This is a genomic window from Actinoplanes sp. NPDC049598 (assembly GCF_040675435.1).
In the GTDB taxonomy this organism is placed as follows: Bacteria; Actinomycetota; Actinomycetes; order Mycobacteriales; family Micromonosporaceae; genus Actinoplanes.
The window spans coordinates 1-55,073 of sequence record NZ_JBFAOX010000022.1 but is presented as its reverse complement, the minus strand read 5'-3'; the positions used below and the strand labels follow the sequence as shown (position 1 = coordinate 55,073).

General features: G+C 71.7%; 58 protein-coding genes and 1 pseudogene (1 of these 59 running past the window's edge). 17 read left to right on the top strand and 42 right to left on the bottom strand.

Translation table 11 applies throughout. From position 1 onward, the window contains the following. From AB0J66_RS36915 to AB0J66_RS36900, 4 genes are all read right to left on the bottom strand, one after another. A protein-coding gene (locus tag AB0J66_RS36915) for an amidohydrolase family protein (protein ID WP_364671108.1) crosses the window boundary here: on the bottom strand, positions 1-836 show its 5' portion. It extends 685 nt beyond the left edge of the window; 836 of the gene's 1,521 nt are visible here — the first part of the coding sequence; its start codon is at positions 834-836; its stop codon lies off the left edge, out of view. A 73-nt stretch (positions 837-909) separates the two neighbouring features. Then, positions 910-1,458, bottom strand: coding sequence for a DinB family protein (locus AB0J66_RS36910; protein WP_364671106.1), 549 nt, complete (start codon positions 1,456-1,458; stop codon positions 910-912). 21 nt (positions 1,459-1,479) lie between these two features. Continuing rightward, positions 1,480-2,472 (bottom strand): molybdopterin-dependent oxidoreductase, encoded by a 993-nt coding sequence (locus AB0J66_RS36905; RefSeq protein ID WP_364671103.1) that lies wholly within the window; start codon positions 2,470-2,472, stop codon positions 1,480-1,482. 47 nt (positions 2,473-2,519) lie between these two features. Beyond that, positions 2,520-3,101, bottom strand: a complete 582-nt coding sequence (locus AB0J66_RS36900) for a biotin transporter BioY (protein WP_364671101.1) — start codon at positions 3,099-3,101, stop codon at positions 2,520-2,522. A gap of 21 nt (positions 3,102-3,122) precedes the next feature. On the opposite strand from AB0J66_RS36900, the gene AB0J66_RS36895 reads away from it, so the two are divergent. Next, positions 3,123-3,572 (top strand): DUF6314 family protein, encoded by a 450-nt coding sequence (locus AB0J66_RS36895; RefSeq protein WP_364671099.1) that lies wholly within the window; start codon positions 3,123-3,125, stop codon positions 3,570-3,572. On the opposite strand, the gene AB0J66_RS36890 is transcribed toward AB0J66_RS36895, so the two are convergent. After that, the gene (locus AB0J66_RS36890; RefSeq protein ID WP_364671097.1) at positions 3,547-4,035 is read right to left on the bottom strand and encodes a nuclear transport factor 2 family protein; all 489 of its coding nucleotides are present in this window, start codon (positions 4,033-4,035) and stop codon (positions 3,547-3,549) included. The two genes, AB0J66_RS36895 and AB0J66_RS36890, sit on opposite strands and share 26 nt — an antisense overlap. A 57-nt stretch (positions 4,036-4,092) precedes the next feature. Beyond that, positions 4,093-5,136, bottom strand: coding sequence for an NAD(P)-dependent alcohol dehydrogenase (locus tag AB0J66_RS36885; protein WP_364671313.1), 1,044 nt, complete (start codon positions 5,134-5,136; stop codon positions 4,093-4,095). 220 nt (positions 5,137-5,356) lie between these two features. Here AB0J66_RS36885 and AB0J66_RS36880 point away from each other — a divergent pair, with 220 nt between their 5' ends. Then, a complete protein-coding gene (locus AB0J66_RS36880) occupies positions 5,357-6,220 on the top strand; it encodes a helix-turn-helix transcriptional regulator (protein ID WP_364671095.1) in 864 nt (287 codons plus the stop codon). Between the two features lie 256 nt (positions 6,221-6,476). On the opposite strand, the gene AB0J66_RS36875 is transcribed toward AB0J66_RS36880, so the two are convergent. Next, entirely contained in the window at positions 6,477-7,250 is a 774-nt protein-coding gene (locus AB0J66_RS36875; RefSeq protein ID WP_364671092.1) for a DUF4184 family protein, read from the bottom strand. Positions 7,251-7,438: 188 nt separating this feature from the next. Between AB0J66_RS36875 and AB0J66_RS36870 the strand changes: the two genes are divergently transcribed. Next, positions 7,439-7,921, top strand: a complete 483-nt coding sequence (locus tag AB0J66_RS36870; protein ID WP_364671090.1) for a hypothetical protein — start codon at positions 7,439-7,441, stop codon at positions 7,919-7,921. A gap of 376 nt (positions 7,922-8,297) precedes the next feature. Here the strand turns inward: AB0J66_RS36870 and AB0J66_RS36865 are convergent, their stop codons facing one another. The 3 genes from AB0J66_RS36865 to AB0J66_RS36855 form a co-directional block, all read right to left on the bottom strand. Beyond that, positions 8,298-10,097 (bottom strand): DUF6461 domain-containing protein, encoded by a 1,800-nt coding sequence (locus AB0J66_RS36865; RefSeq protein WP_364671087.1) that lies wholly within the window; start codon positions 10,095-10,097, stop codon positions 8,298-8,300. 236 nt (positions 10,098-10,333) lie between these two features. After that, positions 10,334-10,486, bottom strand: coding sequence for a hypothetical protein (locus AB0J66_RS36860; RefSeq protein WP_364671084.1), 153 nt, complete (start codon positions 10,484-10,486; stop codon positions 10,334-10,336). 66 nt (positions 10,487-10,552) lie between these two features. Beyond that, positions 10,553-11,272, bottom strand: a complete 720-nt coding sequence (locus AB0J66_RS36855; RefSeq protein WP_364671310.1) for an RNA polymerase sigma factor SigF — start codon at positions 11,270-11,272, stop codon at positions 10,553-10,555. A 289-nt stretch (positions 11,273-11,561) separates the two neighbouring features. On the opposite strand from AB0J66_RS36855, the gene AB0J66_RS36850 reads away from it, so the two are divergent. Beyond that, positions 11,562-15,590, top strand: a complete 4,029-nt coding sequence (locus AB0J66_RS36850; RefSeq protein WP_364671081.1) for a SpoIIE family protein phosphatase — start codon at positions 11,562-11,564, stop codon at positions 15,588-15,590. Then, positions 15,587-15,886, top strand: a complete 300-nt coding sequence (locus tag AB0J66_RS36845) for an STAS domain-containing protein (RefSeq protein WP_364671079.1) — start codon at positions 15,587-15,589, stop codon at positions 15,884-15,886. Before AB0J66_RS36850 ends, AB0J66_RS36845 begins: the two co-directional genes overlap by 4 nt. Here AB0J66_RS36845 and AB0J66_RS36840 read toward each other — a convergent pair. Together AB0J66_RS36840 and AB0J66_RS36835 are read right to left on the bottom strand one after the other, a co-directional pair. Next, positions 15,881-16,258 (bottom strand): ATP-binding protein, encoded by a 378-nt coding sequence (locus AB0J66_RS36840; RefSeq protein WP_364671077.1) that lies wholly within the window; start codon positions 16,256-16,258, stop codon positions 15,881-15,883. The genes AB0J66_RS36845 and AB0J66_RS36840 overlap by 6 nt on opposite strands. Positions 16,259-16,328: 70 nt before the next feature. Further along, positions 16,329-16,634, bottom strand: coding sequence for an STAS domain-containing protein (locus AB0J66_RS36835; protein WP_364671074.1), 306 nt, complete (start codon positions 16,632-16,634; stop codon positions 16,329-16,331). Positions 16,635-16,925: 291 nt separating this feature from the next. Between AB0J66_RS36835 and AB0J66_RS36830 the strand changes: the two genes are divergently transcribed. Continuing rightward, positions 16,926-17,867, top strand: a complete 942-nt coding sequence (locus tag AB0J66_RS36830) for a DUF808 domain-containing protein (RefSeq protein WP_364671072.1) — start codon at positions 16,926-16,928, stop codon at positions 17,865-17,867. A 1-nt stretch (position 17,868) separates the two neighbouring features. On the opposite strand, the gene AB0J66_RS36825 is transcribed toward AB0J66_RS36830, so the two are convergent. The 3 genes from AB0J66_RS36825 to AB0J66_RS36815 form a co-directional block, all read right to left on the bottom strand. Beyond that, the gene (locus AB0J66_RS36825; RefSeq protein ID WP_364671069.1) at positions 17,869-19,050 is read right to left on the bottom strand and encodes a spore photoproduct lyase family protein; all 1,182 of its coding nucleotides are present in this window, start codon (positions 19,048-19,050) and stop codon (positions 17,869-17,871) included. Positions 19,051-19,078: 28 nt separating this feature from the next. Further along, positions 19,079-19,738: an HAD hydrolase-like protein gene (locus AB0J66_RS36820; protein WP_364671066.1), complete on the bottom strand. Its 660-nt coding sequence runs from the start codon at positions 19,736-19,738 to the stop codon at positions 19,079-19,081. 139 nt (positions 19,739-19,877) lie between these two features. Continuing rightward, complete coding sequence (locus AB0J66_RS36815; protein ID WP_364671063.1) at positions 19,878-20,720, bottom strand: SDR family NAD(P)-dependent oxidoreductase; 843 nt, start codon at positions 20,718-20,720, stop codon at positions 19,878-19,880. Between the two features lie 101 nt (positions 20,721-20,821). Between AB0J66_RS36815 and AB0J66_RS36810 the strand changes: the two genes are divergently transcribed. Next, positions 20,822-21,673 (top strand): helix-turn-helix transcriptional regulator, encoded by an 852-nt coding sequence (locus AB0J66_RS36810; RefSeq protein WP_364671060.1) that lies wholly within the window; start codon positions 20,822-20,824, stop codon positions 21,671-21,673. Here the strand turns inward: AB0J66_RS36810 and AB0J66_RS36805 are convergent. Together AB0J66_RS36805 and AB0J66_RS36800 are read right to left on the bottom strand one after the other, a co-directional pair. Further along, a complete protein-coding gene (locus AB0J66_RS36805; protein ID WP_364671058.1) occupies positions 21,666-22,049 on the bottom strand; it encodes a PPOX class F420-dependent oxidoreductase in 384 nt (127 codons plus the stop codon). The genes AB0J66_RS36810 and AB0J66_RS36805 overlap by 8 nt on opposite strands. Further along, a complete protein-coding gene (locus AB0J66_RS36800; RefSeq protein ID WP_364671056.1) occupies positions 22,049-22,624 on the bottom strand; it encodes a dihydrofolate reductase family protein in 576 nt (191 codons plus the stop codon). Before AB0J66_RS36800 ends, AB0J66_RS36805 begins: the two co-directional genes overlap by 1 nt. A 79-nt stretch (positions 22,625-22,703) precedes the next feature. On the opposite strand from AB0J66_RS36800, the gene AB0J66_RS36795 reads away from it, so the two are divergent. Further along, the gene (locus AB0J66_RS36795) at positions 22,704-23,156 is read left to right on the top strand and encodes a helix-turn-helix domain-containing protein (RefSeq protein WP_364671053.1); all 453 of its coding nucleotides are present in this window, start codon (positions 22,704-22,706) and stop codon (positions 23,154-23,156) included. Positions 23,157-23,159: 3 nt separating this feature from the next. On the opposite strand, the gene AB0J66_RS36790 is transcribed toward AB0J66_RS36795, so the two are convergent. Beyond that, positions 23,160-25,067: a potassium transporter Kup gene (locus AB0J66_RS36790; protein WP_364671050.1), complete on the bottom strand. Its 1,908-nt coding sequence runs from the start codon at positions 25,065-25,067 to the stop codon at positions 23,160-23,162. Between the two features lie 173 nt (positions 25,068-25,240). Here AB0J66_RS36790 and AB0J66_RS36785 point away from each other — a divergent pair, with 173 nt between their 5' ends. Next, positions 25,241-26,296, top strand: coding sequence for a DNA topoisomerase IB (locus AB0J66_RS36785; RefSeq protein WP_364671048.1), 1,056 nt, complete (start codon positions 25,241-25,243; stop codon positions 26,294-26,296). A 34-nt stretch (positions 26,297-26,330) separates the two neighbouring features. On the opposite strand, the gene AB0J66_RS36780 is transcribed toward AB0J66_RS36785, so the two are convergent. Together AB0J66_RS36780 and AB0J66_RS36775 are read right to left on the bottom strand one after the other, a co-directional pair. Further along, complete coding sequence (locus AB0J66_RS36780; protein WP_364671045.1) at positions 26,331-26,753, bottom strand: DUF6114 domain-containing protein; 423 nt, start codon at positions 26,751-26,753, stop codon at positions 26,331-26,333. Position 26,754: 1 nt separating this feature from the next. Beyond that, positions 26,755-27,375, bottom strand: coding sequence for a DUF6230 family protein (locus AB0J66_RS36775; protein WP_364671042.1), 621 nt, complete (start codon positions 27,373-27,375; stop codon positions 26,755-26,757). Between the two features lie 230 nt (positions 27,376-27,605). Between AB0J66_RS36775 and AB0J66_RS36770 the strand changes: the two genes are divergently transcribed. Further along, positions 27,606-28,274, top strand: a complete 669-nt coding sequence (locus tag AB0J66_RS36770; protein ID WP_364671040.1) for a Tat pathway signal sequence domain protein — start codon at positions 27,606-27,608, stop codon at positions 28,272-28,274. Between the two features lie 47 nt (positions 28,275-28,321). Here AB0J66_RS36770 and AB0J66_RS36765 read toward each other — a convergent pair whose 3' ends face one another. Genes AB0J66_RS36765 through AB0J66_RS36755 form a run of 3 tightly spaced genes read right to left on the bottom strand, consistent with a single transcriptional unit; the run spans position 28,322 to position 31,811 of the window. Next, positions 28,322-30,460, bottom strand: coding sequence for a helix-turn-helix domain-containing protein (locus AB0J66_RS36765; RefSeq protein ID WP_364671037.1), 2,139 nt, complete (start codon positions 30,458-30,460; stop codon positions 28,322-28,324). 59 nt (positions 30,461-30,519) lie between these two features. Next, the gene (locus AB0J66_RS36760) at positions 30,520-31,353 is read right to left on the bottom strand and encodes a hypothetical protein (RefSeq protein ID WP_364671034.1); all 834 of its coding nucleotides are present in this window, start codon (positions 31,351-31,353) and stop codon (positions 30,520-30,522) included. Next, a complete protein-coding gene (locus AB0J66_RS36755) occupies positions 31,350-31,811 on the bottom strand; it encodes a sigma factor-like helix-turn-helix DNA-binding protein (RefSeq protein ID WP_364671032.1) in 462 nt (153 codons plus the stop codon). The genes AB0J66_RS36760 and AB0J66_RS36755 overlap by 4 nt, the downstream gene beginning before the upstream one ends. Before the next feature lie 128 nt (positions 31,812-31,939). On the opposite strand from AB0J66_RS36755, the gene AB0J66_RS36750 reads away from it, so the two are divergent. Then, positions 31,940-33,250: an ArsB/NhaD family transporter gene (locus tag AB0J66_RS36750; protein ID WP_364671307.1), complete on the top strand. Its 1,311-nt coding sequence runs from the start codon at positions 31,940-31,942 to the stop codon at positions 33,248-33,250. On the opposite strand, the gene AB0J66_RS36745 is transcribed toward AB0J66_RS36750, so the two are convergent. From AB0J66_RS36745 to AB0J66_RS36705, 9 genes are all read right to left on the bottom strand, one after another. Beyond that, complete coding sequence (locus tag AB0J66_RS36745) at positions 33,247-33,693, bottom strand: CBS domain-containing protein (RefSeq protein WP_364671030.1); 447 nt, start codon at positions 33,691-33,693, stop codon at positions 33,247-33,249. The two genes, AB0J66_RS36750 and AB0J66_RS36745, sit on opposite strands and share 4 nt — an antisense overlap. 30 nt (positions 33,694-33,723) lie before the next feature. Then, a complete protein-coding gene (nhaA, locus tag AB0J66_RS36740) occupies positions 33,724-34,992 on the bottom strand; it encodes a Na+/H+ antiporter NhaA (protein WP_364671027.1) in 1,269 nt (422 codons plus the stop codon). A 66-nt stretch (positions 34,993-35,058) separates the two neighbouring features. After that, entirely contained in the window at positions 35,059-36,069 is a 1,011-nt protein-coding gene (locus AB0J66_RS36735) for a HAMP domain-containing sensor histidine kinase (protein ID WP_364671025.1), read from the bottom strand. Next, positions 36,051-36,749, bottom strand: coding sequence for a response regulator transcription factor (locus AB0J66_RS36730; RefSeq protein WP_364671023.1), 699 nt, complete (start codon positions 36,747-36,749; stop codon positions 36,051-36,053). Before AB0J66_RS36730 ends, AB0J66_RS36735 begins: the two co-directional genes overlap by 19 nt. A gap of 10 nt (positions 36,750-36,759) precedes the next feature. After that, complete coding sequence (locus AB0J66_RS36725; protein ID WP_364671020.1) at positions 36,760-37,143, bottom strand: hypothetical protein; 384 nt, start codon at positions 37,141-37,143, stop codon at positions 36,760-36,762. Then, positions 37,140-38,321 carry a molybdopterin-dependent oxidoreductase gene (locus AB0J66_RS36720; RefSeq protein ID WP_364671018.1) on the bottom strand — a complete coding sequence of 394 codons (1,182 nt, stop codon included), beginning with the start codon at positions 38,319-38,321 and terminating at the stop codon, positions 37,140-37,142. Before AB0J66_RS36720 ends, AB0J66_RS36725 begins: the two co-directional genes overlap by 4 nt. Then, the gene (locus tag AB0J66_RS36715) at positions 38,294-38,974 is read right to left on the bottom strand and encodes a class I SAM-dependent methyltransferase (RefSeq protein WP_364671016.1); all 681 of its coding nucleotides are present in this window, start codon (positions 38,972-38,974) and stop codon (positions 38,294-38,296) included. Before AB0J66_RS36715 ends, AB0J66_RS36720 begins: the two co-directional genes overlap by 28 nt. Continuing rightward, positions 38,971-39,654 (bottom strand): TIGR04282 family arsenosugar biosynthesis glycosyltransferase, encoded by a 684-nt coding sequence (locus AB0J66_RS36710; RefSeq protein WP_364671013.1) that lies wholly within the window; start codon positions 39,652-39,654, stop codon positions 38,971-38,973. Before AB0J66_RS36710 ends, AB0J66_RS36715 begins: the two co-directional genes overlap by 4 nt. Continuing rightward, complete coding sequence (locus tag AB0J66_RS36705; RefSeq protein ID WP_364671010.1) at positions 39,651-40,310, bottom strand: glycosyltransferase family 2 protein; 660 nt, start codon at positions 40,308-40,310, stop codon at positions 39,651-39,653. The genes AB0J66_RS36710 and AB0J66_RS36705 overlap by 4 nt, the downstream gene beginning before the upstream one ends. A 132-nt stretch (positions 40,311-40,442) precedes the next feature. On the opposite strand from AB0J66_RS36705, the gene AB0J66_RS36700 reads away from it, so the two are divergent. Both AB0J66_RS36700 and AB0J66_RS36695 read left to right on the top strand, forming a co-directional pair. Next, positions 40,443-41,471 carry an NAD-dependent epimerase/dehydratase family protein gene (locus AB0J66_RS36700; RefSeq protein WP_364671007.1) on the top strand — a complete coding sequence of 343 codons (1,029 nt, stop codon included), beginning with the start codon at positions 40,443-40,445 and terminating at the stop codon, positions 41,469-41,471. Positions 41,472-41,632: 161 nt separating this feature from the next. After that, a complete protein-coding gene (locus AB0J66_RS36695; RefSeq protein WP_364671004.1) occupies positions 41,633-42,877 on the top strand; it encodes a hypothetical protein in 1,245 nt (414 codons plus the stop codon). Between the two features lie 21 nt (positions 42,878-42,898). Here the strand turns inward: AB0J66_RS36695 and AB0J66_RS36690 are convergent, their stop codons facing one another. Further along, positions 42,899-44,167 (bottom strand): YbiU family protein, encoded by a 1,269-nt coding sequence (locus tag AB0J66_RS36690; RefSeq protein WP_364671001.1) that lies wholly within the window; start codon positions 44,165-44,167, stop codon positions 42,899-42,901. A gap of 89 nt (positions 44,168-44,256) precedes the next feature. Between AB0J66_RS36690 and AB0J66_RS36685 the strand changes: the two genes are divergently transcribed. Next, on the top strand, positions 44,257-45,501 hold the full coding sequence (locus AB0J66_RS36685; RefSeq protein WP_364670999.1) for an ROK family protein: 1,245 nt from the start codon (positions 44,257-44,259) through the stop codon (positions 45,499-45,501). Positions 45,502-45,516: 15 nt separating this feature from the next. Here the strand turns inward: AB0J66_RS36685 and AB0J66_RS36680 are convergent, their stop codons facing one another. Genes AB0J66_RS36680 through AB0J66_RS36670 form a run of 3 tightly spaced genes read right to left on the bottom strand, consistent with a single transcriptional unit; the run spans position 45,517 to position 48,778 of the window. Next, the gene (locus tag AB0J66_RS36680; protein WP_364670996.1) at positions 45,517-46,860 is read right to left on the bottom strand and encodes an NAD(P)/FAD-dependent oxidoreductase; all 1,344 of its coding nucleotides are present in this window, start codon (positions 46,858-46,860) and stop codon (positions 45,517-45,519) included. Then, positions 46,857-47,867 carry an agmatine deiminase family protein gene (locus tag AB0J66_RS36675; RefSeq protein WP_364670994.1) on the bottom strand — a complete coding sequence of 337 codons (1,011 nt, stop codon included), beginning with the start codon at positions 47,865-47,867 and terminating at the stop codon, positions 46,857-46,859. Before AB0J66_RS36675 ends, AB0J66_RS36680 begins: the two co-directional genes overlap by 4 nt. Then, positions 47,864-48,778: a nitrilase-related carbon-nitrogen hydrolase gene (locus AB0J66_RS36670; RefSeq protein WP_364670991.1), complete on the bottom strand. Its 915-nt coding sequence runs from the start codon at positions 48,776-48,778 to the stop codon at positions 47,864-47,866. Before AB0J66_RS36670 ends, AB0J66_RS36675 begins: the two co-directional genes overlap by 4 nt. A 71-nt stretch (positions 48,779-48,849) precedes the next feature. Between AB0J66_RS36670 and AB0J66_RS36665 the strand changes: the two genes are divergently transcribed. Then, positions 48,850-49,443: a TetR/AcrR family transcriptional regulator gene (locus AB0J66_RS36665; RefSeq protein ID WP_364670989.1), complete on the top strand. Its 594-nt coding sequence runs from the start codon at positions 48,850-48,852 to the stop codon at positions 49,441-49,443. On the opposite strand, the gene nagA is transcribed toward AB0J66_RS36665, so the two are convergent. The 6 genes from nagA to AB0J66_RS36635 are packed head-to-tail and all read right to left on the bottom strand — an operon-like array spanning position 49,433 to position 53,574. Further along, positions 49,433-50,569: an N-acetylglucosamine-6-phosphate deacetylase gene (gene nagA, locus AB0J66_RS36660; RefSeq protein ID WP_364670987.1), complete on the bottom strand. Its 1,137-nt coding sequence runs from the start codon at positions 50,567-50,569 to the stop codon at positions 49,433-49,435. The two genes, AB0J66_RS36665 and nagA, sit on opposite strands and share 11 nt — an antisense overlap. Before the next feature lies 1 nt (position 50,570). Then, positions 50,571-50,942 (bottom strand): DUF4406 domain-containing protein, encoded by a 372-nt coding sequence (locus AB0J66_RS36655; protein WP_364670984.1) that lies wholly within the window; start codon positions 50,940-50,942, stop codon positions 50,571-50,573. Beyond that, complete coding sequence (locus AB0J66_RS36650; protein ID WP_364670981.1) at positions 50,939-51,538, bottom strand: DUF4865 family protein; 600 nt, start codon at positions 51,536-51,538, stop codon at positions 50,939-50,941. Before AB0J66_RS36650 ends, AB0J66_RS36655 begins: the two co-directional genes overlap by 4 nt. A gap of 8 nt (positions 51,539-51,546) precedes the next feature. Further along, on the bottom strand, positions 51,547-51,936 hold the full coding sequence (locus tag AB0J66_RS36645; protein ID WP_364671304.1) for a cupin domain-containing protein: 390 nt from the start codon (positions 51,934-51,936) through the stop codon (positions 51,547-51,549). Further along, positions 51,936-52,511, bottom strand: coding sequence for a TetR/AcrR family transcriptional regulator (locus tag AB0J66_RS36640; protein WP_364670979.1), 576 nt, complete (start codon positions 52,509-52,511; stop codon positions 51,936-51,938). The genes AB0J66_RS36645 and AB0J66_RS36640 overlap by 1 nt, the downstream gene beginning before the upstream one ends. A gap of 43 nt (positions 52,512-52,554) precedes the next feature. Next, a complete protein-coding gene (locus AB0J66_RS36635) occupies positions 52,555-53,574 on the bottom strand; it encodes an aldo/keto reductase (protein ID WP_364670976.1) in 1,020 nt (339 codons plus the stop codon). A gap of 98 nt (positions 53,575-53,672) precedes the next feature. Here AB0J66_RS36635 and AB0J66_RS36630 point away from each other — a divergent pair, with 98 nt between their 5' ends. Both AB0J66_RS36630 and AB0J66_RS36625 read left to right on the top strand, forming a co-directional pair. Then, on the top strand, positions 53,673-54,164 hold the full coding sequence (locus AB0J66_RS36630) for a hypothetical protein (protein ID WP_364670973.1): 492 nt from the start codon (positions 53,673-53,675) through the stop codon (positions 54,162-54,164). A 136-nt stretch (positions 54,165-54,300) separates the two neighbouring features. Further along, positions 54,301-54,967: pseudogene (locus AB0J66_RS36625) on the top strand (DDE-type integrase/transposase/recombinase); the annotation flags it as partial. Positions 54,968-55,073: the final 106 nt, after the last annotated feature.

Below are 55,073 nucleotides of genomic sequence, written 5' to 3'. Positions count from 1 at the left end.
CGGTTGAACCAGGCGTTGTACTCCCCCGGCCCGATCGGCACCGCCGCCACCGCCCGCCGCAGCTCCTCCTCCCGCGACGACGTGTCGTAGAAGACGGTGAACAGGTGCTCGACGGTGCGCAGCCCGCGGTCGCTGGCCTCGGTGAGCTGAACGACGTCCGGCACGTGCCCGAGGAACGGCAGCCCGAGCTTGCGGCACTCGTCGGCCACGGCCAGGAACGACTCCCGGCTCAACCGCGAATACGTCTTGATGAACGCGGCCCCCGCCGCATGCTCCTGCCGGACCGCCGCCCGGGCCCGATCCGGGCTCGCGACGGCGACGTGCACGCCACCGTCCTCGTCCAGGACGTCCCAGAGCGACGGCGCCCCGTCCACGATCCGGCTCCCGATGATCCATCGCGGCCCGGTCCGCTCCCCCGCCTCGACCTGTCGCCGCAGTTCCCGCGCCTGGGCCCCGCCCGACATCTGCCGGGTAGTGGTGACGCCGTTGACCACGTACAGCTCGGGGTCGGTGTCGTCGATCCCCACCACATGCGTGTGCATGTCGGCCAGCCCCGGGATCAGGAACTTCCCGCCCCCGTCGACCACCGTGGCGCCGTGCGGCACCGGAACCCGCTCCGCGGCCGCCACGTCGAGGATCCGCTCCCCCTGGATGATCGCGGTCTGCCCCCGCCGAACACCCCCGCGCGCGTCGATCACCGTCACGTTCGTGATGGCCAGCAGCCCGCGCCGCCGCCCCGCTTCCGCCACCCGCGGAATGCCCAGAGCGGCCACCCCGAGCGCCGTCCCCGCCAGAACCGTCCGCCGCTGCATGATCATCCCCTCCGTTGATGTCACGGACCAGCTTGTCGGCTGGCAGGGCGGGGGTCACGGGTGTTAGGGCTACTCCCGGGGTAGGCCTAGCTATCCCTTACTGGCCGGTACGGCCGTCGATGCACTCGCGGAGCAGGTCGGCGTGGCCGCAGTGACGGGCGTACTCCTCAACCATGTGGATCAGGATGTCCCGGACGGTGGCCTGCTCGCCGTTGGCCAGGTCGACCAGGTGCGCGAGGTCGGTCGCCGAGTCGAGCCACCGATCGGCCGCGTCGATCTGTTCCCGCCAGACGGTGAAGGCGTCCTCGACCACGGCGGGGTCGGCCGTCGCGCCGTCGAAATCGAGGTCTCCCTCGTAGAGCCGCGGCTCGGCCAGGTGCCCCTGCAGGGTGCGGAAGAACCAGTTGTGCTCGACGCCCGCCATGTGCCGAATCAGGCCGAGCAGGCTCAGCGTGGACGGCGGCACCGACCGGGTGGCCAGCTGCTCCGGGGATAGTCCCTCACACTTCATGCCCAGGGTCAGGCGGTAGTTGGAAAGGTACTCCCGGATCGTTTCCAGCTCACCGATCGGGTTCTTGGTGGAGCGGGAGTCCTTCTCGGGTGGCGCCCACATGCCGCGGTAGCCGACTGCGCGTTGATCACTCATGCATGCATCTTGGCCGATGGCTCAGGTCACCGGGAACACGGGCTGGGCCCACGGCGGGCGCGCCGACGGCTGGATCGCGTCGACCCATTTGACCCACCAGAAGCCGCGACGGCCGGGCGCCGCGATGCGGGCGGGAAAGCCATGGCCGTACGTCAGGGGCCGTCCCCCGACCGCGGTGACCAGCCAGATGTCGTCGAGGGTCTCGGCGCCGAACCAGCGGGTGAACCCGGTCGTGGAGTGCACCTCGACGCTGCGCCACCCGCCCCGGGTCACGCCGGCCCGTTCCAGCAGGGCGCTGAGCCGGACGCCGTCCCATTCCTGGCTGCTGTACCAGCCGCTGGTGCAGTCGAGGATCGCGGTGAAGCGCTCGTGGGGCAGGGCCAGCACGTCCGCGTAGTCGAGCGTGGCCGAGCCGACCCGCAGCCGCCAGGTGGAGGGGTCGAGGCGCTGGATGCCGTCGTTGATCCAGGAGGTGACCTCGAGCGACTCCTTCGTCACGGAGCCGGTGAAGCGGCGGGCGGTGGCCGCCCACGTGTCCCAGGCGGCGGTGGCCACGGCCGCTCCGGCTCCCAGCGCGGCCAGGCGCAGCAGGGCCCGGCGATCCGGGTCGGTACGCCGCGGGCGTACCCAATGCCCGAAGAAGTGGGCCACGACGGCGAGCGCCGCCCCGACGGCCGCGCCCACATGGATCTGCATCAGGGTGAGCGGCCCCACGTGCTCGACCCACCCGGTCGAGTGGAGCAGCCCGCTGCCGATCGTGGTCAGCACGAAGAACAGTAGGGCCAGGGAGACAGCCTTGGTGGGCCGCCGCTGCCGCGGGTTGCGCAGGCCGCGGCGGATCACCACGTACTTCCACGGCGCGAGGAGCAGGATCGCCAGCGCCCCCGCCGCGTGCAGCTGAATGAGGTTGAGCGGCCATCGAACCCCGATGGTGTTGGCCGCCAGCCCGGTGAGAACCCCGAGAAGCACGAGCAGGCCGAGTACGAGGTCGACTCGCCGCCCGCCCTGTCTCATGCCTCTCTTCTACGCGCCCGAGGGCCGCCGGTTCAATGCAGCGGGGTTCAGCGTCGGGCGAGCTTCCACACCGCCGGCAGCAGCCCGGCCGCCAGCGCCGCCTTGATCGCGTCGCCGAGCAGGAACGGCGTCAGGCCCTGGCTGATCGTCTGGCTGAAGGTCAGGTCGGCCGCCACGGCCAGCCAGGCCATGCCGATGCCGTACATGACCACCTCGCCCGCGAGCATCACCGGAATCGAGCGCAGCACCGACCGGTCCGCTCCGCGCTCGGCCAGGTAGCCGCAGAGGGTGGCGGCGGCGAAGAAGCCGACGATGTAGCCGAACGACGCCATCGAGTAGCCGCTGTGCGCACCGGCGAACCAGGGCACGCCGAGGACGCCCGCGACCGCGTACAGCGCGATCGTGGCGGCGGCCCGGCGCATGCCGAACGCGGTGCCGACCAGCAGCACGCCGAGGGTCTGGCCGGTGATCGGGACCGGGGTGCCCGGGATGTGCACGGCGATCTGGGCCAGCACGCCGATGAAGCCGGCGCCACCGGCGACCAGCGCGACGTCGCGGGCGAGCGCGCCCGGGACCAGGTCGGCCAGGACGAGCGGCCGAGGCCGGGTCAGCGCGACGGACTGCGTCATGAAAACCTCCGTAGGGTGACGGTGCCTGCAGATCATAAGGACGGCTCGGTGGCGGCGTTCCTGCGCGGCCGCTGGCGGGTGCGCCGGCGCATCCTCGATCACCGGGCCGGCGTCGAGGGCGCCTTCATCGGCACAGCCGAGTTCGCTGACGATTTATCGTATTTTGAAGACGGCGAACTCGTCTATGACGACCATCGCGGCCCGGCCACCCGAACCCTGCGGTACGAGGACCGCGGCGGCCACCGCCTCGACGTCAAGTTCGCCGACGGTCGCGACTTCTACCAGCTGGACCTCAGCGGCGAAGGCTGGTCGGCCGAGCATCCGTGCGCCGCCGACACGTACGTCGTGGCCGGCCGCATCACCGGCCCGGACAGCTACACCGAGCACTGGCACGCCACCGGCCCGGCCAAGGACTACGAACTGTTCACCACCTACGAGCGCGACATCAGCGTGGCGCCGCCTTCGGCATGATGCGCCGCTCCCCCGTCTCGGCCATGGAATGGAGCATGCCGCCGGCCACCGGAATGAGCCGGGCCAGGCCGGGCCGTCCGTTGCGCCGGGCCAATTCGGGGCCGAGCCGATTCATCAGCAGTGTGAGCGCCGGCAACGGGCGGATGAAGAGCGTGATCTCCCGGATCAGGCCGCCGGGAGCGAGCCGGAGCCGCTGCGCCTCGTACAGCCGGCTCTTTCCGATCGTGCCTTCGTAGAAGAGCGCGACCGTTTCTCCCTCGGCCACCTGATCGGTGTAGACGATCGAGTCGATCACTTCAAAGGCCACTTCCAGGAGCGTACGGATCTGCTCGCGCCCGTCGAACGTGAACTGCTCGGTGATCGGCGAAATGAGCCGCACTTCCGGATCGAGCGCCGCCACTGCCGCCCCGGCGTCGCCGGCCTCCCCCGCCGCCCGCCAGGCAGCCACCGATTCGTACGTCATGGTCCCAGCACACACGCTGAGGGGCCGGAGCGGAAGCCCCGGCCCCTCAGCCACCGCTCAGCGCAGGGTGTCGATGTCGATGACGAAGCGGTAGCGGACGTCGGACTTCATGACGCGCTCGTACGCCTCGTTGACGTCGTCGGCGCTGATGACCTCGACCTCGGGGGCGATGCCGCGCTCGGCGCAGAAATCCAGCATCTCCTGGGTCTCGGCGATGCCGCCGATGCTGGAGCCCGCGAACGAGCGCCGGTTGTTGAACAGCGTGAACACCTGGATGGGCAGCGGCTCCGGCGGGGCGCCGACGCTGACCATCGTGCCGTCCAGCGTCAGCAGGCCCAGGTGAGCGGCCATGTCGATCGGGGCGCTGACCGTGTTGATGATCAGGTCGAAGGTGTTGGCGAGCTTCTCGAACGTCTCCGGGTCGCTGGTGGCGTAGTAGTCCCGGGCGCCGAACGCGAGCCCGTCCTCCTTCTTGCTCAGCGTCTGCGAGAGCACGGTGACCTCGGCCCCCATCGCGGCGGCGATCTTCACGGCCATGTGGCCGAGGCCGCCCATGCCGACCACGGCGACCTTCTTGCCGGGTCCGGCGTTCCAGTGGGCCAGCGGCGAGTACGTGGTGATGCCGGCGCACAGCAGCGGCGCGGCCTTCTCGTACGGGATCGCCTCGGGCACCCGCAGCACGAAGTCCTCGTCGACCACGACGTGCGTCGAGTAGCCGCCCTGGGTGATCGTGCCGTCGCGGTCGACCGACGCGTACGTCCCGGTGTTGCCCTTCAGGCAGTACTGCTCCTGCCCGGCCTGGCAGTTGGCGCACTCGCGGCACGAGTTGACCATGCAGCCGACCCCGACCCGGTCGCCCACCTTGTGCCGGGTCACGTCGGCGCCGGCCTCGGTGACCACGCCGACGATCTCATGACCCACGGTCTGGGGGTACGCGATGTCGCCCCATTCGCCCCGGACGGTGTGAATGTCCGAGTGGCAGATGCCGGCGTACCGGATCTCGATCAGGATGTCCCGCGGCCCGAGGTCGCGCCGCTCGACGGTGGTGCGCACCAACGGCTCGGTGGCCGACGGCGCGGCGATGGCGTTGACGGTAAGAATGACGCTCTCCCAAACAATGTGTTGTCACGGACGCGGCAGGGCCTTGACGGCCCGGCGCTCGTCCATCGCCCTGTACCTCCGGCCGCCTGCTCAAGCGGCAGCTCCGGCCGGTCCTCGCATGTTTCCACGAAACCAGGTCGCGGGCGCTCGCAGGAGTTCCTGTGGAAAGGTGTACCGGCAGTACATCCCAGCTCAGCGTCACCGGTCGTACCGTCGATGGGTGAGCAACCGAGTGGAAGTCCACGAGTTCCTGACCTCGCGCCGGGCGAAGATCACCCCGGAGCGGGCTGGGATCCCGGCCGCCGGGCCGCGCCGGGTGCCCGGGCTGCGGCGCAGCGAGGTGGCGGCGCTGGCCGGGATGAGCGTGGAGTACTACGCGAAACTCGAGCGCGGCGCGCTGGCCGGCGTCTCGGCCGGGGTGCTCGAGGCGATCGCCCGGGCCCTGCAGCTCGACGACGCCGAGCGGGCCCACCTCATGCACCTGGCGCAGGAGGCCAACGGCAGCGGCGCCCTGCTGCGCCCCAGCCGGCGCCGAACGCCTGCGGCCGTACGGCCGAGCCTGCAGTGGTCCCTCGACGCGATCACCGCGCCCGCCATCGTGGCCAACCACCGCGCCGACCTGGTGGCGGCCAACCACCTCGGCCGGGCCATGCACAGCGACCTGTACGCGGACACGACCGCCCCGCCGAACTTCGCCCGCTTCACGTTCCTGGACAGCGCGGCCCGCCGCTTCTACCCCGACTGGAACCGCTTCGCCGACATGACCGTGGCCAACCTGCGCACCGCCGCCGGCGTCGACCCCCACGACAAGGGCCTGCACGACCTGGTCGGCGAGCTCTCGACCAGAAGCGACGAGTTCCGCCGCCGCTGGGGCTCCCACAACGTCCGCCTCCACGGCACCGGCATGAAGCATTTCCACCACCACGTGGTCGGCGACCTGCATCTGGCCTACGAGACCATGGCTCTGATCGCCGAGCCCGGCCTGCACATGACCATCTACGCCGCCGAGCCGGACTCGCCTACCGCCCACGCGCTTACTTTGCTGGCTTCGTGGGCCGCCACCACGTCCTTGCAGCCCCGCTAGTCTCCGTGCCGTCCGAGGCTTAGGGTCGAGCCCGTTCACGCCGCCTCACAGCGTCCATGAAGGGATGCGGGGCGCCAATGTGCGGATCTGCCGAAGAGCGCGCGCTCGATCGCTGCCCTCGCGCAGCCCCACCTCGTGGTCGCCGTGCGTGCCGCCTAACAGGGTGGCGGCGCCGGTGACGCTGTGGCGACGGTGCGGACTGGGCGAAGATCGACGGCTGCGCCGGTGTGCTGGGAGTTTCGGCGAAGTTTGTTGACTATGGGTGATCTGCCGGTGAGCCCATGCTGGTTATGCCGGCTGTGGTTGTTCGGCGCGTGTGCGGGCGCCAGATCGTGGCGACGGCGACGAGGCCGACGGCGCCCAGCGCGGCGCCTCGGGAGAATGCCAGGTACAGAGATCCGGTGAGCAGGCCGTGCAGGAAGCCGGTGGCTGCCGGGCCGAGGATCGCCGACCACGCGAGCAGGCGGATCCGCGAGGGTAGAACGTCGACTCGGGCGCGCACGGGCGCACGACGCCACCAGGCGACGACCCACCCGATGACGATCGCCGTTCCGGCGGTGTCGCTGATGTGTTGCATCCATTGCCAGCCCATCAGCGAGCCGTGGCGAGACGCCAACCAGGGAACGTACCTGGGACCCCACATCCAGTCGTGGGTGATGCCGTCCCAGGCCAGATGGGTCGCCGCGCCGATCAGGACGGCTATGAGGACGCGAACGCCACGATCCTCACGGGTGAAGTGGAACGCGATTCCTCTCGGAACGTCGGCTGGTAAGCGGGCGGACAGTGGGCGTGGTGACAGGGCGATGGCCGCCGGAGCGAACAGCACCTGCCACAGTACGAAAACGACGGTGCCGAGAACCAGGTCCAGGGTCACCAGGCCCAGCGGCGTGTGCGCGAAATGGACCGGCGCCGCAAAGGGCGACACCATCAGGAGATCTGGGGTGATGGCGCCGATCACGAGGGCGGAGCCCGCCAGCCCGCGACCCACGACGGGAAGTACTGCGGCCGGATGGACCGGGGTGAAAGGCATTCCGCATTTTAGACGAGCAAGTCTTAACTGAAGTCGATGGCAAACCGTGGCCAGCCGAATAAGCCAGACGGCACCCACCTAACCAGCCAGCGCGCACATCTGCCGTGATCCGTGCGCGACCTCGGGTCGAGCGGACGTGTTTGGCGGAACGGCTGAAGCCGTCCGACGGCAGCTGAAGAATCGATGTTGTGGTAGCCGACATTCACACAGCTGTCGAGGTTCGCCGCGGTGGTCGCTGGAAGCGCGTTCGTGAGACGTTCCCGGCTTCGAACGGTGACCGGACGAGCGAAGTCTTCGAACACCCGGACTACCGGATCTTTGGCTTCCTGGCCGACGTCCGTAATTACTCGCACTCACCAGTGATCGCCCAACCTCGTGGCCTGCCCGTCGACCTCGACGTCGTCGGCGATGACTTCGACTCATGGCGGGCGGACCTGTTCTCAACATCGTGGCTGACGTTGGCCGAACTACAAACCTACGATTACGACCAGGTCTTCTGGGACCGCCGTCGCCGCGACAGCGTCTTCGGCACCGCACCGGCCCGCGAGGGTGAAGGCGAACAGCTTCGGCTGCGCGACTTTCTTACCCCGTACTTCTTTGAGCGGCTGACGATACTGGCCGCGTTCGGTGCCCCAGACGAAGTCCGGATCGTCATCGGGTTCGACGAGTGAGCCAAGACGGACTCCCGCACTGATCTGCCGCCGACAGCGCGCCTCAGACGGCGCAAGGCTAGGCCGGGTCAAGCCGATCGGCGGCATTGAGAGCCGTCACGCGAAGAATGACTTCGCCTTGATCGCGTTGCTGAACCTGCTCAGTCTGTGGATCTTCGAAGCCCGCGGCGCCAGTGCTGGCCTTCCGGTACACAGCGATGAAGTCCTCGGGCCTCCGGGTGGTAGGCCCGCTCGATGCCAGAACCCCGCACGGTGGTTTCCTTCCCAACGCGCCAGCGCCAGCAGCCAATCCAACCGGCGGCGAGGCCACCTGATCAATGACGGAGGCCGATTGTCGCGGCCTTGACATCTTGCCCGCTCCGAATGGGGGTGCCGGCTATGACCGACCGAACGCGGCGCGGAAGGCGACGGGGGCGGAGTCGGGGTCGAGCACGACGGCGTTGCGGACGGTGTCCATCGCCGCGATCAGTGGGTCGGCGTCGCGGGCCATCACCACTGTGTGTGTCGCCAGGATCTCCGGATCGATCCGCGGCGTCGGCTCGGCATCGCCGATCGAGAGGCTGGCCGTGTGGGTGATGCTCTCCCGGGGGACGTCGAACAGGCGGGCGAACGCGGCATCGTGGTCGGCGAACCACGGCGGCGGCGGATCACCGTTCTCGAGGGCATCCAGGCCGGCCTTGGCCCAGTCGCGCGCGATCAGGCCGGATCGGGTGCAGCAGTACCGGGCCGCCCAGACGGCCATCCTCCGCTGGTCCGCTGGCTCAGCGTCGGCGATCAGGTCGATCAGAGCCCGGTCGTACGGAACTAGGCCGAGCGTTCGCGCCGAGACCTCGGGCTCCAGCAGCCGCGGATTCGACGGGATCCGGCCGCCCCATGTGCGTTTCAGGTCGGCCAGCCGCCACTGCTCCTCCTGATGCTCCTGGGCCTCACGCTTGCGGCGCACGGCGTCCCGTTCCGGAGGCGGCGGTGGTGGTGGCGGGGCCACGATCTCACCGAGCTCGGGGAAATCCCGGCGCAGGGCGGCGAACATCTCCGGCCACGAACCGCCTCCGGCCCCCTCGGCCCGGGCGAACGCCCAGCAGAGGTCGGCCGCCGGGCCGTACGAGTCCCACTGCACCACCAGCCCTCGCGCGATGTTGCTCCGCTGACCCTCGTCGTCGCGAAGCCACGGCGGCAACACCGTGCGCAGGTACGGGTCCAGCTGCTCCTCGACCAGCCGAACATCCTCCGGCGGCACCACCTCACCACGGCGCACCCGCTCCCGGATCGGCGCCAGCCACGGCTCGTCCAGGATCCCGGCGGCGCGGAAGGGGCGCTCCCACGCCCACTCGCTCATGCGTCCGATCAGCTCTTCCGGCGCGTACGCGATCGCCAGGGCGAGTTCGCGGTCCTCCTCGTAGAGCCTCGTCCCAGCCGACCCGAGCGCCTTCACCCTCCGGTCGGTGACCCCACGCTCACCCCACCGATCGAAATCGTCGTCGATCCACTCGCCCGGATCCTCGGCGTATGCCGCCAGCTCCTCGCGGACCTCCGCGTACCAGGGCTCGACCCGGCAGCCCACCCCGGCGACGCCGGCGCAGCGGAACGTCGCGGTCTCCAGGAAGGCGGCATCCCACCCTACGCCGGTGATCCGTTCCATCAGCGCGAGCGTGCGCTGCTGAAACTCCTGGTCAAAGTCCTGCCGCTCGTCATCGAGCCCAAACCCGACCTCCACCAGCAGCGGGTCGAGCCGGCTGCGATCGATGCCGTGCCGATAGGCCGGACTGCCGGGATCGAAGGCGACCACCGTGACGCCGCCGACCGACCAGGCGAATTGGGGCGTGGTGTTCTCGTTGTAGTAGAACGACACCATCTCGCCGCCCGCGGACAGCACCCGGACCACTGCGTCGTCGGTGCAGAGGAACCCGTTCGGCTCGATGATCATCGCCCAGTCGCCGGCCCGGGTCACCGCGATGAAGTCAAGCTCAGTCGAGTGGGTGCCACCGCTCTGGTCGACCCACTCCTGCACGGCCTCCGCCGCCCCGAGGGCCGCCTCGGCCGACACGATCGGCACCGGGTCCGCGCCGCCGAGCCGCGCGATCACCTCGTCCGGCTCGAGCCCCCGCACGAACGTGAGGCAGAAATTCAGGTTCAACGCGTACGACTCGATCGCCCACGCATAGTCCTCCGCAACCACACACCCAGCCTGCCTCAACCCATCTACCGGGTATGTGGGTTTGCGAAGCCGATCGTGAAACGGCTAGGAACGTGGGAAGCGCAACCGCTTCCCGGACAGCGGCATATCGGTGGGCTGGCGTGGCGGCCGCCGTCATGCTCGTGTGGGGCTGCTGGCGCGCCATGCCCCGCCAGGGGTTCGAATCCCCTCCGGCCCGCAACGCGCTCTCAAGCAGGCGAGGCGAGGTCGTGGTCCCGCTAGTCCTCGCCGAATTCCCGGACGATGGCGCTGTCGTCCGAGCGCCGCGTGCCGTCGTCGTCGACCTCGGGGTGCACGGCCTTCAGGTGGGCCGCCATCTCGTCGTCGGGCACTTCACGGCTTTCGGGCGGGCACAGGTTGCACGTTGCCATGACGCCTCCGGGAGAAAGCGAACGCGCGCAGGGGCTGGGCCCCTGCGCGCGTGGACAAGTAGAAACTCAGAGGACCTCGGTCGACAGCTGCTTGCGGAGCTTGGTCAGGGCCTTGGTCAGCAGCCGCGACACGTGCATCTGGGAGATGCCGACCTGGTCGGCGATCTGCGACTGGGTCAGGTTGCCGTAGAAGCGCAGGGTGAGGATCTTCTGCTCGCGCTCGTCCAGCGTGGCCAGGGCCGGGCCGAGGGCGACGCGGGTCTCGGCCAGCTCGAATTCGCTGTCCTCGCCGCCGAGGGTGTCGCCCAGCTCGGTGGAGCCGTCGGCCGAGATGGGGGTGGACAGCGACGTCGCGTTGTAGGCGCGGGCGCCTTCCAGGCCCTCCAGCACGTCTTCCTCGGTGACGCCGAGGTGGACGGCGATGTCGGCCACCGTCGGGGCGCGGCCCAGCGTGTGGGTGAGGGTGTTGTTGGCCTCGGTGATCGAGAGGCGCAGCTCCTGCAGGCGGCGGGGGACGCGGACCGACCAGGTGCGGTCGCGGAAGTGGCGCTTGATCTCGCCGATGATGGTCGGGATGGCGTAGCCGGCGAAGTCGACGCCGCGGGTGGCGTCGAAGCGGTCGACCGCCTTGATCAGGCCGACGGTGGCCGTCTGGACCAGGTCGTCGGTGGGCTCGCCGCGGCCGGAGTAGCGCTGCGCGAGGTGGCGGGCCAGCGGGAGCCAGGCTTCGATCGCCCGGTCGCGCAGGGCCGCGCGGGACGGGTGGCCGGCCGGCATCGCGGCCATCGCCGTGATCAGCTCGCCGGCGCCGTCGGCGTTGGTCTCCTCGACCTGGCCGGTGCCGGTGGTGCGGGCCGAAGCGGTGATGACTGCCATGAAACCGTGCTCCTTTCCTGCGGGGCCGGATCTTCGCGACCGGCGGGCAACCATTGCCCGCGATCCAGTAGGGGGCAAACTCATCTTTTCGGGTGACAACCGCCGACGAATGGGTAGGACGGGTCGGCCGGAAGGTTGATAAGCCGGTCCGGTTATCTTTGCTGAGCTGCAGGAATTGACCCGGGGAGACTTCGAGACGATGAGCGAGGCGTCGGCGGCGGAGGTGTTCGCCGGTGGTGGTGAGGTCGGTCATGACCTCGCGGCCGTGGATTGGAAGTCCACCCCGCTGGGTTCCCCGCAGCGGTGGCCGCAAAGCCTGCGGACGGCGGTCAGCATCCTGCTGTCCTCCCGTTTTCCCATGTGGATGGCGTGGGGGCCGCAACTGACCTTCTTCTGCAACGCCGCCTACCGGCGCGACACCCTGGGCCGTAAGTACCCGTGGGCGCTCGGCCGGCCGGCGAGCGAGGTGTGGGCCGAGATCTGGGGCGACATCGGCCCACGGATCGAGACCGTGCTCACCACCGGCCAGGCGACCTGGGACGAGGCGCTGCTGCTGTTCGTCGAACGTTCCGGCTACCAGGAGGAGAGCTACCACACGTTCTCCTACAGCCCGCTGCGCGACGACGAGGGCGCCACGGTCGGCATGCTCTGCGTGGTCAGCGAGGAGACCGAGCGGGTCCTGGGCGAGCGGCGGATGACGACGCTGCGCGATCTGGGCTCCGACCCGAGCGCGATCCGCACCGAGCAGCAGATGCTGTCCTTCGCGGCCGCCCAGCTCGACCGCAACCGCAAGGACCTGCCATTCACCCACATCTACCTCTTCGCAGAGGACGGCACGGCACGGTTAACTACATCGACCGGCGTCGATCAGAATGGAAGAAGCTGGCCGGTCGAGGCCGTCGCTCGCGGCGAGTCCGAGCTGGTCACCCTCGACGACGGCCAGGCGCTGCTGGTGCCGCTGCTGCAACAGGGCGGTTCGCCGTACGGCTTCATGGTGGCCGGTCTCAACCGGTTCCGCGCCCTCGACGAGAGCTACCGCGGCTTCATAGAGCTGGCCGCCGGGCACGTCGCGGCCGGCATCGCCAGCGCCCGCAGCTACGAGGCGCAGCAGCGCCGGGCCGAGGAGCTGGCCGAGCTCGACCGGGCCAAGACGGCGTTCTTCTCCAACATCAGCCACGAGTTCCGGACTCCGCTCACGCTGATCATGGGCCCGGTCGAGGATCTGCTCGACCGGGCGGGCGATCCGGAGACGCGGGCCGAGCTCGACGTCATCCAGCGCAACGCGCTGCGGCTGGGCAAGCTGGTCAACACGCTGCTGGACTTCTCGCGCATCGAGGCCGGCCGCATGCAGGCCCGCTACGAGCCGGTCGACCTGTCCGCCGCCACCGCCGAGCTGGCCAGCGTCTTCGAGTCGGCCGTGGAGCGGGCTGGGCTGACGTTCAAGGTGGACTGCCCGCCGCTGCCCGAGCCGGTCCTGCTCGACCGCGGCATGTGGGAGAAGGTGATCCTCAACCTGCTCAGCAACGCGCTGAAATTCACCTTCACCGGTGGCATCCGGGTGACCGTGCGGGCCGAGGGCGACGCGGCGGTGGTCACGGTGGCCGACACCGGCATCGGGGTGCCCGAGGCGGAGCTACCCCGGCTGTTCGAGCGTTTCCACCGCATCGAGAACGCCCAGTCGCGCTCCAACGAGGGCAGCGGCATCGGCCTGGCCCTGGTCAAGGAGCTGGTCGAGCAGCACGGCGGCACGATCAGGGCCGACAGCACGCTCGGCGAGGGCGCCACCTTCACCATCCGGCTGCGCTTCGGCGCCGAGCATCTGCCGGCGAGCGCGATCGTGCCCGCCGGGTCCGCGGCCCCGGTCTCGCCGGCCGCCGACCCGTACGTGCAGGAGGCGCTGCGCTGGCTGCCCGACGGCGGCGGCGAGGACGGCACGCCCACGCCGCGGCAGGCCACCCACGCCCGGGCCCGGCTGCTGGTGGCCGACGACAACGCCGACATGCGCGACTACCTGACCCGGCTGCTGCGCTCGGCCGGGCACAACGTGGAGGCGGTGGCCGACGGCCGGGCCGCGCTGGAGGCGGCCCGAGCCCAGAACCCCGACCTGATCATCAGCGATGTGATGATGCCCCGGCTGGACGGCCTGCAGCTGGTGGCCGCGCTGCGCGGCGACTCCCGGACCGCGAGCACCCCCGTGCTGCTGCTGTCGGCCCGGGCCGGGCAGGAAGCCTCCATCGAGGGGCTGGAGGCCGGCGCCGACGACTATCTGGTCAAGCCCTTCTCCTCGGCTGAGCTGCTGGCCCGCGTACGGGCGAATGTCGAACTGGCCCGTCTGCGCAACCACCACGCCCGGTGGCGCACGGCGCTGATCGACTCGCTGCAGGAGGCGTTCTTCGTCTGTGACGAGGCGGGCGCGGTCATCGAGATCAACCCCACCTTCACCGAGATCCTGGGGTACGGACCGGAGCAGCTGCCCTATGCCCCGGTGCACCCGTGGTGGCCCGATCCGGCGTCCGACCCGGACGGGTACCGGCAGGTGGAGGAGGCGTTCGCGCTGCTGGTCGATCAGACGCACGGCTCGTACACGATCCCCGTGACCCACCGCGACGGCCACGTGCTGTGGGTGGCCGCCTCGTTCAACCAGGTCGAGGATCCGGACACCGGCCGGCGGGTCATCGTCGGCACGTTCCGCGACGTCACCGCCGAGCACTACGCGGTGCAGCGCGAGGGCGCCCTGGCCGCCCTGAGCCTGCGCCTGTCCGAGGCCGAGAGCCTGCCCGGGACGCTGCCGGCCGTGCTGGAGGAGCTGCGCGGCCTGTGGCAGGCGGCCGAGGTCTCCGCGGCCGTCTTCACCGGCGCCGGCGTCCCCGTCGTGACGACCGCGACCGACACCGCCCTGCGCTGGGAGGGGCTGCCGGAGGATCAACGGCAAAGGCTTCTCGCCGTACGCGACAAAGCGCTGCTCACGCCGGTGGCGGAGGAGTCCGGGGGCGCGGGGATAGCGCTGGAGCACCCGGACGGCACGATGGCGCTGTGGGTGCAGCTGGGGGAGAACCGGCCCTTCACCGAGCAGGACCGAACCCTGCTGGCCCTGCTGGCCGGCCACCTCGGCCAAGGGCTGCACCGCCTCCATCAGATCGATCAGCAGCGGGAGACCGCGCTGGCGCTGCAGCGGGCCATCCTGGGCCCGGCCCAGCTGCCCGCCGGTTTCGCCGTGCGCTACTCCCCCGCGACCCGGCCGCTCAAGGTCGGCGGCGACTGGTACGACACGATCGCCCTGCCCGACCAGCGGATCGGCATCGTGGTCGGCGACTGCGTCGGCCACGGCCTGCAGGCGGCCACGGTGATGGGGCAGCTGCGCAGCGCCTGCCGGGCCCTGCTGCTGCAGAACATCGACCCGGCGCAGACGCTGACCGCGCTCGACCGGTTCGCCGTGCAGCTGCCCGGCGCGATGTGCGCCACCGTCTTCTGCGCCGTCCTCGACCCGGGCACCGGCGATCTGGCGTACGCCAGCGCCGGTCACCCGCCGGCCGTGGTGACCCACCCGGACGGCACGATCGACCTGCTCGACCAGGGCCGTTCCCGCCCGCTCGGGGTGCGCTCGGCCATCGAGCGGCCGGAGGCCCGCTACACGGTCCCGAGCCGGGCCACCCTGCTGCTCTACACCGACGGGCTGGTCGAGCGGCGCCGCCGGCCGCTGACCGCCGGCATCGAACGGGTGGCCGGCACCATTCAGCGGGGGCGCGGCGCCGCCCTGGAGGAGCTGGCCACCGAGGTGATGGAGAGCATGGCCCCCGAGGGCGGTTACGACGACGACGTGGCGCTGCTGCTCTACCGTCAGCCGGGCCCGCTGGAGCTGGACTTCCCGGCCGAGTCGACCCGGCTGGCCACGGTCCGCTCGGCGTTGCGGGGCTGGCTCGCCCGGGCCGGCATCGACCCCACGACCGCGCAGAACGTGCTGGTCGCGACGGGTGAGGCGTGCGCCAACGCGATCGAGCACGGCCACCGGCACGGCCCGGCCGGGTGGATCAGCCTGCGCGCGGCGGCCACCGCCGACTACCTGCGGCTGACCGTGACCGACAGCGGCCGGTGGAAGACCCCGCGGCCGGCCGAGAACCCGCACCGGGGCCGTGGCCTGACGCTCATGCGGGCGTTGATGACCGAAGTGACCGTGACGACCGGCGCGGCGGGCACCGTCGTCGGCCTGCAAGCGAGGATTCCCCGATGAGCACCGTACTGAGCTTCGCCACCAGCCGGGACGCCGACGGCGCGACCGTGCTGGCCGTCACCGGCGAGGTCGACATGAGCAACGCGGCCGAGTTCTCGGCCGCCCTCGACGGGGCCCTGTCCGAGGCCGGGGCCGGCCCGGTGGTGGTCGACCTGAGCCGGGTCGAGTACATCGACAGCGCCGGCCTGGCCGTGGTCTTCCCGCACGTCGACCGGGTCCGGCTGGTCGCCTCGGAGCTGCTGGCGCCGCTGCTGACCGTGGTCGGCCTGGACGATGTCACGTCGGTGAGGTCATGACGCCGCGGGCTTGACCGGCAGCCGGGCCCAGACGACCTTGCCGGTCGCGGTGAGCCGGCTGCCCCACTCGTCGCTGACCGCGTCGACCAGCAGCATGCCGCGCCCGCCGAGGCGCCGCGGGTCGGGCCCGATCAGGCGGGGCAGGTTGCGGCTGTGGTCGAACACCTCCACGAGAACCTGGCCGTTGCCGGTCAGCGCGACCTCGCCGCCGTCGCCGGTGTGCTGCACGACGTTCTGCACCAGCTCGGTGATGACCAGCAGCGTGTCCTCGACGACGTCGCCGTCCTGCCAGGAGATCAGCCATCCGTGGGCGGCGTGCCGCAGCGAAGCGGTGTCGGTCCGGTGATCGAACGGCAACCGCAACGCCTGCATGACCGGCTTCTGTACCCGCTGTACCCGCAAGCACACCTTGAGACAGCGGGACGTCCACGACGGATGCGGCTCAGCCGGGCAGGTTGAACATCTCGGTGACGCCGCAGATCTGCAGGACCTCGCGGACCTGGGGGCGGGGCCGGCGCAGCTCGACACGGCTGCCGAGCCGGTCGGCGTCGGTCTGGCAGTACACCAGCGCGTGGACACCGGCCGAGCCGAGGAAGGTCACGTCCTGCATGTCGATGAGCAGCCGGCCGGGCCGGTCGCGCTCCAGCATCCCGGTGAGGAACTGCCGGACCTGCGGGGCGTTGTCCATGTCGATCTCGCCGCCCAGGGCGACCAGGGAGTCCACGCTGCCGTCGGCCAGGACGGTCATGACCAGATGACCCGGTGCAAAAGCGGCATCATGCGAAGTCATATCCAGCAAGCCCTTTCAGGCTGACTCTTCCATCGAACTGATCATTTCGCGCTGACCGTCGTGAGGGACGGTGCCGAGAGGAGAGCCTGGCTAAGGGCCGCAGAACCCGACTGCTTACAAAAGCGATCCCACTTTACCGCGGCCGGCCCGGCGGGGATACCGCGTCGAGGCCCGTGACATGACTCGCAGGTTTCTGGGGAACAATGAGCGCGCACTCACTCAGCCCTTACTGAACGGAAGGACTGTTCCTTGGCCGGAGGACTCGTAGCCCTGCTGGACGACGTGGCGGTGCTGGCCCGGGCGGCCGCCGCGTCGGTCGACGACGTCGGCGCCGCCGCCGCGAAGGCCGGCGCCAAGGCCGCCGGGGTCGTCATCGACGACGCCGCGGTGACCCCGCAGTACGTGCGGGGGCTGGCCGCCGAGCGTGAGCTCCCGATCATCAAGCGGATCGCGCTGGGGTCGCTGCGCAACAAGTTCCTGATCATCCTGCCGGCCATCCTGCTGCTCAGCCAGTTCGTGGAGTGGCTGCTGACCCCGATCCTCATGCTCGGCGGGGCCTACCTGTGCTTCGAGGGCGCGGAGAAGGTCTGGGCGAAGATCGCCCACCACGACGCGCACGGCAAGGACGAGGCGGCCAAGGACGAGAAGTCGCTGATCTCCGGGGCGGTGCGCACCGACCTGATCCTGTCGGCCGAGATCATGGTGATCACCCTGAACGAGGTCATCGACGAGCCGTTCTGGAGCCGGCTGGCCATCCTGGCCGTGGTCGCGCTGGTGATGACCGTGCTGGTCTACGGCGCGGTCGGCCTGATCGTGAAGATGGACGACGCCGGGCTGCGCCTGTCGCAGCTGCCGGGCGCGATCGCCGGTTTCGGCCGCGGCCTGGTCAAGGCGATGCCGAAGGTCCTGACGGCGCTGACCGTGATCGGCACGGCGGCCATGCTCTGGGTCGGCGGCCACATCATCCTGGTCGGCACCGACGAGCTGGGCCTGCACTTCCTGTACGAGTTCGTGCACCACCTGGAGGAGGCGGCGCACGACGCCACCGGGGCGCTCGGCGGCCTGGTCGGCTGGCTGGTCAACACGATCGCCAGCGCCATCCTGGGCATCATCGTCGGCGCGGTCATCGTGGTGGTCGTGACCTTCACCCTGCACCGCCGCAAGGCCGAGCCCAAGCACGAGCCCGCGTAGGTCAGGTCCAGTAGAGAATGCGGCAGGCCGGGATCCGGTGGGCGATCTCGGCCTCGAACCAGCCGCGCAGCTCACGCATCGTCTCGGGCGGGTAGACGTACTTCACCGCCCCGAACTTGCCGTGCTTGCGGCTGCGGCCCTCCTCGTCCAGGTCGAGCTTGGTCCGCGGGTACCAGCCGAGCAGGACTTCCTTGCTGCCCGGGGTGAACCGGTGCGTGATCAGCTCGGCCGTCAGGTCCAGATCCGGTACGCCGTCGACCGCGGCCGCGATCGCGTCGAGCAGGGCCCCGTAATGATCGGGCCAGTCGGGCACCGCCATGATCGGCGCGATGGTCAGCCCGACCGGGTAGCCGTCGAGCGCGAGCCGGCGCAGCGCGGCCAGCCGGGCTTCGAGGGGCGCCGTGCCGCCCTCGAAGCGGGTGGTCACCGGCAGGCAGTTGACGCTGAGCCGGACCCGGGTGCGGCCCTCGTGGCGCAGCCCGACGAACCCGCCGACGTCGTCGAACTTGGTGGTCCAGCGCAGCTGCACCGGCGCCGCCCACTCGCCGAAGAATGTGACGGCCCGCCGCCAGCTGCCGGTCAGGTGGTCCAGGGCGAGCGGGTCGGTGTAGCAGGACGCCTCGAAGGTGGTGCCCTCGTCGCGGCGGGCCGCCTTGCGGGAGGTGATCGTGCCCCGGCCCGCGTAGCCGGCCAGCCCGGCCAGGATGTCGTCGAGGTCGGCGTAGACCCGGGTCACCGGCGGGCCCGACAGCGAACCGGCCAGGTAGCAGTACTGGCAGTGGGCCGGGCAGCCCTCGGCCAGGTCGAAACGCCAGTCGGCGCTGGGCGCGATCGGCTGCAGTTTGCGGCGCGCGGGCGGGCTGACCACGATGGCCAGGGTGCTTTTGGCCCGGGCGTACGTCTCCCGGTCGGTCTCCCCGCGTACGCCCGTGAGCCGGTTGGCGGCGAGCCGCTCCACCTCGAGCCCCAGCTCCCCCAGCCGTTGCATGATCCGCAGGCCGTGCGGGTGGTCGTAGGCGGCCGGCGTGGCCACCACGCGCTTGGGCATCCAGCGCCGGACCGGCCGGGCCGGGAGCGCCACGTCACTCAGGTCGTGCGTCCAGACCTGCTCCCCGCTGGCGCTGTGCGGCGCCGCCGGCGCGTCCGGGGCGAGGGTGGTGGCCAGGTCAACTGTGTCGCTCACCCCGCCCAGATACCCCACCGGGGAGGTGCTACGCCGCGGTCGCCAGGATCACCGACGGGATCTCGGGGAACGAGTCGACCGACGCGGTCACGTACCGCGGGTCGAACTCGTCGAGCCGGCGCACCCCGCTCTGCAGGCAGGCCACGAACCGGATGCCCGCTCCCCCGGCGGCCACCGCGTCCCCCGGCGAGTCCCCCACGTAGACGCAGTGCTCGGCCCGCAGGCCGGTCTCGGCCAGCAGCTCGTCGAAGACCCGCGGGTCCGGCTTGCGGAAGCGGGTGTTGCCCTGGTGGTACGCCCCGGTGACCCGCCCGGCCAGCACATGATCGGGCGCCAGCAGATGCCGCACCTCGGCCTCGGTGCGCGAGGTGAGCAGCAGGATCGTGCAGCCGCTCTCGACCAGCCGGTCCAGCGCCGCGAGGTTCTCGGCCGGGATGACGTCGAGGCGCCCCTCGGCCAGGTAGCGCTGATGCAGCACCGGGAACAGCTCGGCGAACAGCTCCAGATCGACGCCGGGCGACCGCAGCGGCATCGCCGCCAGCAGCGTCTCGCCCCACGTCGCCAGGTGCACCTCGCGGGTCATCGGAGGCCGCCCCATCCGCGCCAGCACCTCGTTCTCCAGCTCGAACGAGGCCGCCTCGGTCAGGCACAGCGTGTCGTCGACGTCAACGATGACTGCTTTGATCACGGGGTAAGCGTACGAAGAACCGCCGGGCCGGCGGCCACAGGACCACCAGCAGGAAGCAGCCGAGCGGCACGTCCGGGCCGGCGCCTCGGCCGGCCGCAGCGGCGCCGCCACCCAGGCCATCGCGGCAGACGCTCGAAAGCTAGAGCGGGGTGAGGGCGGCGGTCGCCTGCCACAGACTCCGGGCGGTGGCGGGGTTCCGGGCGGCACGGCTGGGCTGACGGACCACCGGGTAGCCGGTGAAGCTGAACAACCCGTCCGGGCCGACATAAGCATTGCCGGGCACATCCTGCGTGGCCGCGTACAGCAAGGGCAGTGCTCCTCGCTCGGCGTCCTGGACCAGGAAGGGGAGCCGGTTGATGACGCCTAGCGGTGAGTGGCTGACCAGGCCGGTGCGGGCGACGCCGGGGTGGGCGACGATCGAGCGTACGGGGCTGCCGGCCTCGGTCAGGCGGCGCTGCAGCTCCAGGGAGAACAGGATGACAGCCAGCTTGGAGGACTCGTAGGCGGCCAGGCCGTTGTACTTGCGGGCGCGCCAATCCAGGTCGTCCAGCTTCAGCTTGGCGAAGCGGTGCAGCTGGCTGCCCACCGTCACCACGCGGTCGGTCAGCCGGGGCAGCAGCAGGTTGGTCAGCAGGAACGGGCCGAAGTAGTTGGTCGCGGTCTGCACGTCCAGACCCTGGGCGGTGCGGGCGGCCGGGATGTCCATGACGCCGGCGTTGTTGATCAGGATGTCGACGGGGCCGGTGTAGGAGCGGGCGAACGCCCGTACCGAGTCCAGGTCGGCCACGTCGAGGCGGTGGGCCTCGACGTCTCCGGGCACCAGGCGGCGGGCCTTGTCGACGTCGCGGGCGGCCAGGACGACGCTGGCGCCGGCCCGGGCCAGTTCGCGGGCGGCCACGAGGCCGATGCCGCCGGTGGCGCCGGTGATCACTACGGTCGTACCGCTCAGGCTTGGCAGTTGATCTGCGGTCCATTTGGTCATGGGTCCAGTGCACGCCGGCCCGGCCGGCGGATGAAGTGACTGCTCAGCCGCTGAATGGCAGGGCGTGGATAAGCGCCGACCGGATGCCGGACGATGAAGGCATGACCGACACCGCGCTCGACCGTGACGGCCTGGCCGCCTTCCTGCGCGGCCGCCGGCTGGCCCTGCAACCCGAGGACGTGGGGCTGCGCCGCGGCGCGCGCCGGCGGACGAGCGGGCTGCGCCGCGAGGAGGTGGCCGAGCTGTGCGACATGTCGGCCGACTACCTGGCCCGGCTCGAGCGTGGCAGCGGATCGCAGCCGTCGCCGCAGATGGCCGCGGCGATCGCCCGGGGCCTGCGCCTGACCCCGCAGGAGCGGGACCACCTGTTCCTGCTCTGCGGGCATCGCGGCCAGCCCCGGCAGCTGCGCGACAGCCACGTCAGCCCGGGCCTGCTGCGGGTCATGGACCGGCTGCAGGACACCCCGGCCGAGATCCTGGGCCCGCTCGGGGAGACGCTGCTGCAGACACCGCCGGCCGTCGCTTTGCTCGGCGACGAGACGGTGTACGCCGGGCCGCAGCGCAGCGCCCTCTACCGGTGGTTCACCGACCCGGCCGCCCGATCGCGTTACCTGCCCGACGACCACGACGAGAACAGCCGGGTGTACGTCTCGATCCTGCGCGCCGTCGCCACCGGGCAGGGACCCCGCTCCCCCGGCGCGGAACTCGTGGCCGAGCTGCGCCGCATCAGCCCCGAGTTCGCCGCGTTGTGGGAGCGCCAAGAGGTCGGGCTGCGGTGGAGCAACGCCAAACGCTTCGTCCATCCCGAGGTGGGGCGGCTCGACCTGTACTGCCAGACCCTGCTCGACCCCGACCAGGGGCAGTCGTTGCTCATCTTCACCGCCACACCGGGCACCGAGAGCTACGAGAAGCTGGCCCTGCTGACGGTGCTCGGCTCGGACACGTTCACCTGACGCCGACGGTCTGACGCCCGGGCTCGATCACGGCGACGACGCGGTCCAGGTCGCGCGAGTAGGGCGCGCCGATGTACTTGGTGGCGAGCGCGTCGATGATCTGCCAGGCCGGGTCGCCGTCGAGCCAGGCGACGACGCGGCCGCGGATCACGACCGGCTCGAACGGGTTGTCGGCCGGGGCGATCGACAGCGCCACCCGGGGGTCGCGGCGCAGGTTGCGCGCCTTGCGGGAGCCGGGCCCGGTCAGGAAGACGATCCGGTCGCCGTGGGTGCCGACCCAGAGCGGGACGGTGTGCGGCGAGCCGTCGGGCAGGACGGTGGCCAGGTGGGCGATCGGGGTGCCGTCGAGGACCTCACGCACGCGGGGCTCGAGCATCACCGGATCACCTCGTAGTGCAGATGGGTCACGCCGGGCGCCGCGACGGCGTCGAGCAACTGCAGGCGTACGGGCCCGGGCAGTGCCTGGAAGTAGGGACGGCCACCGCCGAGCAGGATCGGCACCTGGTGCAGCACCACCTCGTCGACGAGCCCGGCGGCCAGGGCCGCGGTGGTGACGCCGCCGCCCATGAGCGCGACGTCCTTGTCCCCGGCGGCGGCGCGGGCGGCCGCGACCGCGTCCTCGATGCCGGTGGTGACGACGGTCTGGCGCTCCCGCGTGCCGGGGATCGGGCGATGGGTGAGCACGACCAGCGGCGCGGCCGGATGCGGCGTGCCGCCGTCGATCCAGCCCGAGTCGTCGTAGGTGTTGCGGCCGGCCAGGGAGGCGCCGACCCGGGCGGCCAGGGTGTCGAAGACCCGGGCGCTGGGCTCGCTCAGCCGGAAGCCGTCGAACACCTGGCTGGGCGTGTCGCCGTCGAAATACCAGTCGAAGAGCATCGCCGGGTCGCCGGTATCGCGGCTGGTGATGTAGCCGTCGACCGAGACGGACAGTGCGCTGATCACTCTGCTCATGCTCACCCCTCCTGAGTTCCTTGAGGAGACCCTAGCAATCTCAGTTCCTTAAGGGAACCCTGAATGCTAGGGTCGGGCCATGCAACGCACGAGCTTCAGCGAGATGGCCTGCTCGATCGCGCGCACCCTGGACGTGATCGGTGAGCCCTGGTCGCCGCTGATCCTGCGGGACGTGTTCGCCGGCTTCACCCGCTTCGAGCAGATCCAGGCCGACCTCGGCATCTCCCGCAAGGTCCTGACCGAGCGGCTCAACCACCTCGTCGAGCAGGGCGTCCTCGAGCGGCGGCCGTACGACCGCCGCCCCCGCTACGAATACGTGCTGACCCAGAAGGGCACCGAGCTCGTCGACCTGTTGATGGTCATGGTCGGCTGGGGCGACAAGTGGCTCGCCGGCGAGGCGGGGCCGCCGGTGCTCTACCGCCACCACGCCTGCGGCGAGATCAGCCGGGTCGACCTGCGCTGCGCCCACTGCGGCCGGCCCATGCACGCCGACGACGTCGACCTGCTGCCGGGGCCCGGCGCGGCGGTCTGACGCTCAGACCTCGATGTGCGAGCCCATGATGACCGTGCGGTCACGCGGCAGGCTGAAGTACTCGGCCGCGTCGGCGGTGATGAAGGACGTGGCCACGAACAGCCGTTTGCGCCAGAGGGCCATCGTGTGGGCCCGGCCGATCCGCAGCTCGATCTTGGAGAGGAAGTACGAGGCCTGGTCGAGCTGAAGGTCGCCCTCGGTGGTGCCCGGCTCGAGCAGGCTCAGCGCGGCGGGCACGTCCGGCGTCTCCATGTAGCCGAAACGCGCGATCACGTGCACGATGCCGTCGTCGGCGTACCCGAGGTCGTCCACGGTGATGCGGTTCTCCGGGGCCACCCGCGGCACCGGCTCGGTCTCCAGCGACATGATGATCACTTGCTCGTGGCGGACGTGGTTGTGGTCGACGTTGGCCCGCATGGCCAGCGGGGCGGTCAGCTTGCCGCGGTTGAGGAACACAGCGGTCCCGGGCACGGTCTGCGTCTTCGACCGGTGCTCGTGCAGGTCGGCGATGAACTCGCGCAGCGAGCCCTCGCGCCGGTTGCGCTCGGCGGTGACGATGCGCCGGCCGGCCTGCCACGTCGTCATCAGCGTGAACGCGGTCAGGGCGATCAGCAGCGGCAGCCAGGCGCCGTGGATCAGCTTGGTCAGGTTGGCCGACACGAAGAGCAGATCGACGGCCAGCAGGACGCCGGCCCCGACGCCGATCAGCCACAGCGGAGCCAGCCGGCGGCTCCGGGCGACATAGAAGAACAGCAGCGTCGTGATGGTGATCGTGCCGGTGGCGGCCATGCCGTACGCGTACGCCAGCGCGGCCGAGCTGCGGAAAGCAAAGACCAGCGTGAGCACCGAGACCATCAGCAGCCAGTTGATCCACGGCACGTAGATCTGGCCGAACGACGACTCCGACGTGTGCGCGATCCGCAGCCGCGGCAAATAGCCCAGCTGCGCGGCCTGCGAGGCCACCGAGTACGCACCGGTGATCACGGCCTGCGACGCGATCACGGTCGCGGCCGTGGCCAGCAGCACCAGCGGCAGCCGGCCCCACTCGGGCACGAGCAGGAAGAACGGGCCGTCGATGTTGGCCGGATTCTTGAGCACCAGCGCGCCCTGACCCAGGTAGCTGAGCGTGCAAGCCGGCAGCACGAGGAACAGCCATCCACGCATGATCGCCTTGCGCCCGAAATGACCCATGTCGGCGTACAGGGCCTCGGCCCCGGTCACCGCGAGCACGATCGCGGCCAGGGCGAAGAAGGCGATGTGGAAATGGCCGGCGAGAAAACTCAGGGCGTACGTGGGCGACAGCGCCTTGAGGATCTGGGGGTGCTCCGTGACGCCCGCGATCCCGAAGCCACCGATGACCGTGAACCAGAGAATCATGACGGGCCCGAAGACCCGGCCCACGGCGGCCGTTCCCCGGCGCTGGACCAGGAACAACACGACGATGATGACGGCGGTGATCGGGACGACGGCCTCACCCAGCGACGGCTCGACGGTCTTGAGCCCCTCGACCGCGGACAGCACCGAGATGGCCGGCGTGATCATGCTGTCGCCGAAGAACAGCGAGGCGCCGAAGATGCCCAGCCCGGCCAGGATCATCGCCGCCTTGCGCCCCTGCTGAGCACCGCTGCGGCGCAGCAGGGCGATGAGGGCCATGATGCCGCCCTCACCGTCGTTGTCGATGCGCAAGGCCAGCAGTACGTACGTGACGGTGACGATGATCATCACGGACCAGAAGATCAGCGACACCACGCCGTACACGTTGTTGTCGCTGACCGGCACCGGATGCGGGTCGTCCGGGTTGAAAACGGTCTGCAGGGTGTAGATCGGGCTCGTGCCGATGTCCCCGAACACCACCCCGAGCGCGCCGATCACAATGGCGAGCCGCGCGCTGTCATGGCGGTTAGCGGACACGGAGAACTCCTTGGGACCGGCGATACCAGGCGCGACGATACCGTTCTGCCCTCCTTGCCCGACCCGAATCGTGACACCCCTCGCACCGTGTAAGGCGTCCTAGGAACCTGGGTCACTGATCTCAGTCACCCGCCGGATGCCAATGGCCCCCGATCCGAGCAACACTTCCGCCTGTGAACGACGCTCACCCGCGCCCACCCGGCTACCACCGCGCGCCGGCCCGGGCCGCAAATGCGCACGACCGAGGCGTGCCCGAAGCGGTCCGCTACACGGACGACGCCGGGCGACCGGTGTCGGATGCGGGCACGCTCGCGCACATTCACGCGTTGAAGGTGCCGCCGGCCTGGCGGAATGTCTGGATCGCGGCCGATCCACACGCGAAGGTGCAAGCCGTCGGCACCGACGCCGCCGGGCGCACCCAGTACCGCTACAGCGCCGAATGGACGACCGCCCGGGCCGGTGACAAGTTCGCGCACCTTCCCGACTTCGCCGGCGCCCTGCCCGTGCTGCGCGACCACGTCGGCGCGGAGCTCGGCGCCGGCCCGCGCGGCCGGCGCACGCTGGACCGCGACCGGGTGCTGAGCATCGCCGCCCGGCTGCTCGACCTCGGCTTCTTCCGGGTCGGCTCCGAGCGGTACGCCCGCGACAACGAGACGTACGGCCTGACCACGCTCCTCCGCGATCATGTCCGGGTGAGCCGGGACGCTGTGCACTTCGACTACATCGCCAAGGAGCACAAGCACCGCGTCGTCGAGGTCACGGATCCCACCGTCGCCGGCTGGGTCCGCCGTCTGATCGCCCGCGACGACCACGGCCCGGAGTTCCTCGCCTGGCACCGCGCGGACGGCACCTGGCAGCCCGTGCACAGCGCGCACGTCAACGCCTACATCCACACGCACACCGGCATCGACGCCACCGCCAAGCAGTTCCGCACCTGGGCCGGCACCGTCCTGGCCGCCGCGGCCCTCGGCGGCGCCCGCCACGATCAGAAGGCCAAAACCCCGATCAACGCCGCCGTACGCGCCACCAGCGCCCTGCTCGGCAACACTCCCGCCGTCGCGCGCGCTTCGTACATCCACCCCACCGTCCTGACCGCCTTCGAAGCCGGCCGGACCATCACCCCCGCCGTCACCGAGGCCGCCACCCGCCTGAACGACGACCGCCTCTCGGTCCTCTGGCGCGACCCCACCCTCCAGGCCGCCACCGCCACCCTGATCGCCGAAACCTGACGTCCGCGCCACCCGCCGGCGTTGTCGAGCTCGACTACATCGATCTCTCCTGATCAGGCTCGATCTCCTTGGTCGGGGCCTCGTCGGCCGGAGCCACGGGAGCGGCCGGGGCCGGCGGGGCCCAGGCGAAGGCCAGGGCGCTGCCGATCAGGCCGAGCAGCAGGCCGATGAAGAAGCCGCCCAGGTTCGAGGTGATCCACGCGCCCAGGCTGAGCCCGGCCGCGACCAGCGAGTAGAACAGCCGCTGAGCCGGGTTGGCCAGCAGCAGGACCCCGCAGAGAAGCAACACCATCGGTACGAGGAAGCCGGCCAGCCCCTGCATGCCGACGTGCACGACGATCGGCAGCGGCGCCTTGACCGTCAGCAGGATCTCCGCCCCGGCCAGCGTGACCAGCAGACCACCCCAGAACGGGCGGGCGTGCCGCCATCGCGAGAAGGCCGACGTCCGCCCGTTCACGTCAGCACCCGCCGTCGGTGAAGGTCATCCGCAGGTGCGGCAGGGTGAACCGCGCCGCCGTGGTGGCGTAGTTGTTCTGCCGCAGGTTGGCGATGTCCACCGTGTCGGCCTGCTGTCCGAAAACGCCCTCACCGCCGGTGATCTTTCCACCGTGGCGCCGGTCGTTCACCTTGTCGAACGTGCTCGCGTCCTGGCCGATGTCGATGTTCTTGAAGTCGGCCTCACCGGAGATCAGATCCGAGTCGACGACCAGGCTGTCCGCCTTCACGGGCGTATTGCCGTCGCCCGCGGTGATTTTCAGGAACATGCCGCCGAGCGACACGCTCTGGCACAGCTTGGTCAATTCGGCCTTGTCGATCGCCGAGACGATGACGACCACCTGGCCGCCGGTGTCGCCGGCGTTCGGGCTGTCCTCGATCATGTTGTCCAGCGTCGCGAACTGGGCGAACCCGTCGCCGTGGAGCTGGGTGGCGGTCACCGTGAAGGGCATGCCGGAGATCGAGAAATTGGCGGCCAGGACGCCTTCCGCGGTCAGCGCCACCAGGCCGGCGGTCAGCGCCGTGGTGATGCCGAACATCGCGCCGAATCGCTTCCAGCGGACGCCGCCTTTTTGTGGGTCCATCGGATACTCCTAGATCGACTGAGACTGAAACACATTGTCGAGCGTCAATGTCGATGGCGGCGAAGTTACTCCCGGGTAGCGGACCGGTCAAGTCGAGCGGCCGAGGATCGCAGGTCGTGCTTTGTTACGCCGCGATTGCCTTGACGTTGCGTACGGCCGGGGTCTATAAACCGACAAGTCGAGCGTCAACGTCGGTACCTGCGCTAATCGACCTTCCAAGGAGAGAAGCCATGCGCGTGTACCGGTCCCTGTTCGTGATCACCGCGGTCGCCGCCGCGGTCGGCCTGGGTGCCACCCCGGCCCTGGCCGACGCCCCGGCCGTGCTCACCGTCGGAGCCGCCGGCGGCACCGCCGTCGCCGTGGGCGACGTCCTGACGGCCGCGGTCGCCACCGGCACCACGGCCGACTTCACCACCACGGCCGGCGGAACCACCGGCGTCAAGTGCGCCCAGTCGGCCTTCACGGCCACGGTCGTGGACAACCCGGAGGCGCCGGGAGTGGCCACCGAGTCGGTCACCGAGCACACCTTCGCCACCTGCACCGCCAACATCCTCGGGGTGACCCGGGTCAACAGCGTGACGGTCAACAACACGCCGTTCGCCACCACCGTCGACAGCGCGACCGGCGCGGTCACGGTGACCGGCACCGACACCGCCCCGATCCAGACCACGCTGAGCCTGGGCACCATCCTCGGCTCGGTCACCTGTGTCTACCGCGCCAACGGCAACGCCATCGCCGGCGTGTCGGCCAACGAGGACAACTCGATCACCTTCACCCAGCAGGCCTTCACGAAGTCGTCCGGCCCGATCACCTGCCCGGGCGCCGGCTTCTTCACCGCCCGCTACGCCCCCGTCCTGGACAGCACGGTCGAGGGGACCCCGGCGGTCTTCACCAATTAAGAACGGGGACGCTCGCCGGGCACCCGAAATGCGCCCGGCGAGCAGTCCTACTGGGAGAGAGCGCGGTAGACCGCGTCGATGCGATCCCGGACCGGGCCCGGCTCGGTCACCTGCTCGCCGGCCCGGTCCCGCAGGGCCTCGAAGGCGGCCATGTCGGCCCGGGCCGCCGCGAGGTCGCCCAGCGCCACGTGGATGCTCGCCCGCCGGATCAGCGCCCGCACCATGGCTCCCACGTTCTCCCCGAGCCGTTGGCGGAGCTCGATCTCGCGGGTGGCCGCGGCCAGGGCCTCGGGCCGGCGCCCGGCGGCGGCTTCGATGTCGGACAGCACCTGGGAGGCGGCGGCCTCGGCGAAGTCGGCGATGTTCTGCGGGGGCGCGGTCGCCGGGTCCCGCATGGTGGCGATGACCTCGCGCAGGAGCAGGGCCGCCTCGTCCGCCCGGCCCATCTCGGCCAGGATGTTGGCCCACATCAGCAGCCCGTTGGGCAGGCCTTCGCGGTCACCCTCGGCGCGGAAACCGGCCACGGCCCGGCTGATCGCCGACAGTGCCTCGGTCCAGTGCTGCCCCAGGTGGAGCGCCCACGCCTCGTAGTACCGGGCCCAGGCGACCTGCCGGAGGTCGCCGGCCCGCACCGCCGCGGCCGACGCGAGGCGGGCGTGCTCGAGCGCCTCGTCCACCCGGTGCTGCACCACCACGTACACCCAGACCAGATAGCCCTCGTGGACGGCGCGCAAGCGGTCGTCGCCGAGCCGTTCGGCGGCCGCGCAGGACAGCCCGAACACGTCCTCCCATCCGGGCCAGGCGAACCAGCCGTCCGAGAACCAGTGCAGCGACTCCGCCACATCGACGACCCGCCGGTCATCCGCCGCGCGCAGGGCCGGCAGCCAGTTCTCGGCCTCGGCCCGCAGCCAGTCGCCGGCCGACTCCGGCGAGCCGAAGGTCGGGCCGGCCTTCTCCGGGCCGAAGTCGGGCTCGAAATGCCGTCCGGCCACGATCGCGGTGTCCAGCAGCCAGTCGTCGCGCCGCCGCACGATCGCCGCCCGGCCGGCCGCGCCTTCCTCACGGTCCAGCGCTTCCGAGGCGTACAGCCGGAGAAGGTCGTGGAATTGCAGCCGGCCGTCGGGGCGCTGCTGAAGCAGGCTCAGGTCGACCAGGTCGTCCAGCGCGTCCTCGGTGTCCGGCAACGGCTCCCCGGCCAGCACGGCCGCCAGCTCGGGGCCGGTGGAGGCGCCCGGCACCAGCGCCAGCCGGCGGAACAGGCGGCGGGCCCCGGGCGTCAGCTGCCGGTACGACAGGTCGATGGCCGCGTTGACCTGCGGGTCGCCGGTGGCCAGCCCGGCGATGAGGTCGTCGGCCGTCCAGTCCGGGCGGCTGGCCAGCCGGTTCCCGGCGATCCGCAACGCCAGCGGGACGTGCCCGCAGAGCTCGGCGATGCGGCGCAGCTGATCGGGCGCGGCCGTGACGAGGCCGGCCAGCAGGGCCACCGAGTCGGCCGGCGGCAGCGGCCCGAGGCGGATCCGCTGCACGTCCTCGAGACCGCTCAGCGCGCGCCGGCTGGTCACCAGGACCACGGCCGGCCCGTGCGCGGGCAGCACCGGGCGGACCTGGCCCTCGCTGATCGCGTTGTCCAGCAGCACGACCAGCGGCCGGTCGCGGATCAGCGTCTGCCACCGGGACGGGGCCTCGTCCGGCGGGACGGCCCGCGGGCCGGGGTCGAGCGCCCGGATCAGCCGGTCCAGCACCGCCGCCGCGTCCAGGGGCTCGGCGTCGAGCCCGCGCAGGTCCACGAAGAGCCGCCGCTCGGCCGGCCAGGCCTGGGCGGCCCGGATGGCCAGCGTGGTCTTCCCGACCCCGGCGTCGCCACTGATCACGGTGACGGCTCGTCCCCTCACCAGAGCCAGCTCCCCGGCCCGCCCGATGAAGTCGGCGATCGGATCCGGCAGCGAGGCCCCGGCCGCCCCGCCGCGACCGGCCCGCGCGGCGGCCAGCAGCGCCTCCCGCTCGTCGCCGCCCACACCGAGGCCGTCGGCGATGGCGCCGATCGTGCGGACCCGCGGGCTGCGGCTGACCCCGCGCTCCATGTCGCTGATGGCCCGGTCGCTCACCCCGGACGCCTCGGCCAGCTGCTCCAGGGTCAGCCCGGCCTCGACCCGCAGCCGGCGCAGGAGCACACCGAACGGGGACACCCCACGAGCCTACTGGGCGAACCCGGCCCCGGTGGCTCCCGGCGCCGGGTTCTCCCTGATCAGGGCTGGATAGGAAGACTCTGGCCGGCCAGGATCTTCTTGCCGGCCGCGATCTTCGCGTCCCACGGGGTCTTCAGGTGCCACAGCGAGGCCAGCTTGGCCGCGTCGTCGCCGTCGTAGCCCTTGTTGAAGAAGGCGTCGACCGCGGCGAGCTCCTGCTTCTGCTTCTTGGCGGCCGCGACGTTGGCCGGCTTGGGCTTGACCGGCAGCTCCTGACCGGCGAGCAGGCGCTTGCCGGCCTCCAGCTTGGCCGCCGACGGGTCGGCCAGGTGCCAGATGCCGGCCAGCTTCTCGGCGTCCTCGTAGACGTAACCAGCGTCGAAGTACGCCGCGAACTGCTTGTCGTCATCGGGCGAGCTGGGCCGGTCGCTGGGGATCACGTCGGGGTGCGGGCTGACCGGGAGGGTCTCGCCGAGCAGCAGCCGGCGGCCCGCCTCGGCCTTGACGGCCGACACGTCGGTCTGCTTCCAGATCTTCGCCAGCTTCTCGGCGTCACCGAGGCCGTAACCGGCCTTGGCGTAAGCCTCCCAGCGCGCCTGCAGCTCCTCCTCGCTCGGCGTGCTGCTCGACGGGGAGACGGCCGGGGCGGCCGCCACCGGGATGCCGGCCGCGGTGCCGTCGGAGCTACCGGGCAGGAAAGCGGGCAGGTTGATGGCGCCGGCGATCAGGCCGGCGCCGAGCACGCCACCCGCGGCGATCTGGGCGCCCCGCCGGCGGCGCTTGTACCGGCCGGAGAGCTCGACCACGCGGGCGTAGACGGCGGAGGGGTCGGGGGTGTTGTGCTCGTGCTCCGCGAAGGCCTCGCGGAGCTGGTCGGGGTGCTGCTCGGTCACGACTTCTCCTCGGCGGGAATGCTTGCCACAAGCTCCGGCTCCAGCCGGAGGGTCTTCAGCGCCCTCGACGCAAGGGTCCGCACGGTCGCCCGGGAGGCGCCCAGCCGGTCGGCGATCTGGTCGTCGTCCAGCTCCTCGTAATAGCGCAGCACCAGCACCGCCCGCTGTTTGCGGCCGAGACCGGACAGGCTCTGCCAGAGGCCGCCGGGCGCACCACCCCCGGCGGCCCGGAGACGGCGGACCGCCCAGAAACGCCGCCAGGACAGGTACTCGGTGAGCACCATGCGCCGGACGTACGTCTCCAGGTCCTCCGTCTCGCTGATCCGCCGCCAGCGGGAGTGCACCCGGGCCAGCACGTCCTGGACGATGTCCTGGGCGAGGTCACGGTCGCCGGTGAGGACGACCGCGAACCGCAGGAGGCTGGGCAGCCGGGCCATCGCGAATTGCTCGAAGGTCACGCCACTAGGACGGCTCTCGCCGCCCCGCTGTGCAGTCCGCTCCGGAAGTTTCTGGCCGAGTGCGCCCTTTCCGGTGCGGTAGGTTGATCTCCGGTGTGCCGGGAAGTCTGGTCGGCGATCGATGACGGCTGACCACCCTCGGGAGACACATGAGCGCGCTCGCCTGGATCGCCGTCGGCATCTTCGTGATCGCGTACGGGCTGATCGCCACCGAGAAGATCAACCGGGTCGCGGTGGCCCTCGGGGGCGCCGCGATCATGCTGGCCATCGGGGCCACGGACGCCGAGCACGCGTTCTTCTCCGAGGACGCCGGCATCGACTGGAACGTCATCTTCCTGCTGCTCGGCATGATGCTGATCGTCGGCGTGCTCAAACGCACCGGGCTGTTCGAGTTCGTGGCGATCTGGGCGGCCAAGCGGGCCCGCGGCCGCCCGTTCCCGATCATGGTGATCCTCATCGTGGTGACCGGGGTGCTTTCCGCGGCCCTGGACAACGTGACCACGGTGCTGCTGGTCGCCCCGGTGACGCTGCTGGTCTGCGACCGGCTCGGCGTCCCCCCGGTGCCGTTCCTGATCGCCGAGGTCCTCGCCTCCAACATCGGCGGGACGGCCACCCTCGTCGGCGACCCGCCCAACATCATCATCGCCAGCCGGTCCGGGCTGACCTTCAACGACTTCCTTACTGTCCTCGCGCCCTTCGTGCTGGTCGTCCTCGTGGTGCTGGTGCTGCTGTGCCGGATCATGTTCCGCTCGGCGTTCCGGTACGACGCCGAGCGGGCCGCGAAGATCATGGCGCTGCGCGAGGGCGACGCCATCCGCGACCGGCGGCTGGTCGTGCTCAGCCTGGCCGTGCTCGGCGCCGTCCTGGTCGCCTTCACCCTGCACACCGTGCTGCACCTCGAGCCCTCGGTGGTCGCGCTGCTCGGCGGCCTGCTGCTGCTCGCGCTGTCCCGGCTGGACGCGAACGAGGTGGCCCGGGACGTCGAGTGGCCGACGCTGGTGTTCTTCGCCGGGCTGTTCGTCATGGTGGGCGCGCTGGTCTCGACCGGCGTGATCGACGAGCTGGCGCACGCGGCCACCGGGGCCGTCGAGGGCAAGATGTGGCCGGCCACCCTGCTGCTGCTGTTCGGGTCGGGGGTGCTCTCGGCGATCGTCGACAACATCCCGTACGTGGCCACGATGAGCCCGATCGTGGCCGAGCTGGTCGACGCGGCCGGCGGGAACGACCACGCCCAGGTGTTGTGGTGGGCCCTGGCCATCGGCGCCGACCTGGGCGGCAACGCGACCGCGGTCGGCGCCTCGGCCAACGTGGTCGTCCTGGGCCTCGCGGAGCGGGCCGGTCACAAGATCACGTTCTGGGGCTTCACCAAGTACGGCCTGGTCGTCACCGCGATCTCGATCGCGCTGGCCGTGCCGTATCTGTGGCTGCGCTTCTTCTAAGTGCCCAGCATTCTGTCGAGCAGGCCGTCGAGTGTGATCGCGCCGGTCATCACGCGGTCGGGGCCGACGACCGCGACCAGCGGGACATTGGAGCGGGCCATCACCGACGCCACCTCCAGCGCGGTCGCGTCGGCGCTGACCGCGGGCAGCTCGGGGCGGTTGCGCGGCAGCAGATCGGCCACCGTGCGGTCGCCGAGGCCGTCGAAGATGACGTCGGCCGCGGCCTCGTCGATCACCCGGGCCAGGGCCGGGTCGTCCTGGCAGTAGGACGGCAGGGCCAGGCGCAGCACCTGGGTGCCGGCCAGCACGGTCAGCGGCCGGCCCTTCGCGTCGACCACGATCAGGCCGGGCAGGTCCTGCGCCGCGAGCAGCTTGACCGCCTCCCGGGCGGGCACCTCCTCGGTGACCGTGCTCATCGAGATGGACACATCACGGGCGCGCATGGGTCCGACGATACGCCCGGCCCGCACGGGTCAGGTCTGGTAGACGTCCGGCACGTCGTCGCGGTCGCGGTCGACCTGCTCGGCGTCGTACAGCCTGCGGTAGGTGCGGTTGCGGATCCGCAGGATCACCGTGGCGATCAGGGCGGCGATCAGCGAGCCGACCAGGACGGCCACCTTGACGTGGTCGATCTGCTCGCCGCCGTCGAAGGCGAGCTCGCCGATGAGCAGCGACACCGTGAAGCCGATGCCGCCCAGCACGGCCAGGCCGGCCACGTCGATCCAGGCCAGCCCGGAGTCGATGGTGGCCCGGGTGAAGCGCGCGGTCAGCCAGGTCGCCAGCAGGATGCCGACCGGCTTGCCGACGACCAGGCCGGCCATGATGCCGATCGCGATCGGGTCGGTCAGCGCGGAGGAGAGCCCGCCGAGCCCGCCGATGGCCACCCCGGCCGACATGAGCGCGAAGACCGGCACGGCGACCCCGGCCGAGAGGGGCCGGAACCGGTGCTCGAAGTGCTCGGCCAGCCCGGGGCCGTCGTTCCCGTCGCGCCGCAGCACCGGGACGGCGAAGCCCAGCAGCACCCCGGCCACCGTCGCGTGCACCCCCGAGGCGTGCACCAGCGCCCAGGCCGCGGCGGCCAGCGGCAGCAGCAGCCACCAGGAGCGCACCCGCCGCTGCACCAGCACGGCGAACAACCCGAGCGGGACCAGCGCTCCCAGCAGCGGCAGCACCGACAGGTGGGCGGTGTAGAAGACCGCGATGATGACGATGGCGAGCAGGTCGTCGACCACGGCCAGGGTGAGCAGGAAGGTGCGCAGGGCTGAGGGCAGGCACCGGCCGATCACCGCCAGCACGGCCAGCGCGAACGCGATGTCGGTGGCGGTCGGGATGGCCCAGCCCTTCACCGCCCCGCCCAGATTGATCAGCGTGTAGCAGACCGCCGGCACGATCACCCCGCCGACCGCGGCCGCCACCGGCACGGCGGCCCGGCGCGGGTCGCGCAGATCACCGGCGACGAACTCGCGTTTGAGCTCCAGCCCGGCCACGAAGAAGAAGATGGCCAGCAGGCCGTCGGCGGCCCAGGTGCCGATGGTCAGGTCCAGATGCAGGGCGGACGGCCCGATCCGGTAGCCGACCATCGCCTCGTACCCGCTCGACCAGGGCGAGTTCGCCCAGATCAGTGCGATGACGGTGCCGATCAGCAGGAGCGCCCCGCCAATGGTCTCCTTACGGAGCACGTCGGCGATGCGGCGGGCCTCGGGCCACGATCCACGGCTGAGAAAACGCGGGGTTTCCGTCACGGCATCCACTTTCGGGGTCGGTCGGTCACATTGCCGACCAGACTTCCCGGCGCACCGGGACCTACCCTACCTGCTCGCCGGCAACCGGACCTCGAAGCGGCAGCCCCCGGTGACATTGTCCGCCCGGACCTGGCCGCCGTGCGCCTCGACCAGCCCGCGCACGATGGCCAGCCCGAGCCCGCCCCCACCGGCCGCCTCCGGGGTGCGGGCGCGACTGCCACGGAACGCCACGTCGAAGACCCGCGGCAGATCCTCCTCGGGGATGCCGCCGCAGCTGTCCGACACCGCGAACCAGGCGACGCCGCCGTCGCGCCCGGCGTCGATGTGAATGGTGCCGTCGGGCGGCGTGTAGCGCACCGAGTTGGTCAGCAGGTTGTCGATGATCCGGTTGAGCTCGGCCGCGCCGGCCGTCACCACCGGCCACTCGCAGCCGGCCGCCTCGACCCGGATTCCCCGGCGCCCGGCCAGCGGCGCCACCGCGGCCACCGCATCCGAGACGACATCGCCCAGCGGCAGCTCGGCCGGCGCGAGCCGCAGCGCCCCGGCGTGGATGCGGGACAGCTCGAACAGGTCGTCGACCAGCCCGCTCATCCGCTCGGTCTCGGCCCCGATCCGCCGGTGGTACTCGGCCACGGTCGCCGGGTCGGCCACCACGCCGTCCTGCAGCGCCTCGGTCATCGCCCGCAGTCCGGCCAGCGGCGTGCGCAGGTCGTGCGACACCCAGGCCACCAGGTCGCGCCGGCCGGCCTCCATCCGCCGTTCCCGCTCCCGCGCCTGCGCGGCCCACACCGCGGTCGCCGCCAGCCGCCGCCCGAACACGACCCCCAGGCCCAGGCTGACCACGGCCGAGGCGGCCACCGTGACCAGCACGACCTGCGTGTCGTGGGCGGAGAGGAACATGGCCCGTGCCACCGTCACCACGCCGGCCACCACCGCGGCCACCGTGATGGCGAGCAGCACACACACGTGCACGGCGATCGACCGCCCGCGCAGGGCCCGCAGGGCGGCCGCCCCGAGCAGCCCGACGGCGGCGCCCGCGGCCAGCGAGTAGAGCCCGATCAGGAGGATGTCGCGCACGGCTCGTACCGGTAGCCCACACCCCACACGGTCAGCAGCCGCCGTGGCGCCGCCGGATCGGGCTCGATCTTCTCCCGCAGCCGCCGCACGTGCACGGTGACCGTGGACTGGTCGCCGAACTGCCACCCCCACACCCGGTCGAGCAGCTCGGCCCGGGAGAAGGCCCGGGCCGGATGCCGCATCAGGAACTCGAGCAGGTCGAACTCGCGCACGGTCAGCGCCAGCGGCCGCCCGTCCAGCTCGGCGGTCCGCCGCCCGGTGTCGGCCACCAGCTCCCCGTCCCGCAGCAGGGCCGGCCGGGGCGGGGCCGCCGGGGCCGTCCGGCGCAGCACCGACCGCACCCGCAGCACCAGCTCCCGTGGGCTGAACGGCTTGGTCACGTAGTCGTCCGCGCCCATCTCGAGCCCGAGCACGCGGTCGCTCTCCTCCCCCAGCGCCGTCAGCATGACCACCGGCAGCCCCGGCTGATCGGCCCGCAGCCGCCGGCACACGTCGAGCCCGTTCACCCCACCGAGCATCAGATCGAGCACCACCAGGTCGGGCACCTCGGCGTCGACCGCCGCCAGCGCGGCCAGCCCGTCCGCCGCCAGCCGCACCCGGCACCCGTCCTGCTCGAGGTAGCGCCGTACGACGTCACTGACGGTCGGATCATCATCGACCACAAGCACCTGGTGGCTCACTTCTCGGAGGCTACCCACGCTTGGCCGCCCCGCGCCCCTTCCGCCACCTTTCGATTCCCTTACGGCCCACCACCACCGCGGTCACCAACACCAAGATCGAGACCAGGCCCCAGCCGTACGCCCCGTCGAGCGGCCCGGCCACCAGCGGCACCCCCACCACGGCCACGGCCAGCCCGACCAACCCGGCCGTCCGCGCGGGAGCCTGCCATCCGGCCGGCACGACCCGCCCGATCAGCGCCCCTCCCGCCAGCACGAGCGGCATGAAAACCCCGTCGTGCAGCACCAGAACGGCGATGAGGAACACCACCACCCCGAGGCGATCCCGATCGAAGGCGACACCGGTCAGGCCGTACGCCATGACGAGCACCCCCACCCCGATCAGCACCCGCCTCATCGCCGCCGCCGCACGAGGATCCGGGAGACCCACTTGGTCTGCAGAACTCCGGGCCGGTTGGGCGCGATCAGCCGCGCCGGGAAGCCGTGGTCGAGATCGAGCGGCTCTCCACCGAGCCGCACCGCGATCAGCGTGCGCTCGTCGGCCAGATGCGGCCCCGCCACCACCGACGTCCGGTAGCGCCCGCCCGCCTGCAGCGACTCGACCTCCGCCTCCACGCCGTCCAGGTTCGCCCCGAGCAGCGCGGCCAGATCCCGCAGCCGCACCCCGGACCAGGTGCCGCTCGCGCTCCACCCCTCCACGCAGGCGATCGGCAGCACGACAGTCCGCTGCGGCATGGCCGCCAGGTCACTCGCGCTCAAGGCGATGCTGCGGCCGAAGCCGGCCACGGTCAGCCGATAGCCCGGATCCAGCGCCGCGTCCCGCACCCCGGCCGCCGCCGCGGTGCGGTTGACCGGCACGCCCTGGGGCCCGTCGCCCGGCTGCCGCGGCGCGAGCACGCTGACCCCGGCCAGCGGCCGAACAGTCTGTCCCACCGTGGCCACCGTGATGACCCCGGCCGCCGCCCCCACCGCCGCCAGCAGTTGCCTCCGCCCGACGGCCGCACCCTCGGCCGGCGGATCATCCAGCGGCCGGGACCGGTGCAGGGCCGCGCGGACGACCGGGAGCTGGACGCCGATGTGGGTGATCAGGGCGCCGACGGCCACCCAGGCGATCCAGTAGTGGGCGGTGGTGAAGAAGAACGGCATCGGGCCGTACAGGTGGGCGGTGTTGAGGACGCCGCTGATCACCTGGAACAGGGCGGCGGCGACCAGGGCGGCGACGCTCGCGCGCTCGGCGGCGTGGGCGACGGAGCGTACGGGTGGCCAGACGAACAGACGGGGATAGACCGACCAGAGCTTGGCCCCGAGCAGCGGCACGGTGGCCAGCCCGGTTGCCACGTGCAGGCCCTGGGTGAACCGGTAGAGGCCGGCCGGGCGCGACGGCCACCAGAACCAGGCCGGCGGATGCTGAATCAGATGGCTCACCAGGCCGGTGACGAAGCAGACGCCGAAGGCCACGCCGAGCGCGATCCCCAGGATGCTGGTCAGCCGGGCCGACCGCACCGGCCCGCGCCGCGGCGGCGTGGCCGGCCAGGTCAGGAGGCGCGTCAGGCGTGCACGAGGGTGGCGAACCATCGGCCGGCCTCCGTCCAGCTCGAACGGGCGAGCAGCCCGGCCGCCCGGGCCAGGGGTGCGAGGTCGTCCGCCGCCACCTGGGCCCATCTCAGCGGCGCGCCCGGGCCGCCGGTCCGGTCGTGCAGGGTGGCGACGCCCGACCAGCTGCCGGCGCCGGGCGCCGCCAGCTCCGCGTGCAGCCGGCCGTGCGGCGCGAGCAGCTCCCGGCACCGGCGCAGCAGCCCCACCGGATCGCCGCCGATGCCGATGTTGCCGTCGGCGAGCAGGAGATGCTCCCACCGGCCGTGACCGGGCACCGCCGCGAAGACGTCCCGGCGCAGCGCGAGCGCGCCCCGGGCCCGCGCCAGGCGTACGGCCGTGGCGCTCACGTCAATGCCCAGCGCGGGCCGCCCGCGCAGCAGCAGGGCGCTCGTGAGCCGGCCCGGCCCGCACCCGACGTCCAGGGTGGAGCCGACGCACCGGTCGAGCAGCCCGTCGTCGCCGGGCCGCCCCGGACGACACCACCCGGCGGCGTCGACCCGGCGGTGACGCCCGTCGGCCCCCCGCATCGCGAAGGTCGCCTCCTCACCGGCCGCGGCCCGGGTCAGCGCCCGTTCGTAGAGGGTCAGCGCAGCCCGCTCCTCCGGCGGGCACTCCACAACGGCCACGCTCATCGCAGTCCCCTTCCGGCCGGGCTGGCGGTGACCAGCGGGGTGGTCACCGGCTGTGCGCCGGGGAGATGCCGGGCGACCGCGGCCGGGAAGCGGGCGGAAGGCGGGCAGAGGGCCGCCACCTCTCCGGCGTCGGACGCCGTGTCGACATCGCGGAGTTGCGGGAGCAGCGCCGGGTGGACGCCCCGGGTGGACAGGGCGGCGAGCGTCCGGGCAGCGGTGTCCGGGGTGGACATCGGCACCTCGGCGAGAACGTCGGCCGTGGTGGGGTCGGCCAGGCCCAGGGCCCACCAACCGCCGTCGGCGGCGGGGCCCAGGACCGAGCCGTGGTGGTGAAGCTTCACGGCCGCGTCGTGCAGGAGGGCGGTGGTCAGCTGTGGGGTGTCCATGCCGATCAGCAGCGACGGGACGCCGGGCTCATGGGTGTCGGCGAAGGCGTGCCGCAAGCGCTCGGCCAGGCCACGGCCGCGCTGGCGCGTGTGGGACCAGCCGGGCGGGAGCGGATGAGTGCCATCGAGGACGAGCACTCGCCGTACGGCCGGAAGTTGACTTGTGGTTGTCAGGGTGTCGGCCAGGGAGGCGGCGGCTATCGCGGCCGCCTGATCGGGCGTGCAGGGCGGGCACAGGCGGGTCTTGACGCGGCCGGGCACGGGGGCCTTGGCCATCACGAGCAGCTGGATCATCGGGCCAGCACCGCCCGCATGTCCCGGACGGCCTGGGCGGTGCCGCGGACGGTGCCGGTGACCTTCGACCGGGTCCCGGCCGCCCGGGGGTGGTAGGTGACGTCCAGTTCGCGGACGCGCCAGCCGGCTCCGGCGGCGGCCAGGAGCAGCTCCAAGGGGTAACCGCAGCGGCGGTCGCGCAGGTCCAGGGCGAGCAGGGCGTCGTGGCGGGCGGCGCGCATGGGGGCGATGTCGTGCACGGGCAGGCCGGTCACGCGGCGCACCCGCCGGGAGACGACGGCGTTGCCCAGCCGGGCGTGCGCGGGCCAGGCCCGGCGGGTGGTGGGCCGGCGGCGGCCGCAGACCAGCTCGGCCTCACCGGCCCGGACGGGCCCGGCCAGCCCGGGCAGCTCGGCCGGGTCGAAGGAGCCGTCGGCATCCAGCACACAGACGACGCCGTCGGCCGGGTCGGCCGCGAGAACCCCGGCGTGCACCGCGGCGCCGTACCCCCGCCGGGGAACCTCGACGACACGGGCGCCGAGACGACGGGCGACGGCGCGCGAGCCGTCGGTGGAGCCGTTGTCGGCGAGGATCGGCCGGAAGCCGGCGGGCATCCGCGACAGCAGCCACGGCAGGGCGGCGGCCTCATTGAGGCAGGGCAACACCACATCGGTCATGAGCTGGAAGTTATCCCTGGTCAGGGCGACCGGATCTTACAGAACGCGAACGTCGCGACCGGACCTTACGAACCGCTGACGGATCGGACCGGACCGCTCGCCCGGACGGCGCGCGGGCTTACGGTCGCCGGCATGACGCACATTCTCGTGACCGGGGGCGCCGGATTCATCGGCTCGGCCGTGGCCGGCGCCCTGCTCGCCGCGAACCATGACGTGTCCGTTCTGGACAACGGGCATCCGGCCGTGCACAACAGCCCGCCGACGGCGCCGCCCGGCGCGCGCATGCACCGCGCCGATCTGCGGGACCGGGACGCGGTGAGCGAGGCGCTGCGCGGCGTCGACGCGGTGGTGCATCAGGCGGCGCTGGTCGGGCTGGGTGACGACGTCCCGGAATACGTGGGCTGCAACGACCTCGGCACGGCGGTGCTGTTGACCGCGATGGCCGGGGCCGGGATCCGGCGGCTGGTGCTGGCCAGCTCCATGGTGGTGTACGGCGAAGGCGCGTACGACTGCGAAAGGCATGGCGCCGTACGCCCGTCGCCCCGCGCGGCGGCGGATCTGCTCGCGGGACGGTTCGAGCCGCTGTGCCCGACGTGCGGATCGGCCCTGCGATCCGGGCTGGTGGACGAGGACGCGCCGATGGACCCGCGCAGCTTCTACGCGGCGACGAAGGTCGCGCAGGAACACTTGTGCGCGGTGTGGGCGCGCGAATGCGGTGGGGCGGTGGCGGCGTTGCGCTACCACAACGTGTACGGGCCGGGCATGCCGCGCGACACGCCGTATAGCGGGGTGGCGGCGATCTTCCGGTCGTCGCTGGAGCGCGGGGCGGCGCCGCAGGTGTACGAGGACGGCGGTCAGCTGCGCGATTTCGTCCATGTCGACGACGTCGCGAGCGCGAACGTGCTCGCCATGGACACCGCGGACGGATTCCGGGCCTACAACGTCGCATCCGGCCGGCCCACCACGGTCGGTGAGATGGCCGGTGCTATCGCGGAGGCGTTCGGCGGGCCGCGTCCGGAGGTGACCGGCCGGTTCCGGCTCGGGGATGTCCGGCATGTGGTCGCCTCCCCTGAACGGGCGGCGGCCGAGCTCGGATTCCGGGCCGCGGTGTCACCGGCCGACGGGCTGCGGGAGTTCGCGTGCGCACCCTTGCGCGCCTGAGCCCACGCTCGCCCTGGCGCCGCGCCGGGTGGCGGGCGCGGTTCGGTCCATCGCGCCGGGATCGGTGGGCGCGGCTCGGGCCGTCGTCGCGCGGGGATCGGTGGGCGCGGCTCGGGCCGTCGTCGCGCGGGGATCGGTGGGCGCTCGGTGCCGTCGCCGCCTTGGTTGCTGCGGCGGCGCTGGTGGGCGCGGTTCTCGGGTGGGCCGGCCATCCCGTGCACGCGTCGGCCGCTCCCCTGTTCGGTCATGTGCTGCCGCATGCCGGGGTGGGCACGCCGGCCGCGATCGCGGTGGCGCTGGCGGTCATCCGGTGGGGGCCGGGCCTGGCCGAGCGGCTGTCGTGGCGACGGCTGATGGCGGCCACATGGGCCGCCTCACTGGCGTGGACGTTCGCGCTGGCCCTGATCGACGGCTGGCGGCGTGGCCTCGCCGGGCGGTTGACCACGCCGTACGAGTATCTCGCCGAGGTGCCCGCGACGACCGGCATCCCGGCCCTGCTGCGGGGTTTCGACAGCCGGATCCTCGACGGTGGCCCCGATCCGTGGACCACGCATGTGGCCGGGCATCCGCCGGGCGCGCTGCTCGTCTTCGTCGGCCTGGACCGGGTCGGGCTGGGCGGGGGCGGCTGGGCCGCCGTCGCCTGCGTCGTGGGTGGTGGTCTGGCCGTGGTGGCGGTCATGGTCACGGTGCGGGAGCTCGGCGGCGAAGCGGCGGCCCGGGCGGCGGCGCCGTTCCTGGCGCTCTTCCCGGGCGCGGTGTGGGTGGGCGCCTCGGCCGACGGGCTCTTCGCGGGCGCGGCGGCGGTCTCGGTGGCGCTGCTGGCCCTCGGGCTGTCCCGGGGCTCGCGGTGGGCGGTCGCCGCCGCGGGGGCGGGGCTGGCCGTCTGCGCGTACCTCTCCTATGGGTTGGTCCTGCTGGCCCTGCCGGCCCTGGCCGTGATCGTCCTGCGCCGCAGCCGATGGCGCCTCCTGATCTGGGCGGCGGTGGGCACGGCCTTGATCGTGGGCACGGTGACGGGGCTCGGCTTCGCCTGGTGGGAGGGGTACGGCCTGGTGCGGCAGCGCTACTACCAGGGCCTGGCTTCGGAGCGGCCGTACGCGTACTGGGTGTGGGCGAACCTCGCGGCGTTCAGCCTCAGCGCGGGCCCGGCCGCCGCCGCGATCCTGCGCCGCGCCGTGCCGGCCGGCGGCCCGGTCGCGGGGCTGGTTCTGGCCTGGGCCGGGGCCGCGCTGGTGGCGGACCTGTCGGGCATGAGCAAGGCCGAGGTGGAGCGGATCTGGCTGCCCTTCGCGATCTGGCTTCCGGCCGCGGCGTCGCTGCTGCCCCGGCCGGATCGGCGCTGGTGGCTGGCCGGGCAGGCCGCCACCGCCCTGCTCGTCAACCATCTCGTGCTGACCGCCTGGTGACGTACGTATGTGGCCGCGCGGTCAGGCGAGGCCGAGGCCGCGGCGGCCGGTCTCGTTCAGGTCCTCGAAGTGGAAGCGGTCGGGCCACTCACTTTCGTAGTGCTCGGGCGGGAAGTCGGACGGGCTCTCGCCCTTGGCGAAGGCGTCGCGGACGGACGAGGCGTACTTCTCGTTGCGGGGGCACCACGGGGCGGCCGGGATGTACATGACGTTGCCCCAGCCCTGCTGGGCCTCGACCGGGGCGACGCTGTGGATCATGTCGCAGTGCCACCAGACGGAGTCGCCGGCCCGGACGTCGGGGATGCCGGACAGGGCCTCCATGAGCGGGGCGTGCCACTTGTGGCCGGCCGGGAAGACCTGGTTGACGGTGACGCCGCACATGTCGTCGTCCGGGACGTCGGAGAGCAGCGGGCGCAGCATCAGGTAGGCCATCGCCTCGGGGATCGGGACGGTGTGCAGCACGCCCTGGTCGTGGGCCATGTCGGACAGCGCGGTCCAGCCCTGGAACGTGCGGAAGGCCGAGCACATCGTGGAGCCCGGATATTGCGGGCCGTCGGTGCGGTAGGCGGCGTCCCACGGGTCGTACTGCTCGACGCTGCCGTCGAACAGATGCCGGAACGCCTTCTGATAGGCCCGGGTCATCCACAGATCCAGCGTGCCCGGGTCGAGGTGGGTGCCCAGGCCGGCCGAGTCGGCGCCCTCGGGGCGGCGGCGGATCCGGTCGGGGTAGAGCGAGTCGCGGTCCGGGTCGAACCACTGCGTGCCCTCGTCCGAGGTGTGCTTCCACTGGCTGTTGAGGAAGGCCTGCACCTTGGCCATGCGGTCGCTCTGCCGGGCTTCCATCTGGGCGTGCGACCAGTAGATCGGGTAGATCTCGGGCTTGGAGCCGACGCTGCCGAAGAAGTCGTCGCCGGGGCCGCGGTAGTTCTCGAAGAAGTGGTTGCCCTCGACGTAGTCGACGATGCTCTGGTCCCACCGCAGGGCCTGCTCGCGCTCGAAGTGCCCGCGCACGACGAGACAGCCCCGTTTCCTGATCAGGTCGGTCGGCGCGGTGCCCGCCTCGATGTCGGCGTAATCGATGACCGGCCACGGGTTCTCGCCGCGGCGCCGGGTGGCGTTGATGTCGTCGACGGCGGCCTGCACGCGCCGTTCGACGACGGCGAAGACCTCGTCGACCGTACGGCCCGAGGCCTCGATCTGTGCGCGCAGCGCGGCCTTGATCTCGCGGGTCGCGGCGCGCAGGTCGGCGGGAGTCTCCTCCCAGTGCGGCAGGGCGGTGGTCGTCGGCACGGCGGATCTCCTTCTAGTCAAGGCTCCTTACTTGAATAACGGTACGTGTCGCGGAGATCCAAGGCAAGGGGCCTTACTAGAATGGTTGAGTGGAGATCAGTGACGAACAGGTGCTGCGCACGCTGATGCGGCACCGGCGCCTGACCCGGGCCGAGCTGGCCACCGAGATCGGCATCTCGAAGCCGACCGCGGGCGAGAGCGTGCGCCGCCTGACCGAGCGCGGGCTGGTGGCCGACACCGGCGAGCGCACCGCCGGCGGGCGCGGCAAGGGCCGGGTGGGCTCGTACTACGCCCTCTCCCCCGGCGCCGGGGCCGCGCTGGCGGTCACCATCGCCCCCGAGGGGGTCGTGGCGGAGTGCGTGGACGTCTACGGCGACACCGTCGGCCGAGCTTTCCGGCCGGCTCACCCCACCGAGCCGAGCCACGCCGCCGGACCCGCCCACCCCATCGAGCCGAGCTACGCCGGCCGACCAACCAACCCCACCGAGCCGAGCCGGGCTTCTGGGCCGGCCCAGCCAGCGAAACTCGCCGCAGCGGTCGCCTCGGCCGTGGAAGAGGCCACTCGATTGTCCGGCGCTCGGCCGATCCGCCTGGCCGTCGTCGGCGCCGCCGATCCGGTCGACCGGGCGACCGGCCGGCTGGTCCACCTGCCGGATGCCCCTTTTCTGGTCGGTGAGCTCGACCCGGTCGCGATTCTCGCGCCATATGTGTCCGGCCCCGTCACCGTCGACAACGACGTGAACTGGGCCGCCCTGGCCGAACGGGACCACCGGGCACAGCCGAGCGAAGGCTCGCGGCCGAACGGACACGAACAGCCCTCCGAGCATGCGCGTTCGAGCGATGAGCGGGATCGAGCGGGCGACTTCGCGTATCTCTATCTGGGTGAAGGGCTGGGTTGCGCGATCGTCAGCGACGGCGAGGTTCGGCGCGGTCACAGCGGTCTGGCCGGGGAGCTCGCCCATCTGCTGACTGTCGGGCCGGGTGGGCGGGCGGTCCGTTTCATCGAGGTCTTCGGTCGGCTGGGGCTGCGGCGGGACAGCTCCACCGCGATCGACGTCGACCGGCTGCTGGCGAGCGACGCCGCCGCCCGGGCGATGGTCGCCCGGGCGGTCGGTGGGGTCGTCGCAGCGGTGACCGCGCTGGCCGACCCGCGTGAGATCGTGCTCGGCGGCTCGTGGGGGCCGGCCCTGGCCGACGACATCCGGGCCGCCGGCGAGCAGATGCCCCGGCACGTGCCGATCCGCGCCGCTGCGGTCAGCGCCGAGCCGGTGCTCGCGGGCGTGCGGGCCGAGGCCGTCAGCCGGCTGCGGGCATCGCTGATCGCGACCGGATGATGCCGGCCGGGCCCGTCACTCCGATCGCGACCGGATGATGCCGGCCGCGGCCGCCTCGCCCATCCGGATCGCGCCGTCCACGTGCTGGAAGCCGAGGCCGGCCACGTCGCTGCTGACGAACGACAGCGGGCCGACCGGCGTGCGCAGCTCCCGCCCGTACCGGGTGAGCGATCCGATGTCGAAGCTGGTCCCGAACGCCCCGGCCGTCCACTCGTCGGCCTGCCACGGGCTTTCGTAGTACGCCACCGGCGACAGCGCCCGCGGCCCGTAGTAGGCCGCGAGCGACTCCAGCACCTTCTCGCGGCGCTCGGCCGGCGACAGGGCGAGCAGCCCATCCGCCTTGACGTCCGAGACGAAGCCGACCAGGATCCCGCGGTCGTCGCCCTCGATGTCCTCGTTGCTGTTGTCGTACGACTCGTGCACCAGCGCGTACGGGCTGAACGCGGTCCCCGACAACCCTTCGGCGCGCCAGAACGGGGTCTCGTACGTGATGTGCAGCTTGATGACGAGCCCGAACGACTGGTGCTGGCGCATCTGGGCCTGCACCGGCGGCAGCGCCGGCACGTACCGGATCCGGTTCACCAGGGTCGGCGGCACCGCCACGACGACGTGCCGGGCCCGGTACGGACCCACGACCGCGCCCTCGGCCGACCACTCGATCCGGTCGATCGGCGTCGACAACTTCACGTCCACCGCGGAAGCCAACCGCAGCGGCACCTCCTGCAGCCCGCCCACGATGCGCCGGTCGAGGATGAAGTCGGCGTCGAGCAGATGGTCGAAGCCGCCCGCGCTGGCCGCCATCAGCACCGCCGACAGCGCCGAGAACGAGTGCGCCGGCTTGGTCAGCATCGCCGGTCCGATGTAGAGGGCGATGTTGTCCCGCGCCTCCGGATCGTCCGTCTGCCCGGCCAGCCACTCGGCGAACGACATCCGGTCGAGCACCTCGGCCGACGGGTGCTCCCACGGCACGAGCGGGTCCATCCGGGCCGCGAGCCGGTTCAGCTCCTCGGCGACCCGCTTGATCTCGGCCGCCGTCTCCTCCGGCACGGGAAAGGCGTCGCCCCGGAAGGTCCGCCGCACCCCATCACGTCCGATGTAGACGGACTCACCCGACCGGTACCGCGGGTACGTCGACAGGCCCAGCTCGTCGACGAGGCGGAGCAGGGCAGTTTGGTCGGGCGACACCCATTGGCCGCCGATCTCGAGGCGTACGCCGTCGATCGTCTCGGTGAGCAACCGCCCACCGACCCGGTCGCGGGCCTCCAGGACGACCACCTTCAAGCCGGCCTGCTGCAGCCGCAGAGCGGCGGTCAGACCGGTCACTCCGGCCCCGACCACCACGACGTCCACGTCGTTCACGATCCCACCTTCGGTTGTTGCTGGGTGATGCAGTGGATACCCCCGCCGCGGGCGAAGATCACCCGCGCGTCGACCCCGGCCACCTTCCGGCCGGGGTACGCGGCGGCGAGCACCTCGAGCGCGGCCTCGTCCCGCGGGTCGTCGAACGTGCACGCCACGACCCCACCGTTGACGACGAGGTGGTTGACATAGCTGTGGTCGACCGGGCCCTCCCCGTCCTCGAGCCGCGCCGGGGCGAGCAGCTCGACGACCCGCCATCGCGACGGCAGGGCCAGCCGGATCGCCGCCGTCACCTCGAAATCGGGGTGCTCGGGGGCGGGCTGGACGTGCAGCAGCACCGTCCCCGGCGACGGCATGGTGGCCACGATGTCGACGTGCCCGCGCGTGCCGAACTCCTGGTAGTCGCGGGTCAGTCCCCGCGGCAGCCACACCACGTCCCGGACGCCCAGGGTCCGCCGCAGCTCCCGCTCGACGTCCTCCTTGCGCCAGCCCGGATTGCGGCCGGGGTCCAGCTGCACGGTCTCGGTGACCAGCACGGTCCCGGCCCCGTCGACGTGGATCCCGCCGCCCTCGTTCACCATGGTCGAGTCGATGAGCTCGGCGCCCGCCCACTCGGCGACCTGCCGGGCGATCCGGGCATCCTTCTCCCAGTGGGCCCAGCTCTGCCGACCCCACCCGTTGAACACCCAGTCGACCGCGCCCAGACCGCGCGGCCCGACCACGAAGGTCGGCCCCATGTCACGCATCCACGCGTCGTCCAGCGGCGCTTCGAGCAGCTCCACATCGTATCCCAGCCACTTGCGGGCGTGGGTCACCGCGACGGGGTCGACCACCATGCGTACGGGCTCGAACTCGGCCACCGCGAGCGCGACCGCCGCCCAGGCCCGACGGGCCTCGTCGGCGTCGGCCGTGGTCTCGCCCAGCGCGTAGCCGGTCGACGGCCACGCCATCCACGTGCACTCGTGCGGCTCGGTCTCGGCCGGCATCCGCCACTGCGCGCCGGTCACGCCAGGCCTCCGTACGTCTCCGGTCGTCTGGTCGTCAGGAACGGGAACAGGGTGAGCCAGTCGCGGCGCTGGTCGAGGTCGAGATCGGCCACGAGCACCGCCTCCTCGTCGCGAGGGGCCTGGGCGAGGATCCGGCCGTACGGGTCGGCGATGAACGACGAGCCGTAGAAGCGGATCCGGCCCTCGTCGCCGGTCCGGTTGGGCACGGCGATGAACAGGCCGTTGGCGATGGCGTGCCCGACGATCACCTGCTGCCACAACGGTTGCGTGTCGAAGCGGGGGTGGTCGGGCTCGGAGCCGATCGCCGTCGGGTACGCGAGCAGGTCGGCCCCGCCGAGCGCGTACAGCCGGGCCACCTCCGGGAACCATTCGTCCCAACAGGTCGGCAGGCCCAGGCCGGCACCGGCGACGTGATGGACGGGGTAAGCGTCGCCGGCCGGTCCCGGGCGGAAGTACTTGTCCTCCACGTACCCCTCGGTGACCGGAATGTGGGTCTTGCGGGTGCGGGCGACGAGACGCCCGTCCGGATCGACGAGGATCGCGGTGTTGTAGCCGAGCCCGTCGCCGAGGTCCTCCTTCTCGTAGAGGGAGGCGTGCACCGGAATCCCGAACTTGCGGGCCGCCTCGGCCGCGAACGTCACCGTCGGGCCGGTCGTCAGATCCTCGGCTGCCTCGACCGGAACCCCGCGCGGCGCCTCGAAGGCCGGATAGCGCGACAGCGTCAGCTCGGGCAGGAACACGATCTGCGCACCCTCGGCCGCCGCCTGGCCGATCCCGCCGAGCAGCGCGTCCTGCAGCTCCCCGGCGTCGGCCCGCCAGCGGTGCTGCACGACGCCGATCCGCAGCGGCGCCCGCGACGGCCCGTCGACGCGGGCCGGCGAATCGTGCGGCCCGGACCGGATCAGGCGCATGACCACCCCTCCAAACGAATTGTATTCGTTTTAGTATGGTGGGGACCCGACCACTTGTCGAGAGGAGCTCCGTGGGCCGCCCGGCCAAGCCGAAGCTGTCGGTCGACAAGATCGCCGCCGTGGCCCTGAAACTCGTGGACGCCCAGGGCGAGTTCACGATGGGCGAGATAGCCACCGCGCTGTCCGTACGCCCGTCCTCGCTCTACAACCACGTGGCCGGCAAGACCGAGATCGTCGAGGCGATGCGCGCCCGCATCTTCACCGAGGCGCCCTTCGCCGCGGTCCCGGCGCCCTGGGACGACACCCTCCGCGCCCTGCTGCGCCACTACCGTGACGCCTTCGCCCGCCACCCCCGCCTCATTCCGATGCTCACCGCCCACACCGTCTCGTCGCCCGCCGTGGTCCGCATGTACGACGACATCGCCACCGTTCTCACCACCGCCGGCATCCCCACCGCCCGCCTGCTGGACGTCATCACGGTGCTCGACAGCTTCGTGATCGGCTCCGCCCTCGACGTCGCCGCCCCGGACGAGGTCTGGGACAAGGCCCAGGCCCGTACGCCCGTCCTGATCGCCGCCATCGAAGCCGCCGGCCAGGGCCGGCCCCGGGCCGATCGCGCCTTCGAACTCGGCCTGGACCTGCTGCTGACCGCCCTCAAGCGATAGAGCGCCCACCCATCAGCACGTCCCGCACGCGCAGGTCGTCGTCCAGCACGACCACGTCGGCCGCCTTGCCCGGAACGAGACTGCCGGTGCGGTCGGCCAGGCCCAGCAGGGCGGCCGGAGTGGTGGCCGCGGACCGGGCGACGTCCGTGACGGGCAGGCCGGTGACCTGGACGGCGTGCCGCACGGCGGCGTCCATCGTGAGGGTGCTGCCGGCCAGGGCGCCGTCGGTGAGGCGTACGGCGCCGCCGTCGGCGATGACCGGCACCGGGCCCAGGTGATAACGACCGTCGGTCATCCCGGCGGCCGGCGTCGCGTCGGTCACGAACGCGATCCGCTCCGGACCGGCCGCCCCCACCGCGATGCGGACCGCGTCGTCGTGCACGTGGACCCCGTCGTTGATGATCTCGCAGGTGACCGCCGGATTGGCCAGGGCCGCCCCGGCCGGGCCGGGGTCACGGTGGTGGAACTGCCGCATGGCGTTGAACAGGTGGGTGGCCAGGCGGGCGCCGCCGGCGAAGGCATCACGCGCTTGGACGTACGTCGCCTCGGTGTGCCCGACGGCGGCGATGGCACCCGCCGCGACCACCTGCTCGATCAGCTCCGGCCCACCCGGCAGTTCCGGCGCGAGGGTGACGACCCTGATGTGCCCCCGCCCGGCCTCCAGCAGCCGCCCCAGCGCGACCGGATCCGGCGCCAGCAGGAACTCCTGGTGGTGCGAGCCCCGCTTGGCCGGATTGAGGAACGGCCCCTCCAAGTGGATGCCGACCAGGCCCGGCTCCCCCGCGTCGATCATCCCGGCCAGGGTGGCCACGGCCGCGACCATCCGGTCCAGGCGATCGGTGACCAGGCTGGCCAGCGTGCGGGTGGTGCCGTGCCGCCGGTGGAAGGCCACCGCCCGCCGGATCTCCTCCGCGTCGTCGGTGGTGACCTGGGCCCCACCCCCGCCATGCATGTGCAGGTCGACGAAGCCCGGCAGCAGCCACCCACCCTCCACATCGACCACGCGCCCACCTGCCGGCGGACGCCCCCGGCCCACCGCCCGGATGAGCCCGCCGTCGATGGTCAGCCACCCCGGATCGAGAACCACCCCGGGCGTGACGACCCGGCCCCCGCTCAAGGTGAGCACGTCAGTCCGCCGTCCCGATCCCCGGGACCTCATTGAGGTCGTAGTACACGGGGATGCCGCGCTCCCGGGCGATGGCGACGTCCTGGTCGGCGCCGCGGGACTCCCCCGGCAGCCGCAGGACGGCGTCGCAGCGCTCCAGCAGGCGGGCCGCGGTCGGGTACATGACCTGTTCGGCCAGGGGATCGGTGGGGCCGGTGGCGCCGGCGCTGTCGAGAACCGGCAGCGCGACCCATTCGCCGATCATCGGCAGGTGCCCCGCTTTGAACAGGGGCCAGGCCGCGGTTTCGAGCCGCCGCAGGTTCTCCCGCATGAGGGCCGGGTCGCCCCCGGTTCCGGACGCGTACGGTCCGGCGATCAGAATCATCAGGCTCATCGGGGCATTCGATCCTTTACGGTTTCGGGCAGGTGCCGGCGCTCGGGCGCCGAGGCGTGCAGAACCTGGAACAGCTCACCGTCGGGCTTGTCGGGTCGCTGCTCGTGCAGGGTGATGGTGACGAGCTCCCAGGTGCGCGGGTCTATGCCGTACGCCGCCAGCTGGGCCGCCCCGGCATCGACGGCGCCGGCCAGCCGGGTGTCGGCGGCGCGGGCCGCCTCGACGATGTCGGCGTCGGCCGGCAGGGCGGTCCTCTGCCGCAGGGCGTACGCGGGTGGGATCGTCCACTCCGGAGCCTGGTGGGCCGAGCCGCCGATCCAGGTCGGCACGACCGGCCGGCCGAAGTCCCGCAGGATCGCCGTGAAGCCGGCGCCGGACCAGAGGAACGACGCCGCGGCGGCTGCGTCGGCCCACAGATAGAACGGGGCGTACTGGTTCGAGGTGGCGCCGTCGACCCCGCGCTCACGGATCAGGAAGGCCTTCACCCCCAGCCCGGGATAGTTGTCGAGCCGGGGCCCGCCGACGGCGACGCGGTTGCGGATGATCTGCATGTCGTAGTCGGCCGGCAGCGTGATCTCGTACTGCATCAGCAGCATGGCTTTCCTCAGCCCCTGGGGTAGTCGCCGGTGGTGACCGCTTCCAGGACGTCGGCCGCACCATGGCCGTCGTGTTCCTGGATGGCCAGGTGGGACATCGCCGTACCCGCGGCCGCTCCGTGCCAGTGCTCCTCGCCGGCGCCGATCCGGACGACATCGCCCGCTCCGATGCGCTCGGGGACGCGGCCCCGGCTCTGCACCCAGCCGGCACCGGCCGTGACGATGAGCAGCTGTCCCCTCGGATGGGTGTGCCAGCGCGTCCGGCTGCCCGCCTCGAAGTGCACGTGCAGCGCCTCCACCCGGGACGAAGAGGAGGGCGCGGCCAGCGCCTCGAACTGAGCGGGCCCGTCGATCACGTGAGCCGGAGCGGGCCGGGACGTATGCCCGCGAGTGACCATCACGACGTGGGAACCAGTGCTTCGAGCAGGGCGAGCAGGCCCCGGACGGCCTCGGCGAAACGTTCCTCGTCGAGATCGGCCCGGGCGAGCACATAGCCACCCTGCAAAGTGGACAAGATTGTGGCCGCGAGGTCGCGCGGCGCCACACCGGAAAGGAGCTCACCGCGGGCCTGGCCCTGCTCGATCACGGCGGCGATCGCCTCGCGGACGCCGCCGAGCGCCTCGGCCACCGGGCGGCGGAGCGGCTCCGCGGCGTACACGTCCGGATCCTGGGTCATGCGGCCGATGCGGCAGCCGCGGAGCACCTCGCGCTCGCGCGTCAGGAACCGCTCGAGTCGTTCGTAGGCGGTGCCGGGCCCGTCGAGCGCCTCGTGCGCGGCTCGCGTGAGGGTGTCGGCGTTCAGGCGGATCGCGGCCACCGCCAGGTCCTGTTTGCCGCCGAAGTGGTGGTAGAGGCTGCCCTGCCCGACGTTCGCGCGGTCCAGCACGGCGGCGGGGCTGGTGCCGACGTATCCGCGCTCCCACAACAGATCCGCCATGCCCTCGACGAGGCGTGTGCGGGCGTCTTTGGTCATGCCGCCACCATACATACTAGTAGGTATGGCGGCAACGACGATCTCAAGCCAAAGACCGGCGCCGCAATGCCGGATCCCGCACGGCCGGCGACACGTACCCCTGGTCGAGGGCCCCGACGTCGGTGCCGGGCGGCACGATCTCGTCGATCCGGTCGAGGAGGTCGCCGGGGAGGGTCACCTCCAGGCCCGCCAGCAGATTGTCGAGCTGGGCCATGGTGCGCGCGCCGAGCAGGGCGCTGGTCACGCCGGGATGAGCGGTGACGAAGGCCATGGCCAGGTGGATCAGGGACAGGCCGGCCTCGTCGGCGAGCGGGATCAGCTTCTCCACGGTCTCCACCCGGCGCACGTCGGCGATGTGCTTGAAGAAGGCCGTACGGCGCAGGTCGGTGTCCCGCCCCGGCCGGATGCGCCCGGTGAGCGTGCCCTGCGCGAGCGGCCCCCAGGTCAGCACGCCGAGACCGTATCGCTGGGCGGTGGGCAGGATCTCGGCCTCGATCCCCCGGTTGAGCAGCGAATACGGCGGCTGCTCGGTGTGCGGCCGGGCCAGGCCGCGGCGCTCGGCCAGCCACTGCGCCTCGACGATCGAGGTCGCCGGCGTGTTCGAGGAGCCGATGGCGCGGACCTTGCCGCTGCGCAGCAGATCGGTCAGCGCGCCCAGAGTCTCCTCCAGCTCGGTGTCCGGATCCAGCCGATGAATCTGATAAAGGTCGATGTAGTCGGTCCGCAGCCGGCGCAGCGAGTCCTCCACCGCCGCCATGATCCAGCGCCGCGAGCCGCCCTGCCGGTTCGGGTCCTCCCCCATCGGCCGGCCGAACTTGGTGGCGACCACCACACTGTCCCGGCGGCCCTTCAGTGCGGCTCCGACGATCTCCTCGGACTCCCCGTACGAGTAGACGTCGGCCGTGTCGATGAAGTTGATCCCCGCGTCCAGCGCCTTATGGATGATCCGCGTCGCGTCGTCATGATCCGGGTTGCCGACGCCGGCCGCCGCCCCGAACATCATGGCGCCGAGCGCGTACGGACTGACCTTGATCCCGGTCCGGCCGAGTGTGCGATTCTGCATGGCTTCGACCATGACCCCGCGCTGGCTCGCGCGGGAGGGGAGGCTTCATCATGGGAGAGCCACTACCAGGTTGTACGGATTCGCCGGGGTGACATGTGATGAGAGGTAACCGTGGCCCCGGCCTCGGTGGGCTCGCTGCCGGCGCCGCCGGCCTGACGTTGCTGGCCGTCGGCTGGCTGGCGATTCCGGCGCTGCCACCGCTTCCGGTCGGCGTGGCTTTCGTGGCTGTCTTCGCGGCGCTGGCGCTGCTGATCGCGAGCCAGGTGACGTCACGAAAGACGACCGGGCCGAGCACGCGACGCCGCTCGGCGCTCATTTCGGCCGGGGTGATGGGCGGGGTGCTCGTTGCCCTGGCCATCACGGTGAGCGTCACCGGTCCCCACCCCTGGCCCGCCGGCCAGCCCACCATCGTGGACGGGAGCTATTTCCTCAACTCACACGGCACCCTCATTCCGATCACCGGCGCCGAGTACCGCAAGGACCTCAAAGCCGTGATCGCGGCGTTCCTGTGCTTCAGCGCCCTGCTGGACCTGGCCGCGCTGGCCACGCTGGGCCTGGCCACCGGAAAATCCGCACCCCACTCCGGGTGACAAAGGCTCGAGGCCTAGTTGGCCTAGGTGTTCTATCCACGGACGTTGGAAACGCGGCGGGGTCCTGAAATAGGTGAGGACCTCCGGGTGAAGTGGAGCTTTGCGACAGTTCCACACCACACCCGAGCGGTCCTCTATGCCACACGCCAACGCCCCGTTGACCGGACTCGGCCGATTGCGCCTTGCTCGCTGTGTCGTCGATGACGGCTGGCCGCTACGCCGGGCCGCGGAACGATTCCAGGTCAGCCGGCCACGGCGGAACGATGGGCCGACCGGGGCAGCCCCGCCTGGCCCACCTCGACCGGGGCACCCGCGAACCGCCGCCGCTACGAACACGACCAGCCGGGTGACCTGATCCACGTCGACATCAACAAACTCGGCAACATCCCCGACGGCGGCGGCGGGCGCACTCAACGCCGCGCCCCGGGCGAACACAACCGTGCCGCCACCGCCAGGCATACCACCGACGCGTTCGGCGGCGCCCGGCTGAGCTGCGCCTACCTGCACACCGCCATCGACGACCACTCCCGGCTGGCCTACACCGAAATCCTGGCCGACGAAACGAAAGAAACCGCGATCGGCTTCTGGCGACGAGCACACGCCTGCTTCACCGGCCACGGCATCACCATCACCCGGGTGCTGTCGACAACGGCTCCTGCTACAAGTCCCGGCTCTGGCACGACACAAACGCCGAGCTCGGCGTCACCGTGAAGAAGACCCGCCCTTACCGGCCGCAAACCAACGGCAAAGTGGAACGCCTCCACCGCACCCTCGCCGATGAATGGGCCTACGCCAGGCCCTACACACCTACAATCACTGTGAGTCTTGGGGTGGCTGGTCTGGGACCGGCTGGCAGGGTTAGCGGCGGCCGCGTCGCCTCGGGTTGTGACTCATACAATCATTCGCCCC

Excerpts from the sequence above, each read along its gene's own strand:
- AB0J66_RS36910 (WP_364671106.1), bottom strand. The coding sequence starts at position 1,458 with ATGAGTGATCAACGCGCAGTCGGCTACCGCGGCATGTGGGCGCCACCC.
- AB0J66_RS36905 (WP_364671103.1), bottom strand. The coding sequence starts at position 2,472 with ATGAGACAGGGCGGGCGGCGAGTCGACCTCGTACTCGGCCTGCTCGTG.
- AB0J66_RS36900 (WP_364671101.1), bottom strand. The coding sequence starts at position 3,101 with ATGACGCAGTCCGTCGCGCTGACCCGGCCTCGGCCGCTCGTCCTGGCC.
- AB0J66_RS36890 (WP_364671097.1), bottom strand. The coding sequence starts at position 4,035 with ATGACGTACGAATCGGTGGCTGCCTGGCGGGCGGCGGGGGAGGCCGGC.
- AB0J66_RS36875 (WP_364671092.1), bottom strand. The coding sequence starts at position 7,250 with ATGCCTTTCACCCCGGTCCATCCGGCCGCAGTACTTCCCGTCGTGGGT.
- AB0J66_RS36860 (WP_364671084.1), bottom strand. The coding sequence starts at position 10,486 with ATGGCAACGTGCAACCTGTGCCCGCCCGAAAGCCGTGAAGTGCCCGAC.
- AB0J66_RS36855 (WP_364671310.1), bottom strand. The coding sequence starts at position 11,272 with ATGGCCGCGATGCCGGCCGGCCACCCGTCCCGCGCGGCCCTGCGCGAC.
- AB0J66_RS36850 (WP_364671081.1), top strand. The coding sequence starts at position 11,562 with ATGAGCGAGGCGTCGGCGGCGGAGGTGTTCGCCGGTGGTGGTGAGGTC.
- AB0J66_RS36845 (WP_364671079.1), top strand. The coding sequence starts at position 15,587 with ATGAGCACCGTACTGAGCTTCGCCACCAGCCGGGACGCCGACGGCGCG.
- AB0J66_RS36840 (WP_364671077.1), bottom strand. The coding sequence starts at position 16,258 with ATGCAGGCGTTGCGGTTGCCGTTCGATCACCGGACCGACACCGCTTCG.
- AB0J66_RS36835 (WP_364671074.1), bottom strand. The coding sequence starts at position 16,634 with ATGACCGTCCTGGCCGACGGCAGCGTGGACTCCCTGGTCGCCCTGGGC.
- AB0J66_RS36815 (WP_364671063.1), bottom strand. The coding sequence starts at position 20,720 with ATGACCAAATGGACCGCAGATCAACTGCCAAGCCTGAGCGGTACGACC.
- AB0J66_RS36810 (WP_364671060.1), top strand. The coding sequence starts at position 20,822 with ATGACCGACACCGCGCTCGACCGTGACGGCCTGGCCGCCTTCCTGCGC.
- AB0J66_RS36805 (WP_364671058.1), bottom strand. The coding sequence starts at position 22,049 with ATGCTCGAGCCCCGCGTGCGTGAGGTCCTCGACGGCACCCCGATCGCC.
- AB0J66_RS36800 (WP_364671056.1), bottom strand. The coding sequence starts at position 22,624 with ATGAGCAGAGTGATCAGCGCACTGTCCGTCTCGGTCGACGGCTACATC.
- AB0J66_RS36795 (WP_364671053.1), top strand. The coding sequence starts at position 22,704 with ATGCAACGCACGAGCTTCAGCGAGATGGCCTGCTCGATCGCGCGCACC.
- AB0J66_RS36775 (WP_364671042.1), bottom strand. The coding sequence starts at position 27,375 with ATGGACCCACAAAAAGGCGGCGTCCGCTGGAAGCGATTCGGCGCGATG.
- AB0J66_RS36770 (WP_364671040.1), top strand. The coding sequence starts at position 27,606 with ATGCGCGTGTACCGGTCCCTGTTCGTGATCACCGCGGTCGCCGCCGCG.
- AB0J66_RS36745 (WP_364671030.1), bottom strand. The coding sequence starts at position 33,693 with ATGCGCGCCCGTGATGTGTCCATCTCGATGAGCACGGTCACCGAGGAG.
- AB0J66_RS36725 (WP_364671020.1), bottom strand. The coding sequence starts at position 37,143 with ATGAGGCGGGTGCTGATCGGGGTGGGGGTGCTCGTCATGGCGTACGGC.
- AB0J66_RS36720 (WP_364671018.1), bottom strand. The coding sequence starts at position 38,321 with ATGGTTCGCCACCCTCGTGCACGCCTGACGCGCCTCCTGACCTGGCCG.
- AB0J66_RS36715 (WP_364671016.1), bottom strand. The coding sequence starts at position 38,974 with ATGAGCGTGGCCGTTGTGGAGTGCCCGCCGGAGGAGCGGGCTGCGCTG.
- AB0J66_RS36710 (WP_364671013.1), bottom strand. The coding sequence starts at position 39,654 with ATGATCCAGCTGCTCGTGATGGCCAAGGCCCCCGTGCCCGGCCGCGTC.
- AB0J66_RS36705 (WP_364671010.1), bottom strand. The coding sequence starts at position 40,310 with ATGACCGATGTGGTGTTGCCCTGCCTCAATGAGGCCGCCGCCCTGCCG.
- AB0J66_RS36700 (WP_364671007.1), top strand. The coding sequence starts at position 40,443 with ATGACGCACATTCTCGTGACCGGGGGCGCCGGATTCATCGGCTCGGCC.
- AB0J66_RS36670 (WP_364670991.1), bottom strand. The coding sequence starts at position 48,778 with ATGCGCCTGATCCGGTCCGGGCCGCACGATTCGCCGGCCCGCGTCGAC.
- AB0J66_RS36655 (WP_364670984.1), bottom strand. The coding sequence starts at position 50,942 with ATGAGCCTGATGATTCTGATCGCCGGACCGTACGCGTCCGGAACCGGG.
- AB0J66_RS36650 (WP_364670981.1), bottom strand. The coding sequence starts at position 51,538 with ATGCTGCTGATGCAGTACGAGATCACGCTGCCGGCCGACTACGACATG.
- AB0J66_RS36645 (WP_364671304.1), bottom strand. The coding sequence starts at position 51,936 with ATGGTCACTCGCGGGCATACGTCCCGGCCCGCTCCGGCTCACGTGATC.
- AB0J66_RS36640 (WP_364670979.1), bottom strand. The coding sequence starts at position 52,511 with ATGACCAAAGACGCCCGCACACGCCTCGTCGAGGGCATGGCGGATCTG.
- AB0J66_RS36635 (WP_364670976.1), bottom strand. The coding sequence starts at position 53,574 with ATGCAGAATCGCACACTCGGCCGGACCGGGATCAAGGTCAGTCCGTAC.
- AB0J66_RS36630 (WP_364670973.1), top strand. The coding sequence starts at position 53,673 with ATGAGAGGTAACCGTGGCCCCGGCCTCGGTGGGCTCGCTGCCGGCGCC.